Annotated in this window: 51 protein-coding genes and 1 pseudogene (2 of these 52 running past the window's edge); 14 read left to right on the forward strand and 38 right to left on the reverse strand. The window is 46.3% G+C overall.

Translation table 11 applies throughout. The features are described from left to right. The 17 genes from NYE45_RS21370 to NYE45_RS21450 all read right to left on the reverse strand — a co-directional run. Positions 1 to 2,819, reverse strand: the 5' portion of a protein-coding gene (locus tag NYE45_RS21370) for a hypothetical protein (protein WP_340013880.1). It extends 220 nt beyond the left edge of the window; only the first 2,819 of its 3,039 coding nucleotides appear in the window; the start codon lies at positions 2,817 to 2,819; its stop codon lies beyond the left edge, outside the window. A 1-nt stretch (position 2,820) separates the two neighbouring features. Then, positions 2,821 to 3,258: a DUF4280 domain-containing protein gene (locus NYE45_RS21375; RefSeq protein ID WP_340013881.1), complete on the reverse strand. Its 438-nt coding sequence runs from the start codon at positions 3,256 to 3,258 to the stop codon at positions 2,821 to 2,823. A 16-nt stretch (positions 3,259 to 3,274) separates the two neighbouring features. Then, positions 3,275 to 3,808: a hypothetical protein gene (locus NYE45_RS21380; RefSeq protein WP_340013882.1), complete on the reverse strand. Its 534-nt coding sequence runs from the start codon at positions 3,806 to 3,808 to the stop codon at positions 3,275 to 3,277. Beyond that, entirely contained in the window at positions 3,790 to 4,896 is a 1,107-nt protein-coding gene (locus tag NYE45_RS21385) for a pentapeptide repeat-containing protein (RefSeq protein WP_340013883.1), read from the reverse strand. Before NYE45_RS21385 ends, NYE45_RS21380 begins: the two co-directional genes overlap by 19 nt. A gap of 20 nt (positions 4,897 to 4,916) precedes the next feature. Continuing rightward, positions 4,917 to 6,332: a hypothetical protein gene (locus NYE45_RS21390; protein WP_253502183.1), complete on the reverse strand. Its 1,416-nt coding sequence runs from the start codon at positions 6,330 to 6,332 to the stop codon at positions 4,917 to 4,919. Positions 6,333 to 6,347: 15 nt separating this feature from the next. Further along, entirely contained in the window at positions 6,348 to 6,992 is a 645-nt protein-coding gene (locus tag NYE45_RS21395; RefSeq protein WP_340013884.1) for a hypothetical protein, read from the reverse strand. 29 nt (positions 6,993 to 7,021) lie between these two features. Further along, positions 7,022 to 7,795, reverse strand: a complete 774-nt coding sequence (locus NYE45_RS21400) for a DNA and RNA helicase (RefSeq protein ID WP_340013885.1) — start codon at positions 7,793 to 7,795, stop codon at positions 7,022 to 7,024. A 31-nt stretch (positions 7,796 to 7,826) separates the two neighbouring features. Then, positions 7,827 to 10,478, reverse strand: coding sequence for a molecular chaperone (locus NYE45_RS21405; protein WP_340013886.1), 2,652 nt, complete (start codon positions 10,476 to 10,478; stop codon positions 7,827 to 7,829). Between the two features lie 32 nt (positions 10,479 to 10,510). Next, complete coding sequence (locus tag NYE45_RS21410) at positions 10,511 to 11,200, reverse strand: iron-dependent peroxidase (RefSeq protein ID WP_340013887.1); 690 nt, start codon at positions 11,198 to 11,200, stop codon at positions 10,511 to 10,513. A gap of 7 nt (positions 11,201 to 11,207) precedes the next feature. After that, entirely contained in the window at positions 11,208 to 12,500 is a 1,293-nt protein-coding gene (locus tag NYE45_RS21415) for a normocyte-binding protein (RefSeq protein WP_340013888.1), read from the reverse strand. Continuing rightward, entirely contained in the window at positions 12,500 to 14,419 is a 1,920-nt protein-coding gene (locus NYE45_RS21420; RefSeq protein WP_340013889.1) for a serine/threonine protein phosphatase, read from the reverse strand. Before NYE45_RS21420 ends, NYE45_RS21415 begins: the two co-directional genes overlap by 1 nt. After that, positions 14,385 to 15,266, reverse strand: coding sequence for a protein phosphatase 2C domain-containing protein (locus NYE45_RS21425; protein WP_340013890.1), 882 nt, complete (start codon positions 15,264 to 15,266; stop codon positions 14,385 to 14,387). The genes NYE45_RS21420 and NYE45_RS21425 overlap by 35 nt, the downstream gene beginning before the upstream one ends. Beyond that, complete coding sequence (locus tag NYE45_RS21430; protein WP_062835604.1) at positions 15,251 to 15,784, reverse strand: FHA domain-containing protein; 534 nt, start codon at positions 15,782 to 15,784, stop codon at positions 15,251 to 15,253. Before NYE45_RS21430 ends, NYE45_RS21425 begins: the two co-directional genes overlap by 16 nt. Positions 15,785 to 15,827: 43 nt before the next feature. Further along, entirely contained in the window at positions 15,828 to 16,352 is a 525-nt protein-coding gene (locus NYE45_RS21435) for an FHA domain-containing protein (RefSeq protein WP_264928180.1), read from the reverse strand. Between the two features lie 69 nt (positions 16,353 to 16,421). Further along, the gene (locus NYE45_RS21440) at positions 16,422 to 16,844 is read right to left on the reverse strand and encodes a DnaJ domain-containing protein (protein ID WP_340013891.1); all 423 of its coding nucleotides are present in this window, start codon (positions 16,842 to 16,844) and stop codon (positions 16,422 to 16,424) included. 126 nt (positions 16,845 to 16,970) lie between these two features. Further along, positions 16,971 to 17,396 (reverse strand): hypothetical protein, encoded by a 426-nt coding sequence (locus tag NYE45_RS21445; RefSeq protein WP_053781361.1) that lies wholly within the window; start codon positions 17,394 to 17,396, stop codon positions 16,971 to 16,973. 183 nt (positions 17,397 to 17,579) lie between these two features. Further along, complete coding sequence (locus NYE45_RS21450) at positions 17,580 to 19,748, reverse strand: transcriptional regulator (protein WP_340013892.1); 2,169 nt, start codon at positions 19,746 to 19,748, stop codon at positions 17,580 to 17,582. Positions 19,749 to 20,324: 576 nt separating this feature from the next. On the opposite strand from NYE45_RS21450, the gene NYE45_RS21455 reads away from it, so the two are divergent. After that, entirely contained in the window at positions 20,325 to 22,379 is a 2,055-nt protein-coding gene (locus NYE45_RS21455; protein ID WP_340013893.1) for a vWA domain-containing protein, read from the forward strand. Positions 22,380 to 22,560: 181 nt separating this feature from the next. On the opposite strand, the gene NYE45_RS21460 is transcribed toward NYE45_RS21455, so the two are convergent. The 4 genes from NYE45_RS21460 to NYE45_RS21475 all read right to left on the reverse strand — a co-directional run bounded on the left by NYE45_RS21460 (position 22,561) and on the right by NYE45_RS21475 (position 26,196). After that, complete coding sequence (locus NYE45_RS21460; protein ID WP_264928184.1) at positions 22,561 to 23,550, reverse strand: serine/threonine-protein kinase; 990 nt, start codon at positions 23,548 to 23,550, stop codon at positions 22,561 to 22,563. A gap of 300 nt (positions 23,551 to 23,850) precedes the next feature. After that, a complete protein-coding gene (locus NYE45_RS21465; protein ID WP_340013894.1) occupies positions 23,851 to 24,720 on the reverse strand; it encodes an alpha/beta hydrolase in 870 nt (289 codons plus the stop codon). A gap of 209 nt (positions 24,721 to 24,929) precedes the next feature. After that, complete coding sequence (locus NYE45_RS21470) at positions 24,930 to 25,583, reverse strand: ribonuclease H family protein (RefSeq protein WP_340013895.1); 654 nt, start codon at positions 25,581 to 25,583, stop codon at positions 24,930 to 24,932. A gap of 97 nt (positions 25,584 to 25,680) precedes the next feature. Beyond that, positions 25,681 to 26,196, reverse strand: coding sequence for a HEAT repeat domain-containing protein (locus NYE45_RS21475; RefSeq protein WP_340013896.1), 516 nt, complete (start codon positions 26,194 to 26,196; stop codon positions 25,681 to 25,683). 206 nt (positions 26,197 to 26,402) lie between these two features. Between NYE45_RS21475 and NYE45_RS21480 the strand changes: the two genes are divergently transcribed. Next, on the forward strand, positions 26,403 to 27,035 hold the full coding sequence (locus NYE45_RS21480; RefSeq protein ID WP_340013897.1) for a DUF421 domain-containing protein: 633 nt from the start codon (positions 26,403 to 26,405) through the stop codon (positions 27,033 to 27,035). 143 nt (positions 27,036 to 27,178) lie between these two features. Here NYE45_RS21480 and NYE45_RS21485 read toward each other — a convergent pair whose 3' ends face one another. Both NYE45_RS21485 and NYE45_RS21490 read right to left on the reverse strand, forming a co-directional pair. After that, on the reverse strand, positions 27,179 to 27,946 hold the full coding sequence (locus tag NYE45_RS21485) for an ABC transporter ATP-binding protein (protein WP_340013898.1): 768 nt from the start codon (positions 27,944 to 27,946) through the stop codon (positions 27,179 to 27,181). A 2-nt stretch (positions 27,947 to 27,948) separates the two neighbouring features. Further along, positions 27,949 to 29,025, reverse strand: coding sequence for an iron ABC transporter permease (locus NYE45_RS21490; protein WP_340017418.1), 1,077 nt, complete (start codon positions 29,023 to 29,025; stop codon positions 27,949 to 27,951). Positions 29,026 to 29,191: 166 nt separating this feature from the next. Between NYE45_RS21490 and NYE45_RS21495 the strand changes: the two genes are divergently transcribed. The 4 genes from NYE45_RS21495 (at position 29,192) to NYE45_RS21510 (ending at position 33,043) form a co-directional block, all read left to right on the forward strand. Continuing rightward, positions 29,192 to 30,256 carry an ABC transporter substrate-binding protein gene (locus NYE45_RS21495; protein WP_340013899.1) on the forward strand — a complete coding sequence of 355 codons (1,065 nt, stop codon included), beginning with the start codon at positions 29,192 to 29,194 and terminating at the stop codon, positions 30,254 to 30,256. Positions 30,257 to 30,372: 116 nt separating this feature from the next. Next, positions 30,373 to 30,795, forward strand: coding sequence for a MarR family transcriptional regulator (locus NYE45_RS21500; protein WP_340013900.1), 423 nt, complete (start codon positions 30,373 to 30,375; stop codon positions 30,793 to 30,795). A 56-nt stretch (positions 30,796 to 30,851) separates the two neighbouring features. Further along, the gene (locus NYE45_RS21505) at positions 30,852 to 31,712 is read left to right on the forward strand and encodes an alpha/beta fold hydrolase (protein WP_340013901.1); all 861 of its coding nucleotides are present in this window, start codon (positions 30,852 to 30,854) and stop codon (positions 31,710 to 31,712) included. 125 nt (positions 31,713 to 31,837) lie between these two features. Then, complete coding sequence (locus tag NYE45_RS21510; protein WP_340013902.1) at positions 31,838 to 33,043, forward strand: MFS transporter; 1,206 nt, start codon at positions 31,838 to 31,840, stop codon at positions 33,041 to 33,043. Between the two features lie 100 nt (positions 33,044 to 33,143). Here the strand turns inward: NYE45_RS21510 and NYE45_RS21515 are convergent, their stop codons facing one another. Further along, positions 33,144 to 33,596 (reverse strand): Lrp/AsnC family transcriptional regulator, encoded by a 453-nt coding sequence (locus NYE45_RS21515; RefSeq protein WP_340013903.1) that lies wholly within the window; start codon positions 33,594 to 33,596, stop codon positions 33,144 to 33,146. Positions 33,597 to 33,766: 170 nt separating this feature from the next. On the opposite strand from NYE45_RS21515, the gene NYE45_RS21520 reads away from it, so the two are divergent. Continuing rightward, positions 33,767 to 34,951 carry a serine hydrolase domain-containing protein gene (locus tag NYE45_RS21520; RefSeq protein ID WP_340013904.1) on the forward strand — a complete coding sequence of 395 codons (1,185 nt, stop codon included), beginning with the start codon at positions 33,767 to 33,769 and terminating at the stop codon, positions 34,949 to 34,951. Between the two features lie 59 nt (positions 34,952 to 35,010). Here NYE45_RS21520 and NYE45_RS21525 read toward each other — a convergent pair whose 3' ends face one another. The 5 genes from NYE45_RS21525 to NYE45_RS21545 all read right to left on the reverse strand — a co-directional run bounded on the left by NYE45_RS21525 (position 35,011) and on the right by NYE45_RS21545 (position 40,277). After that, positions 35,011 to 36,372: an amino acid permease gene (locus NYE45_RS21525; protein ID WP_340013905.1), complete on the reverse strand. Its 1,362-nt coding sequence runs from the start codon at positions 36,370 to 36,372 to the stop codon at positions 35,011 to 35,013. A 608-nt stretch (positions 36,373 to 36,980) separates the two neighbouring features. Then, the gene (gene sigK, locus NYE45_RS21530; RefSeq protein ID WP_062329827.1) at positions 36,981 to 37,679 is read right to left on the reverse strand and encodes an RNA polymerase sporulation sigma factor SigK; all 699 of its coding nucleotides are present in this window, start codon (positions 37,677 to 37,679) and stop codon (positions 36,981 to 36,983) included. 130 nt (positions 37,680 to 37,809) lie between these two features. After that, on the reverse strand, positions 37,810 to 37,989 hold the full coding sequence (locus tag NYE45_RS21535) for a hypothetical protein (RefSeq protein WP_340013907.1): 180 nt from the start codon (positions 37,987 to 37,989) through the stop codon (positions 37,810 to 37,812). An 87-nt stretch (positions 37,990 to 38,076) separates the two neighbouring features. Beyond that, on the reverse strand, positions 38,077 to 39,324 hold the full coding sequence (locus tag NYE45_RS21540; protein ID WP_340013908.1) for an MFS transporter: 1,248 nt from the start codon (positions 39,322 to 39,324) through the stop codon (positions 38,077 to 38,079). 26 nt (positions 39,325 to 39,350) lie between these two features. After that, on the reverse strand, positions 39,351 to 40,277 hold the full coding sequence (locus NYE45_RS21545) for an ADP-ribosylglycohydrolase family protein (protein ID WP_340013909.1): 927 nt from the start codon (positions 40,275 to 40,277) through the stop codon (positions 39,351 to 39,353). A 501-nt stretch (positions 40,278 to 40,778) separates the two neighbouring features. On the opposite strand from NYE45_RS21545, the gene NYE45_RS21550 reads away from it, so the two are divergent. Beyond that, positions 40,779 to 41,447, forward strand: a complete 669-nt coding sequence (locus NYE45_RS21550; protein WP_062835621.1) for an HAD-IA family hydrolase — start codon at positions 40,779 to 40,781, stop codon at positions 41,445 to 41,447. A 47-nt stretch (positions 41,448 to 41,494) separates the two neighbouring features. Then, a complete protein-coding gene (locus tag NYE45_RS21555) occupies positions 41,495 to 42,667 on the forward strand; it encodes a mannitol-1-phosphate 5-dehydrogenase (protein WP_340013910.1) in 1,173 nt (390 codons plus the stop codon). 248 nt (positions 42,668 to 42,915) lie between these two features. Here the strand turns inward: NYE45_RS21555 and NYE45_RS21560 are convergent, their stop codons facing one another. The 3 genes from NYE45_RS21560 to NYE45_RS21570 all read right to left on the reverse strand — a co-directional run bounded on the left by NYE45_RS21560 (position 42,916) and on the right by NYE45_RS21570 (position 45,548). After that, positions 42,916 to 43,806 carry a hypothetical protein gene (locus NYE45_RS21560; protein ID WP_340013911.1) on the reverse strand — a complete coding sequence of 297 codons (891 nt, stop codon included), beginning with the start codon at positions 43,804 to 43,806 and terminating at the stop codon, positions 42,916 to 42,918. Between the two features lie 142 nt (positions 43,807 to 43,948). Then, positions 43,949 to 44,602, reverse strand: coding sequence for a YkyA family protein (locus NYE45_RS21565; RefSeq protein WP_340013912.1), 654 nt, complete (start codon positions 44,600 to 44,602; stop codon positions 43,949 to 43,951). Between the two features lie 37 nt (positions 44,603 to 44,639). Further along, complete coding sequence (locus NYE45_RS21570) at positions 44,640 to 45,548, reverse strand: polysaccharide deacetylase family protein (protein ID WP_340013913.1); 909 nt, start codon at positions 45,546 to 45,548, stop codon at positions 44,640 to 44,642. 222 nt (positions 45,549 to 45,770) lie between these two features. Between NYE45_RS21570 and NYE45_RS21575 the strand changes: the two genes are divergently transcribed. Next, positions 45,771 to 46,715, forward strand: a complete 945-nt coding sequence (locus tag NYE45_RS21575; protein WP_340013914.1) for a DMT family transporter — start codon at positions 45,771 to 45,773, stop codon at positions 46,713 to 46,715. 99 nt (positions 46,716 to 46,814) lie between these two features. Then, a complete protein-coding gene (locus NYE45_RS21580) occupies positions 46,815 to 47,669 on the forward strand; it encodes a sulfurtransferase (protein ID WP_340013915.1) in 855 nt (284 codons plus the stop codon). Between the two features lie 202 nt (positions 47,670 to 47,871). Here NYE45_RS21580 and NYE45_RS21585 read toward each other — a convergent pair whose 3' ends face one another. Continuing rightward, positions 47,872 to 49,428, reverse strand: a complete 1,557-nt coding sequence (locus NYE45_RS21585) for an acetamidase/formamidase family protein (RefSeq protein WP_340013916.1) — start codon at positions 49,426 to 49,428, stop codon at positions 47,872 to 47,874. 305 nt (positions 49,429 to 49,733) lie between these two features. Between NYE45_RS21585 and NYE45_RS21590 the strand changes: the two are divergent. Next, positions 49,734 to 49,862: pseudogene (locus NYE45_RS21590) on the forward strand (sulfurtransferase); the annotation flags it as partial. Positions 49,863 to 49,926: 64 nt separating this feature from the next. Here the strand turns inward: NYE45_RS21590 and NYE45_RS21595 are convergent. From NYE45_RS21595 to NYE45_RS21605, 3 genes are read right to left on the reverse strand one after another with little or no spacing between them, the layout of a single operon-like run. Continuing rightward, positions 49,927 to 50,514, reverse strand: coding sequence for a DUF1629 domain-containing protein (locus NYE45_RS21595; protein WP_340013917.1), 588 nt, complete (start codon positions 50,512 to 50,514; stop codon positions 49,927 to 49,929). 50 nt (positions 50,515 to 50,564) lie between these two features. Continuing rightward, positions 50,565 to 51,605 (reverse strand): FAD-binding oxidoreductase, encoded by a 1,041-nt coding sequence (locus NYE45_RS21600; protein WP_340013918.1) that lies wholly within the window; start codon positions 51,603 to 51,605, stop codon positions 50,565 to 50,567. A 24-nt stretch (positions 51,606 to 51,629) separates the two neighbouring features. After that, a complete protein-coding gene (locus NYE45_RS21605; protein ID WP_340013919.1) occupies positions 51,630 to 52,013 on the reverse strand; it encodes a helix-turn-helix domain-containing protein in 384 nt (127 codons plus the stop codon). 140 nt (positions 52,014 to 52,153) lie between these two features. Here NYE45_RS21605 and NYE45_RS21610 point away from each other — a divergent pair, with 140 nt between their 5' ends. Continuing rightward, complete coding sequence (locus NYE45_RS21610; RefSeq protein WP_340013920.1) at positions 52,154 to 52,507, forward strand: DoxX family protein; 354 nt, start codon at positions 52,154 to 52,156, stop codon at positions 52,505 to 52,507. A 216-nt stretch (positions 52,508 to 52,723) separates the two neighbouring features. Here NYE45_RS21610 and NYE45_RS21615 read toward each other — a convergent pair whose 3' ends face one another. Together NYE45_RS21615 and NYE45_RS21620 are read right to left on the reverse strand one after the other, a co-directional pair. Then, the gene (locus NYE45_RS21615; RefSeq protein ID WP_340013921.1) at positions 52,724 to 54,331 is read right to left on the reverse strand and encodes a helix-turn-helix domain-containing protein; all 1,608 of its coding nucleotides are present in this window, start codon (positions 54,329 to 54,331) and stop codon (positions 52,724 to 52,726) included. Positions 54,332 to 54,444: 113 nt separating this feature from the next. Next, the gene (locus NYE45_RS21620) at positions 54,445 to 55,479 is read right to left on the reverse strand and encodes an ABC transporter substrate-binding protein (RefSeq protein WP_340013922.1); all 1,035 of its coding nucleotides are present in this window, start codon (positions 55,477 to 55,479) and stop codon (positions 54,445 to 54,447) included. Between the two features lie 305 nt (positions 55,480 to 55,784). Between NYE45_RS21620 and NYE45_RS21625 the strand changes: the two genes are divergently transcribed. Beyond that, on the forward strand, positions 55,785 to 57,671 hold the 5' portion of the coding sequence (locus tag NYE45_RS21625) for an AraC family transcriptional regulator (protein ID WP_340013923.1). The gene runs 63 nt beyond the window's last position; the window shows 1,887 of its 1,950 coding nt (coding positions 1-1,887); it begins with the start codon at positions 55,785 to 55,787; its stop codon lies off the right edge, out of view.

A 57,671-nucleotide genomic window follows, 5' to 3' on the forward strand; every position in this document is an offset into this window, starting at 1 on the left:
CCCGATAATTTGGACTTCTTACTAGTATTCGGTGTCTGATCCGTTTTCTTGCCACTGCTTGGTGAGTTTGTGCCTTCACCGTCGCCAGACTTCTTCCCTGTACCTGGACTCGATGCAGTAGCATCCGTTTCACCTGACGATTGCGACTTCTTACTGCTGCTCGGGGTCTGATTCGGTTTCTTGCCATTGCTAGAGGAACTTGTTCCTGCCCCGTCACTTGACTTATTCCCAGCGTTCGAGCTTGTTTTCCCTCCGGAACCCACTTCCCCGGCATTCCCCGACTCTTTGGGCTTGTTTTTTCCCAAGTTGCCCCAAGGCTGAAACCGGATGACCTGGCTCTCTTTATAATAATCGCTGAAGGCTTTAACAATCACATCTTTTGACTTTTTCACAAATGTCTTTGTTTTGCTTGTAGCCGGTTTATCTGTCGTCGTTGTTCCTTTAGAAGCAGCACTCGGAGAACCCGTTGTACCTGGGTGGTCTGAGGGTTCGGGTACACCTGAAGAACCCTTTTTCGTGCTTACTCTGCCCGTAAATCCATTGAACTCCCCGTCTAACCCTTTCATAGTCATCTCGTGTTGCTCGAATTCACCCATCAGGGTAGAGAATTCTTCTTCGCTTATCGGAGCCATAATTCGCCGGGCAAGATACTTCTTCTGTTCGACAGTCAGATTCTGTTTCTGCCAGTAATTATAGTCACCCATTTGCTCGGTGGTGATGTCAATTCTTCCGATATCTCGAGCAATACCGTTATGATAAGGGTTGAAAAAGAGTTCATATTTAATGTCATTCTGCTTCACATCCCCATAATACACGAGTGCTTCCTTCAACTCTTGGTCAACCTGTTGATGAGCCCAATGCTCCCTCGTATTGCCTGGAATCTGATAATACATCTGGATAACTTCCTTTTCCTGCTGATGCAGTTTCTTCACAAAATCCATAAAGGAAGTAGCCGTGCTTAACTCTCGTGCTGCTGAGACAACTTTACCAAATAATTGGTGCTTATAAGCCTCTTCTTGCTGCATCTTGCCCACGAAATCACCATTCAGATGATTCAGAAGTTGTAGGGCCGAAGGCTTAAAGGATCCTACACTTGGGATGTTCCCGATCAAGCCGATTGCTGCAGCGCCAACGACAACGGCCTGTGCCGCAATGGCTGGTGCACCTCCAAGCATACCCAAAACGGGGATCATGCCCGCCATGGCAACCGCTGCACCAAACAGGGAGACCTCCTTCATGTTAACCACGGAAGGCTGCATAGCAGCTGCTTCGGCTGCAGCTGCTGCTTGAGCTGCCTCATATTGTTCAAGCGGAATAAGGGGCGGCTCCGGCTCCGGCGGCAAATCAGCTACCACGACCGGTGCCTTATGGCTACCTTCCTGTTGGAGCAGTCCAGCACGAACATCAGCTTGTCCATCCAATATAAAGCTGCTTCCTCCGCCAAGAAGCCAAATTGCTTCAGGGGCGGTTGCTTTAATCTGACCTGCTTTAAGTGATAGACTGCCACCCTGAATCGAGATGTTACCTGCACTCTGCATCATTACACCTTGGTCATTCAGTGTGATGACTAATCCAGCTCCAGCCTGTACGGTCACCTCATCCGATGACATACCAATAGATGGTCCGTCAGGATGGCCCCACAGTTTGTGTTGCGTTCCACCGGAAACCGAACGCTTGCTTTCGGGCACTGCATGACGAATATAAGCCTTGGACTCCCAACTTCCGGGAATGTATAGTTCCACCGTGTCACCAATCTCTGGCATCAGGTAGAGTCCGCTGTGACCTTCGGCGACGTAAGATGTCGATAAAGGATATGGACAGGAAGATTCTGTTTTAATCGGACCATCTTCGATATACAGTTCCATCTGTACACGATCACCAATAATGCGGATTACTTCACCGTACAAGGAGAGGCCAATGAGATCCAGAAGATCGGATCGTGGAACCCGAATATGATCTTCTAACATCATACGATATGTAGTCATAAGCAATCCGGATTCCAATCGGGATTCCGCTTGAGTTACCGTTAATTCTTTCCCATCAGGCAGTTCGACTTTATCACCCAAAGCATAGGTTTCATAACACTCCATCGTATATATGAGCGCCCCCTGTGTACCTTTGGGATCCTGCATCATATACCGATGCTGCTCATCCCCATGCCAATTCAGATGGCCCATTTCTTTCTTGACATGATATGGACGATCCAGAGGCCATTTCCACAACTTGCCCATGGGTAACCCGAAGAACAATTTAGGTGAAGCCGCTGTCACCTCAGGCACCAGTACGGTACCAAACCGGGAAGCCAAACGTCTCAGAAACATCCAGTCGGTTTCTCTATATTGTAAAACAAGTTCTCCCAATTGGGTATTCTCTGTGACATTATCAATTACATCCGAGTAGGTATACGCCTTCATCACGTATTTAACTAATTCTCCATAGGACATCGCCCTGTTCTGGAATGCTCGCTCGGAAATTTCAATGTCCATCTGATATGTATTCGATATGGCCTCTAGCTCGAATCGGTATATACCACCAACTAAATGTATAGTTAATGAGGTCATCACGCCATGAAACAGACGCCTTACAGATTTCCCCATTTCATCTAGCTGTCTTAGTACAATCGGTTCTCCTTCAGCCTGGACATGAAGGATGCCTGGTCCATCTTCCTCCGGTATAACGCCGCTAATATATAATTTCGCATGCTCATTAATCTGTCGGGTAATTCGGATTTCTTCCAACCATTGCACTTTATACGGCCAATATAAACGGAGTTGTTCGTATCCGATGCGTTCCTGTACCTTTTTCTTTGATTCGCTCATCTCAAAAATCCAGCTGCTGTCCGTCATCCTCGATGACGATATCTCCACCATACAGACACTTATGCGTACAGTGACCAAGTAGAGCAGCTTTCCCTTCCACCTTGGCATCTCCTTTGCCATGTAGCCAAGGCATAGTCAATACAGGTACACACGGTGCTTTCTTCACTCCATAGATATCCACCATCATACTGTTGGATACAGCTGGATTCTCCATATTGGAGCAATTTCCAAATGATCCAATATGGACTCCAGGTACATAATCTTCAACTGTCAACTGAGCCTTGCCTTTGATGTAAACGCCATGACTAAATGGAATCTTTAATCGGGTACGCTGTGTACCACAACTGCAATGCAGAATCGCTCCGGCAACCACATAACTCTTGGAATCTCCTGTTGCAGATTGAAGACTGATCTCACTCTCTTGATTACCTTGTGCCATTTCGCCTCTCTCCTCTCTATATTGTCTGTTCCTGCTCCAGACGGACTAACTGAATCCCGGAAAAATCCCGACGCAGCAGACTCTCAGCCAAAGCTAGATTAACGATGATGACAGATTCACGAGGTTCCTTTAATTGAAACAAAGGAAGAAGTTCAGCCTTACCTCGATCCAGAACAATCTGTTTCAGACTGCCGTCCATATGACGTTCCGTTTGGGGAGAGAGCACATCCATTGCCGTTGGATAAATAGCCCAATAGGTCTCCTGGGACATACGTGCTTTGTCCGTCAACACTGCTGCCCTGCGAGTTAAGCCGGGATGGTACAACGTAAATACTTCCAGCATTCGATCCGATACCAGAGGTACAGGGCGCTCCAAATAATCGGTGTAATCTACATTAGGTCTGCTTTTGATTGAAAGGTTAATTGCGGTGTGATTACTACTCCCCTCCTGAAAAGAAGCATTCCACTCTCGACGCTGTACTTCACCAACCGCTTCTGTCTCTACACGATTTGTCCATCTGGTATCCTGCATCAGCCTAAAGTATCGCATGGCGATTCCTCCTTCACCGACTCCTCAAATATCGCACCTTCCAGATCTGCCCCATCCCATAACACGTTGGTTAGGTTTGCTCTACGAAATATAGCTCCACGGAGTCGGGCTCCCCTGAAATCTGCTCCGGTTAAGTTCGCATTCTCGAAGTTGATACCTGAGTACCCAGGACCCTGTATTCGACCATCAGGATGCCCTTCTTCCCCAGAAATGCCCCTGAAGATAGCCCTCTCCAGTGAACATCCATTGAAGTCAGCACCGTATAGTAGACTGTCAGCAAAATTGGTATCTCTCATATCACAGTTATGCCAACGTGTGCCTACCAAGACACAACGTTCAAAATCTGTTGATTTTAATCTGATGTCATTAAACCTGCTATACCGGAAGTCTAAATCGCTGCATATCATCTCTTCCATGTCCAGATCGTGATAGTCCGCATACATCCCACCCAAACCATCACCCTCCTCAAGCTCCCTGCCGATGTCTTCCAGGTTCCGTTCTCGTTGGTCAAGGCGATACACACATTCACTGGTATCCAAATACTCCCCTACACGAATCTCAAATTCGGGCTCCACCTGCATATCCGATATCAGTTGGGAATCAAGGAGCTGATGGAAACATTGACGAATAAAATAAATAACATAGCGATGAACCAAAGTTACCTCTTGAAGTCGTATTCGATCCAGTTCAACCATCGAGATCATCCCCTGATAATCAGGAAGTGTCTTCTTCAAACGATCAAGCATCCGTTCCAAACAATCAAAGGCCCACTTGGCATCATATATTGCTTGTATAGGGTCTCTGTCGAGAAGCCATGACATATCACTGGCTTCGGCAAGATAATGCATCGCTCCCGTAGCGACTTCTGTCCGCAACAAAGAATATTGGATGTAAGCAACATTCCCTTTGGCACCAATTTGTTGACTGTGCCTTATTTTACTAGTTAATTCCTCGAAATATCTTAAGAACTCCGTAGTCAACATTGGGAATTGGCTGTTTAATGTATGTTGAATGTCAGCCATCAGCCTGATTCGTTCAGGCTCCACTTGATTTGTATAAAAGTGCAGTAGTGATTCCTTCCGGCTCACTGACTTTCCTCCTTCCAACGTTAATTAGATTTCACTTCTGTCCCGCTCATTTGAGCCTGACCATCAAGCCTTATTTTCCCTCCTCCTCCTTCAAGAAGAAGTTCTGATCCTGCAGATAATGTAATTTTCTTTCCTGCTTTTAACGAAATGCTCCCTCCTGCTGACATACTTACCTGCTGACTACCTGCAATATGAATACCTTCATTTCCACTAAGTCGAATATAGACCTCTCCTTCTTTGCCGCTAATGATTACAGCATCTGGAGTAAGACGTATCTCTTTTCCATGAGGAGTGCGAAAAATTTTATGATCGGGATTGTTCAGCTTGTTGGTGGATGTCGACTTGTTATCCAGTCGTGGAGCACCTGTGGCGTAAGCGTCTTCCTCATACATCGTTGGAAAATATACAGCTATCGGGTCACCAATTTCGGGCATGACATACCAGCCGGTCTCTCCCTCTGCAATATACGGAGATTGATACAACAGCCACAGTGCATCTTCCGTCCCTTGTTTATCATCACAATCAAGATGTACCTGAACCTGCCCACCATGCACACCGATAACACGTCCCATCAATGAGCTTCCAGCAATCAGCGGATTGTAGTACGTCTTCTGTCGCAATCCTTTGTGAAGACTTAGCACATATTTATGCTTTAAAATACCTCCGGCGAGTTCCGTATAGGCTTCCGTAAGATACAGACTTCTGCCTCGGAATGAGATATGGTGTCCCAGTTCCATGACTTGATCTGTCTCCACTTCGTATACAATGAAGTCACTTTCATTCACATTTACAGTCTCGTTCTCCGTGAAGTACATGAATGGAGTCATGTTTTTGTGGACGGTATAACGTGTATTATCCAGTTCAATCGAGTTACCATGCTCATATACGCCGAAATAAAATTTTGGACTGTCGAATTGAGCCGCAGGCATCAGACTCGTATGAAATCTAGAAGCCAGCCTTCTGAGAAATGCCCAGTCTGTTTCCTGATATTGCACGGCAACCTTGCCAATCTTGGCTCCCCCGGTCCCCTCATCGATCACGTCCAGTCCCGGATAATCCTGATCCAGCTCCTTTAACAATTCAGGGAGCGTCATCTGGATGTTTTGAAACGTACGTGTTCGCTTTTTGACATCCATCAGGTACGTATGTGAGATTGCTTCAACTTGGAGCGTATATACGCCCCTCACAACCTGCACTTCTACAGATAAAGGAATGCCTTTGAATAGCGGACTTTTGTTCCCCTCCTCGTCCTTTTGCCACACTTCAATCGGGGTATTCTTATCCGTAACATCCACATAACGATCTTTCCATTCCTCGGATACCATACCTTTGAAAACAAGGCGGGTGTGCTCATTCATCTTTTTGCGGATTGTCAATTCTTGCAGATGTACTAGTTCATAAGGTTCAATAATCAGGTTTTCATACGTCAGGCTCATGGACTCAGCTCCTCTCTAATTCATCTCGACAATGAGTGTATCCAGAAGTGTACCACCGGGTTCCATCCAATTTTTCTTCTCATCGTCCGTACAGTTAAAGCCATAAACAAGAACTTTCTGATTTATAATGGTGAACACCATATGGTTATAAATTTGATCATTCAACCCCTGAACAGCGAATTGGCAATAACCCGTGGAAAGACCAGCATCCGTCACTCGAACACCGTGTTTTTTCCATTCTCGTACAGGTTGAGTTGCACGAATCACATCAGCCATCGATTCCGTAAAGGAATTCAGCTCTTCCGGAGCAAGACGATGATCCAATGTCTTGAACGTAAAGTTGATCGTTCCCGAATCATTGGTATAGATCCACTCAGGACGATGGGACGACGGATATTTTAACTGAGCTTCTCTTTCTGTCACCAAACGAAATGTGCGGGGAAGAGACACCGTAACCTTGCCCTCGTATAGCTCCGTTCTTCTCAGATGTATCGTTTCCTGTTCAAGGTGTATCGTGGTTATTGGCTCGAATGGTTTAACTTCTCTTGATTCAGGAGAGGCTTCAACATCTCTGGTCTCTGTTCCCTGATGAGGTTCACCGTTCAATGTTTTGCCATATAACATCGGGATGATTTTGCGATCCATATGTTCCATAAACAAATTCCATCCTCCCATTTCTCTTGAAAATTTCAATCCACAATCATACGATGTGGTCCGCCCACCGGCATACCCGAGCGTCCCGTTCCCCGACCTGCATTCGCCAGTATGCGATCCAGATATCGATGAATCTGCGCATTATCGTATTCTCTGTACTCCAGTCCCAATCGACTGGCAATGTGATGCAAAATGACGCTACGTGCAACCGTTCCTTCATTGAGACACATCATGGCGAAGACCAGATCCTGGGGATCAGAGGTCCCCGTTCGAAGCAACCTCTCGGCATAATCCTTCATGACAACCGGAGATAAGGTACTTGCTCCCTCGGCTGCATAAGGAACATGAATGACATGCAGCGTATTGAACTCCGTTGCCAAGTCGACAAAGGTCTGATAGTCCCGCCGCAGCCGCGCCCCTTCCTTCAGCTTGAATCGAGCCAGCTCCAACTCTCTCGATGTGCACGTTGTCTCTTCATCCAAGAGCAGTTCCGACTGGCTTATCGTCATGTCACTCACGGTCTCCTCCGCGGTAAACCGAAGCTTCAGCACATTGACCCTGCCCGTCGCTTGGTATGCCAGTTCCATAGGTTCTGTCAGCATATAAAGCCTTCCTTTATGCAGCACCATCCCAGGAGCAACAACCAGCTTGTCCGGGAACACTTCTACCTCTGCACCTGCAAGAATGCCATCTGCATAACCGCGATAGTACAGTTCGATGAAGTCTCTGGGGAAATTGCGTAGTCCCTCCAACATGGATGTTTTCAGAATTCTTCCCTTGTTAAAATGCGGATACGAATATGTGAACATGAGCGGTGTTCCTCCTTTCTGCTCGTGATCCTCACTTCATTCCGTCAAAGAAGTCCAGTTCCGACAAGTCTGTTTCAAATGGAAGCAGCTTCTGCGATCCCAGATACAGCCGTTCATTTCTACGAGCTACAGGCAACACATGGAAGCCCCAATGACGATCATCCGGAAAGACAAAAAACTTCGTCTCTCCATTCACGATGGAATCCGTATCATCCTGCGGAATTTTATCTCCGTATCGATCCCGAATGTCTTCATAAAGCACCTCTTTATAGAAATCCGGACGGTTGGCATATACGAACTTCTGTCTCAACTGGCCATCACTTCCGCTAAGGTATAACTCCACTTCTGCCGTCTCGAATGGACGGGAAATGCTGCCCGGAATGCCATCACTCCGATCCAGACTGCTGATCAGCATTTTTTCACGTCCATTATGCGTGTAGGCACTTACGGTATACGGAATTACAGCGGCATCATGCGTGATGTCGGCTTGAACGCTTCCCGTTTTGCGGGCACTCAGATAACGAATCGCCCCTCGAAGGCAGGCAAGTTTAAGATCAGGCACACGCCCTTCCGCAGGTTTTTGCCGAAACTCAATGCTTCTGCCTGGAACGAACTCTTTCAATGCTTCCCGAAATACATCAATTCGACAGGACTGACCTGTCAACTTGATAATCGAGTACTGGTTCATCCGCCCTTGCCGATAGAAATCATCCAAAAACTTGCGAACCACCTCATAGATATCAGCCTTAATCAGCTGGGTAATCTCCTTGATATTGAACACCACATCGGGGAACTCATATTCATCCTTCAACTCCCCATTCCGTTCTACTGAGAGGAACCAACGCTCCATGGTCGTTATTTGCAGATCACTGTCCCCGTCGCCCTCCATCTCCGAGTGGAATCGGTTACGCAAGATACCGGTTTTGCGGAAAAATTGCTGCTTCATCTCTTCTGCGATTTCCCACAGGAAGTAGAAGTTGCCTCTTACCCGCAAATATTCGTCCCGTGAACGATTCTCTCGACGCGCAAACGCAGTCGGGATGATATGTTCTGCCTCCTCATAGCGCTGCTCCAGCTTCTGATAAACGGACTTCACACCCTCTTCGTCCACCTGACGGAACACATCCGCACCAGGTGCCTCAATCAGGCTATCAATATCCGTCACCTGACGGCGTCCGCTATAGTAGTCGGCGAATACAATTTTCATGAATTGCATAATACGATAGGTAATGTTGTGACCTCCGAAGTTCGTATCCCCATTTTCGTAGGTCGTATGGATATCCAGCTTGTACGCCATATGTCCGTCCTCGATCGTAAAGGCACAGGAGGATAAATCCGTTGTTCCACCGCCACAATCAATTACGAGCGCATGATACGTCTGCCCTTCCATGAAAGCACCACGTTCCATCCCGTCAGCAAGGGTGTTATAGAGCACAGCCATTCCCTCATCCAGCGCATACGTCTGCTCAATCCGATAATCCGGAAGCATCTCTCCGAACATCTGCAAAAACTGTGTTTTCATCTTCACGGGACTCGTAAAGTGCACATGGCGAAACTTGCACTTGAACTGATGCTCTGCCGTTCGGATGATGTAATTCATGTACGCACGCAACAGGTCCATACGAGACACCATGGCCGCATTGCCATGAACATCGACGATTTCTTCCATTTTGTTGTAATTGTTCACCCAGCGCTTCATGCTGCGAAAGACACTCGCCCGGCTGCTGTACCCTCCCCGACGCATGCTTCGCAGCGCTTCATAGCCGAACTCGTAACGAATGTTCGCTGGATCCGAGCACTCCGCCACACCGATTGCCGTAGGCAGGACCTCGATCCAGTCCGTATCTTTGTATGTAGGGTCGGGAAAAGCAACATAGTTGATGGCATCCATACGGACTCGTCCATTCAGCAAATCCTGGCTACTTGGCGCCTGAATATAACCGTTATGCAAATAGGCGCCTGCCGTCGTATTGGAGGTGCCAAAATCAATTGCAAGCACTGCTTCTGTCGGTTCAAGCTCCCGGATGTCCAGATCTGCCAGTGGGATTTGAGTATATTGAATATGAACCGGTGGAAGCGGTCTGCTGGAATAATAGGTCTGATATAGATACTCCGAGTCGCGTTTACGGAAAAAGAGGAGACTGTACTGTCTGTTGCCCGATTTCTTCCAGGTCGCCCCACTTCCTGCCGTCAAATAAAAGGTTCCCGATACGGAGTCGTCCTTAACCAGGTTGAAGATGCCACACAGCTCCATGCTCTCATTGACTAAAAGTACGTTGGATTCGGTTAGTCCCCCCGGTGCCGTGACCACATATCGATCCAGCTTGTCCACGTTCAATCCTTCGTACAGAATCAGTCGCGCAGGCACACTAATGCCTCCATCACTGCTCATGGGAGCCGTCATATGACGAGAGATAGCCTTTTGTATACGCTCGAATCCGCCATCAACAGACTGGTCGATCCACAATACATCGTCCGCTCCCAGAAATTTTAAAATAATCCGAATCAGTTCTTCCCGTTCCGTCCGAGGGCCCAATCCCTCAATTAACCGTTCCTTGTAGCAAATGTTCCGTAATTGGAATGTGGTCATGTCCATCAATTCTTCACGCGTATAACGCATGGTTCCTCTGGAACGTTCCCTGCTCGTGGCGTCAGGATACAATCGGTATGAATAGCCGTTCATCTATACTTCCTCCTTACAACTGCTGGTGCTGCTTAATATAGGGCAATCCCGTCCTGTATCATCGTATAGTCCACATCCAGAATGCCAAAATGATGCCCCCAGTATATTTCCGTGTCGAAACGTACCGGCAGAAAGAGTTCAAGAATCAGTTCCAGCTTCTCCTTCGCTTCTGTACGTTCTACCTGACCAATATACAAAAGCAATTCATCCTTCTCCTCACAATTGGCATAAAGGGTTGAACGCGGGAACATTCGTACAAGGGTATCCCTCAGCAGATGAACCGCCTCTCCCGTATCATACAAACGGAGCATATTGCAGGCGATTACTTCCTGCTCCTCCTGCCCGAACAGCTCCAGTCGCCGTCGAACCCGATCCCCGTATACACCCGAATGCATATCCCTCAGAATGAAGCGAATATAATACTCCCTCTTGTTCATACCCTGCATCAAATCCATATCCGCCAGAAAATGAATAACCAGATCAAAGAGTGCTTCCCGCAACTCCACCTGCTCTTCATTATTGATGTCGAAGAGGTCCCGGAAAATATCAAAGAAGCGATAATACGGATTGACTTCAATCGTGCCTTCCACGCCTGAAGCATTCAGGTTCGTATGACTAAGTTCCATATAAGGCGAATATACACGTGCTGGCACAAAGGTTACGTCGCGCAGATCAGTTCCATTACGTTTGGCTCGTATAATCAGGTCCCAGATGTAATTCATGCTGTACTCACACCCATTCCCCTTCGCAGCAGTATTCGGGGAAAGCCAGCTGGATTTCGGATACCAGAAAGCTCAGCAGATCATCCAGAAAAATAGCCTGTCCCGGCTGCTTCCCGTGTCTGCTGAACCTTAAGATCATTCGATGTTTATCTGTCTCAACACGGACATGGTCACTAACAAATGCATTAAGTGGGTACGTGACTCCCAAAGCGGGTCCTGGCGCCACCACTTGTACATCTTCCAGTTCCAAACCCTCTGCTGCCTGAAAAGCGTGAACCATGCGGGCAATCTCCCCTTTGGACCGCACAGAACGCCCTTCCTGACGCGCATATTTACCAGCAAACCCTTCCCGTTTGTTGTTGGAAAACAGCGGATAGTCCATTCTGCCAATACGGGTTGCGACAGGACCAGCTATTTTCAGCACCGTCCATGAATCGGATTTTTCCAGCGGAGATACGATCGTGATATCTTCTTCCGATCTTTTGATATACCGAATATGCGATTCGTCTCCATCGACCAGATATCCGTGTTCCGTTCCGGTTTTGCGGAGTGGCAACACATGTTCATAATTGATTCGGTCCGAAGCCGGAACAGGGAATCCACCCGTTTTCATATCAATCTTCTGGATGTTCCACAGCGGAATCATATTGGTTCTTTTATAAGACTCAAACTCCTCCAGATGGATGGAAAGTTCCTTGACCGTATGTTGTTTATCCCATGCCTCTCCATCGTCAGAACCTACCAGAACACAATCAACGAATTTGAAAATATAAGGTGCATTAATCGATTTCCATGGTAGGCTGTTTTTACGAAAGACCCGGTACAATTCTTCCACTTTGGAGATATACGCTGTACTTGATTTCAACCGAACCGTTATGGCATGTCTGCCTTCACTCGTTACAATCTCCCCGCGAAATGTCCGATTACTTTTCAGCAGAGATTGGAGTTCCTGTTGCCCGCATTCCATGTAGAATGTGAACAATTTCATCTCTTCCTGACGCGCCAGTGCCTCTGAGGCCTCACTCAAATAGACGGTCTGTGGTTCATCATCCTCAGGAAGGATCGGGTACAGAAATTCATGAATAGGGTCCAGATCTTCCCGCGCGCATAATGTGACATATACATCATGACGTTCCTCCTGCGGCAACACCTCATCAAAAACACGTTGCTCAATTTGCTTGTTCAGCGTCTCCTGATACTCCACAAGATTAAGAAAAACGCCTGTCATGAGATCTTTGAGCATGCGGCGTTGTTCCAGATCCTCCATCTTGTTAAGACGGTCACGAATCATGTCTTTCATTATGAATCTCCTCCTTCCGATGACTCCTGTTCGTTCACGTCAGTCTCCGTGGTGTCGGTGCTTCCATCAGCATTGGAGGCAGCATTACCGCTAGCATTACTTGTCGTTTTTCCAGCAGAAGCACCTGAGCCAGAAGTATCCACACTGCCACTTCCAGCCGAGGTGACATTACCAGTGGAAGAACCGTTCCCCACTGTATTGCCTGCGCTCATACTTCCCGTACTCCCGGTCATATCCGAGGTCATACCCGATGTATTTGCTGTATCTAATCCTGCCGTATCCTGCGTAAGATCAGCCGCCGGTACAGGTGGGTTCAATTTCTCATCCAGCTTGTTTATTTTCCGCTCCATGGCCAGCACGCGTTCCAACATATCGATCTCCTGATAAATTTCCTGTGCCGAAGCATAGGCATCCATGGCTCCACTATAGTCTCCGGCTTCATTGAAGCGGTCACCCTTCTGTTCCAGCGTATCTGCTTGAAGCTGCCGGGATTGCCGTTTGATATCTGCACGTTTGGTCTCGGCCGTCTCCAGTTGCGTAGCAATTTCCTTCAGCGCATCCTTGTAAGCTGTCTCCGTCGCGGCTGTTCTGGCCCTTTTATACAAAATGATCGCTCCACTGTAATCTCCGTTCTGGAGTTTCAGATCGCCCTCGGTGATCCAGTCTTGCACTTGCTGGAAAGTCGTCATCTGCTCCAGGCGCTCCTGAATAACTTCCCGGTTGAACATGCTATAGGATTCAGACAATTCCAATGCTTTGGTGTAACTCGCGGTTGCTTTGGTAATGTCGCCTTCTTTCAGGTGAGCTTCCCCATCAACCAGCGTCTGAGCAGCAGCCATCTTCGCAGTCAACAGCTTTTTATGTATCGGGTCTTTGATTTTGATGGAATTATTGCGCGCCAGGCTGTAGTCCGAGACTGCCTTGGCATACTCTTGTTCCTTGACGTACTGGTCTGCGGTCTGTTCATATTGCAGCATATCTACGGCCAATTCAGCTTTTTTGGCTGCACTTTTCACCGCGTAGAATATGCCGGCTCCACCAAAAATCAGGAGCATAACCAGCATGATGGCAATCCGCTTAATCCATTTCTTACGGTTCTTGGGCTCTTCATGAAAAATCTTGTTCACATATATGGCTGCCGCACTATAATTCTCGATACGGGCACGTTGCTTGCTAAGCATCACTTCTTCAAGCGTATCCGCCAGGGTCTGCGGGTCATTGGCACCTTCAACCGCATCGATCATCTCCGCATCCTGAACCCCCTCCCACAATCCAGGGGTGCAGAGCACAAGTACGTCGCCATCGGCCAGCTTGATCTTATCCGATACATACGGCTTGATCATGCCAGGTTTGCCCGCATATTCATTCAGATTACCGCGTTCATCATGCTGATCCACACGATCCTCTGCAATCTGGCCTTCGGCTGCCAGCTGAGCAGCAACGCTGTGGTCCTTGCTTTTTAATGCAAGTCGATTTCCACGAAAATGATACAACCGGCTGTGTCCGGCAGATGCCCACACCATACGTGTATAGTCTGTCACAACAATGACGAAGCCCGCCTTGAGCCTGACTCGGCGACTTTCATACTGAAGCCATTCATGTGCAATCTTGATATACTCTGTTAGTCTGCGTTTGGACATGGTTGGCTTTTCCAAAAAGGATTCCAGAATGGTCTGCACTGTGATCTGTGCGCTATTCACTTCCGTATCCGTATCCAGGCCATCTGCAATGACATAACAGGCCCAATCTTCCAGCTCAACGCAGCCGTAGAAATCCCGATTTTTCAGGAAAGATCCCGCTTCCGAGACAAAAGCCGTCTTGAATTCACTGTTCTCCTTCCTCATCCGTCTCCCCATTTCCCTTCCCTGTGCGTTGCCTGATCCGTTACCATCCTTGCTCCAAAATGATAATCGTGGCATTATCCTGATGCACGAGCTGTTTTTCTTCAATCAAATCAATGATGGTCTGTGCTGTATCAAATGGCGACATGTCTTTCGCCAGTATAGTCTCCAGTTCCATCTCAGTAAGGGAGTTGTATACCCCGTCACTGCATAACACAATCTTGTCCGCCGGCTGCAGTGCAAACGGCTCGTCCGCGATTTCCATTTGTTTAAAATGGTCGTACCCCAAATAGTTGACCAGCCTTTTGCGCTGCGGATTATCCAACGCCTCCTGCTCCGATATTTCTCCAGACATATACTGTTCTTCGAGTTGAGTTTCCAGCGTATGTTTATGATTAATAGCAAGTAGCTCACCTTTGCGAAATACGGCCAAAATGCTGTCCCCTACTGCGCCCCAATACAGCTCTCTGCCCTTGATCATGGCTGATACCAGCGTCGTTCCTCCAGGAACGCCAAGTAAATTGCGAAGAATCGCCTGATTTGCCGCATGGGAAGATGCATCCCAAAACTCCTCTGGATCAGGAAACCGCTCCAATTCTTCGAACTCACGGATAAATGTCTCTACAGCAGTTGTACTGGCTACTTTCCCACCAGATAAGCCGCTAATTCCATCGGCAAGTACCGCAAGTACACCATAAGGCTCCACGGCACAGGCAAAATAATCATCCTGCTCACTGCGAGCACCAATGGTCTGTCCATTCCCGATCTGAACACCCACTGGCCTATCGTCACGTTGCCTTACCGGAATCCGGCTTCGGACGAATAACAACAACCAGATCGACAAACAGCCTGCTACCAGAACCCAATAAGGCGTTAGCTCCTTGTCGTTCCACAAGATCATGAAGGTATTCACTGTTGCTCCCATTCAAAATGCACACCACATAATGGGATGAAAATGAATTTACTCCGTCCCAATTGAATGACGTCGTACGCAGCCAGTTCCACCGGAGAATAGACCGCTTCATTGTTGTGATAAGCAAGGCCAGAAGCATCGCCGGGCAGCAGATAGAAATTCCGTTTTTTGGGATCATATACAATCACCGCATGATTACGCCTTGAAATCGTGTTATCCCCAAGGATTCGAACATGCATCTCTTCCGAACGTCCAATAAAATTCTTTTCAGCCATAATCCGATAATCCTGGCCCATCTGCGGACCTTCGATACACACCATCCATCCCGTTACCGGTTCAATTCCTGTCGTTTCTCCCAGGTATGGCATCGTTCTGTCATCTTCTGCTGTGCGAGGCGCGCGTGGGACTGCTCCCGCTGCTTCACTATTACCGGAGGCCGGTGACTCGACGGCCAGATTGCAATATGGACACGTGTTTCCGTGCCGTCTCGTACTGAACATATGTCCGTTTCCACATCTTGTCAGACTCATTTCTTTTCATTCCCCCGTAAGCTTGTATAATGGTACGCCAACGTTATTTCACCAAAATTCGGGTATTGGCAATATAAATTAAGTCCCCTGCCTCAATCAGGCTGGGTTCTTCGATTTCCAATTTGGATGATCTGCTTTGATTCCCCTTACGAACACCTACGCCGCTAGCCGAGTCAATATCCTCGATAAACCATTGGCCCGAGGCTTTGTTCAGCACAGCATGTTGCGGACTGATGAGGGAGGCATATGGAGTATCGGACAGATCAATGTCCGCCTCACTGTTCTTCGAACTTTTTCCGATCAATACACTCGTCTCACCCTGAATGTACCATTCCTTCACACTTGTACCGTCGTCGTCCAACAGCACGAGTTTCACAACACGTGAAGACAACTTCTTCTTTTCCCCCTTGGTGGCAGGTATGTATTTAAAAAACAGGTATGCTCCCCCGGAGAGGACTACAATAATTCCAGTTATCCATTGGGCACTCATGTCCCGGTTAATGATGAATATGTAATACAGCACGGCTAACGAAATCATGGCGACGCATGCGTCAAGCCCTATCGTCATTACCGACCTTCCTCGTCTCACTTCCATAACCTCCGCCTGAACCGGCACGATCCATTACAGGCCACCGGCTTACTTTTTTCGAACTCCGAAATATCGGTCAAACATGGCGGACATATCCATTCCTTTATTGGGATCGGCTTTGCCACTGTTTGAGCTTTCCTTGCCTTTGGGGCTATAGCCAAAAAATTGTTCAAACTGTTCCTGCATTCGTGATGGATCAGACCATACCTTTTCGGTATTCGTACTGGATGTTGCTCCTTTTACCCCTTCTGGATTCCCTGTAGATCGAGATTGTTGATTGTATGCTGCCCTTAACTCGGGATTTCCGAGTGTGCTGTAGGCCTCATGTACTTGTTTGAAACGTACTTCTGCCTGCGGATCTCCCCCATTAACATCCGGGTGAAATTTCTTCGCCAATTGACGATAAGCCTTCTTGATCTGCTCCGGAGAAGCTTCACGTTCCACACCAAGCACCGCATAATAATCTTTCATGGTATTCGTTCCTGCCTCCCTGCCGTATTCGGGCGTAAATAAAGATTAAGGGGCACCAGGGCCCCTTAACATGACAGCGTTATTCTGGGCCAGTCATAACTGACCCGGAACATTAGTTGCCCCCTTTTATACCGGGAAGCCGCCTTCGATTTTAGTGAATTCAGTTTTGTCTTTTTTCTGTTTGATGAACAGGCTGAATTCACCCACGCCTTCGGTATCTCCGAAACGCTCTGTGTAATCCACAACGAACGCGTTAGGCAAGTAAATTTTGCGTACCACTTGGTCTGCTGCAACTACTTCCAGGGTTACTTTACGGTAGCAATCTGCTTTTTCAGCTGGAACGAGGGACCACAGAGCAAGTTTCATCGTGTCATCTGCATTGTCACCGTCTGTTGCTGTAATAATTTTGCCACTGATGCGAAGTGTTGCACCTACATCTGTGGATCTAGCGTTGGAATCATCTGGCGTATCTGTGTCATACACTACTGTGCGGATATTATCCATTCCCAATTCGATTGTTTCTGCGCCTTCTACTTTCAATACAAAACCCATTAATAAAAACCTCCTTAAGATTAGAAAACAATGTGCCCGGCATGCTCTCCATCTGGGGAAAGGTACCGGAATATATGTATAAGGTCAGCCAATAAAGGCTGCCTTTAACACCAAAATAAATGTCTATAATTCGTTGTTTGAAGTATTATATTCAAAGTTCAAAACTTGTAATTACTCCAGCCTCTACACTTTCATCGCGCTGGTGCCTTTGGTAATCATGACCTCCAGGTTCTTCACGTTGCCGTTGAATACCAGGTCAATGTGGCACATATTGCTCTTCTCATCGATGATAAAGCTCATGTCGTCACCTTCCTGAATGATCGAATTGATCGACCCTCGGGTTCCTAGCCACCTGCTCTTCTGACTGCTCGGATTGTTGCTGAAGAATTTGACGATATTTTCATGCTTGAAATCACCCGTCTGGAAACGGAGCAAGCGCTCAATGTAAGTACTTACGAGTGTTTTATACAAGGAATCAAAGCCATCTTCGGACATCGCCATGCTTCTCGCTTTGTATACCGTGATCCGCTTGATATCACTATCCTGGATTTGGGCATTTTCCGATGAGAAAATAAATCCAAAGTTTTTCCGGTTAATCGAATCCTTGATAGTGTTTGTAAATCCGGAGATTTCTTTGGTCATCGTAGTCACTACACGCAGACTGTTATCGCCTGCTTCAATATCAAAACGCACACCTGGATAATCCCGGTTCACGGTTTTGAATGCGCCTCGTAGGTACTCAGGGCACTGATATGCAGCCACAATTCCGGCAGATACATAAGACGCACCGACATACACACCTTCAATCCACAGCTTCAGAATGTCTTCTTTCTCCTTGGAAAGCTCCACACCATTTTCCGTTTGGAGCATACGACTGTCGATCACGACACCCGATTTCTCTTTCGGAATGATGGTGAAATTCGGAGCACTTGGAATGGCGAATTCGCTGTAGTCCTTGCGAGTTAATACCGCGCATTTATCAATATATTTATCGATGCCTGCGGTAGCCATGCTGCTGAATGTCGTCTCTTCTCCAGATTCAAAGCTGAAGAACACTTGTACTTTGTAGTCTTTAACGACTTGCAGGAGCATCGACAGGGATTCCATACTGTTTCCATCTTGTTTAACCACTTTCTCATTACCACGGAAACGGGCACGACTGACTTGAACTTGTCCCGTATTCTCCAGTTCAACGGAAGGAACAATACCGAACCAAATGGTGTCGGTAAAATCATTCTTCGCATTGACTGTGTTGAGATAGGTCTCCAGCCGCGGAATGTTACTGCTCTTAACAAGCATATCCAGCTTGGCATTGGCAATCAGCATGGAAGGCAGCATGCCTTTGTTTTTGGTCGCATATTGATCAAAGAACATTTTGACACCCAAAATTTTCTCTACCAGCGGTTTTACGGTTTTCACAAAGTCATCCTTGGCGTTCTTGTAAAATTCCAGGTATGTATTGTAATTCTGTACTTCAACTGCCGTATCCACATCCGTCTGAACCGCAGGCAGTGGGCAGAATGTACGAACGACCAGATCCTGTACATACGCTGAAGGTGCCTCGGAGAGTGAATCATAATCTTCAGCAAACACCTGAGTCAAATCTGTGCTTGTTGACTCATCCAGGAGCATCAACTCGTTGTTATCACTCTTTGGAGCTTCGATAATTTTCAATTCTCCACTCTCACCAATCGTGAGTTGTCCTACCTGAATCGCTTCGGAAGAAGTTTCTTCTTGAGCACGGCTCAGCAACAGGCGGGTTTTGATATCTTCGATGGCCAGTGGCAGCATTGCCATAACATTGTTATAGTTCCGGCTGGCATCTTCAAACATGACATTAAGTTTATCCCCGATATCCAACTTCTTCGGATCCCCATCATCCAGCTTCTCATGCTGGCCGTACATGTAATGAATTTCTTTCCGTACCTGCCGAATGTCATCCATAACCTTTTTCGGTGAAATCATATCCAGCAAATTTTCAAACTTGAAATCTACATTCGTAATCCCCTGACTACGTTTGGTATCGATCAGGGTAAACAGCATTCTCAGGAAGTCATTGCTATGATCAATTTTGATCTCAGAGATTGCTTCATCCGGAATCCCTTCCGGCTTTTTGAGCGTATACATGACTTTCTGGTTTACCGCATTGAAAAAGGAATACACACTGGGAGAAAACTTGTCCAAAAACTCATCGAAGTTTCGTACAAGCAAGTGTTCGTTGATCTCCTTGATCTTGTCATCATTCAAACTGTCGATCCCTTTTACGTCTCCGACAATCGTAATCAAATCCATTTTCTCCGGATTGATCTCTTCGAAAAGCATCGTTCGGTTCGTTTGATTAATAATATCCATTCAGGCAACATCCCCCAAATGATGGTTCATTCGGGCGAATGCTTCCCCCCCTCCATCAATTTTTGACACTCCGCACACTCTATCAGCCTTTAGTCATGATCTAAGAGAATCATTCTCTCAGAAGATCACAAGTCCAATAGAACGAGCTGTCAACATACGACTGGAACTTATGTACCAGATTATGCCGTTTGCTTTGGAGATTTATGGAATTCATCTTAATCATCAGCGATATGTTTTGTCAATATTCCCCTATATAGGTCTAAAAGCTCATTTATGTGACTTCGATATACCTATAGAACTAATTTCCGATTTTCGCTTCACTTCCCTGCGAATCATGCCGATGATAAAGAATATCCTATAATCTGGATGATGTTCAATGATTTAAAACTAGTGGAGTTTTCCCCCTAATCAAGAGGAAAGCACCTTAACGTATGCGGTGTTGCAATATTCTTCTCTTATCAAAACTACGCATAACGGGGTTTTATCGTGTAGAAACAAAATTTTTTAACAAAAATTAGTTTGATATCAAAAAAACATTTGCAGTACCCAAAACAGAAAGGAGATTCAAAGCATCATATGATATTAATAAAATTCAAAAAAACAATTTTCACTCTCTTGTTGGTCAGCTTTTTAATTCCAGCATGGGACATGGGGAGCATATACGCTGAATCATCTGTCAAGACCCAGACGTATGAAGGCCTAGATGCCATGTTTGTCCTGGATGTTAGCTACTCTATGAATGAGACCGACAAAGATCGCATTGCCGAAGAAGTTATACATATGTTTATGGATATGAGTAGTGGACCTAAGACCCGATTAGGGTTTGTAGCTTATAATGATAAGATCACTTCATCCGTACCACTGATGGATATTTCATCCTCTGGTGCTCGCAATAATCTTCGTAGCCGTGTGGATGGCTTAAAACGTTCCGGATATACAGATCTCGGACTTGGCTTACGCCGAGGGGCTAGCCTGCTCGAACAATCGCAGACGGACAAACGTAAACCATTTATGATTTTGCTCTCTGACGGAGAAACGGATTTGCGAGGATCGACGAGCAGAACACCTGCTGACTCCTCCAAAGATGTGGACAAAGTTATTGAGATGGCACAACAAGCTGGTTATCCCATCTATACTGTGGGACTAAACCGCGACGGTACCGTTAACCCGGCAGAACTGGAGCGTATCGCCAAAGAAACGGGTGGTTCTTCCTTTATCACCGGCAGTGCGGACGATCTGCCTGAAATCTTCAATCGGATTTTTGCAGATCAGATTCAATCTGTTCTTGTATCTGTAGCGGCTGTAACTGCAACCGGAGCAATGCAGGAAGTAACCGTGGATATTCCTAACTCCAGCATGGCGGATGCCAACATTATCATGCTCTCTGATCATGCTGTCTCCGAAGCTCAGCTCTATTATCAGTCGAGCAATGTCAGCTTCATTCGGTCTGATAAATATGCTCTGATGAAGATCATTCGTCCGGTCAAAGGACAGTTCAAACTGAAATTCAAAGGCCGTAGCGGTGATCTGGTGAAGATTAACCTATTAGGGAACTACAACGTCTCTGCGGTCGCAAATATGGCAACGGAGCAGCCAGTCAAAGGGAAGAGCATCACATTTGAGGCATCACTCTACGATCAGACTGTGGACCCTAAACCCATTAAGGACTTGGATGTGTACAAGGGACTGGAAGCGGAACTCATTGTAACTCCATCTGATGGAAAAACAGAACGGATCCCTTTAACCAATACAGGTAGCGGATTTACGGGAAAATACACTTTTCCCAAGTCGGATCTGTACACATGGGGACTACGGATCGACGGTCCGGACTTTTATCGGGAAATTACTCCGGTTGAAGTAGACATTACGAATCAAGCACCCGTAGCCACCGGTGAATCCATGGTGTTATCCAAAGACGACAGCAATACAGATGTTGACCTGAACAACTACTTTAGGGATGCCAATAATGATCCATTAACGTATATCCTTGCAGACGGTGGAAGTGAGCGCAAACTCGGGGATGCCGTCATTGAAGGTAACCTGTTGCGATGGTCTTCTCTTCACACTGGAAGTTCAACGATCAAGGTGACAGCAACGGATTCTGAGGGAGCAAGTATAACTACAGACATTTCGTTGCAAATTCATTCTTTACGTGAAAAGGTACTGCTCTATACAGGATTGGGCCTGCTGCTTGCTGGTGCTATTTTCGCACTGTATTGGTTCGTATTGAAGCCAAAACCCGTATTTCGCGGAAGACTGGAAGGATACTTTCTAGCTACAGCGAACGGCGAGGATATTCCGGTAACCAATTGGCCTCTAACCTCATTGGAACGCCGAAAAGTAAGTCTAAGTGAACTGTTTGATCGCATGGACATCGGGGTCAAAGTACCGGAAGCGGGACGAATCTGGCTGGAAGCGGGTAAGAAAGAAACGTTATTGGTCCGCCACGATACGAATTGTACGGTTGTCCGAGGCCGAACGCCAGTGAAGCGCCGACACACGGAAGCTATGGAGTATAATGAAAAGTTGTATATTACCTTTGAGGATGGTGTTACGGAGATCGAAATTCGTTACAAAGCCATCAAACCAAGTACCAATATCTATGTAGGACAAAAGAGAGATCCACAGTAAACTACGTCTTAACGAAGTGGGAATGAAGCACGCTGATGCGAGTTCTCTCTGAAAATATAAAAGAAAACAAGCCAGCTCGTCCCCTTCAAGGGTAAGAACTGGCTTGTTTATGTTGTTCGTGCATATAAATGCTATGCTCTCATTTAAGTGCATCCACTTTATGAACTCAGGTCACGCCTGCTTACGCCGTCTCATGTTGCTTTTTCGGCTCCACTTCATAGACCTGCGTATGTTCATTTTCAGCCAAAGACCATTCCACCGTTCCAGGTTTACGCACTTTCCACACCCAGGCTTGAACTCGGAGCGAGCTTCTGACCCAGGCCAGAGAAGCACAGCGTTTCTCAGAACGCACCGACAGCCCCCAATGAATAACACGTGCAAGCCAAGGATTCACATATTCATTATGTGAACGAACAGATGGCAGTTCATCTTGGAACAACCGTTGCTTCACGTCCATTGGTGGCTGCCCGCATGTCCAATAATGGAGCAGAGCCGCAAGGCTATAGATGTCCGACATAGGTCCCTGACTGGATTTCTCCGAATAGAACTCCAGCGGAGAATAGCCTGCCGATGTAAATATCGCCTGTTTCTCTCCAGATTGCATAGGCCAACGGGTAGCTGAGCCGAAGTCCAGAAGCTTGGGTGTACCGTCCTCCATCACCATAATGTTGGAAGGTTTCACATCCCGGTGAAGAATGCCTTGCTTATGTATATAATCCAATGTATCCACCAGTGGAAGCAGCGTCTCTGTTATGAATGCAGCATCAAGCGCATGATTGTGTTCATTCAGATACTCGGTCAACGTAATCCCTGTGCAGTATTCCATAACCAGATACCCCGTATCATTCGCTTCAAAATGATCCAAATACGAAACAATATGAGGATGATCCAGTGTCGATAACAGTTCACCTTCGAGCAGAAATGCTGCTAGCAACTCCTGATATTGCCCACTATATCCCCGCGATGAACAGTAGACTCCCCGCTTGTCTGCCTGACGTTCAGCCAGTCGCAGTGGGAAGAATTCCTTAATGGCTACCTTGGCACCTGTGTTACGATCTCGCCCTGCATATACAATAGCCAACTCACTGCTGGCCAATACCTGTCTTACCTGATATGTATCATTTATAATCACATTGCGTTGCAATGCCATTTTGCAATTATCTTTTCTCATAACAGACCTCTTTTCAACCTTGTCGATCGGAAGACTTTCCGCGTAAATGCATCATTTGGTCCAGCCAGTAAGCAATTCATCGCCAACCATCTATATAAACCAAATGATGCAATTTGAAACACCCCTACGCGAAATATTTAAATATTAATGATATCAAGCTTTCTACGATCTACTTCTAATCCCTATTTACACTATTATATAGAAGAAACGGGTTCTCTTATATAGAGTATCGACACATGGGATGAATTACTTTATTAAACTGGAAAAATACATTTCTCCATTCAGCTATTACAGCTTTTTTTAATAATTCTTTTGTAAAAACTGCCCTATTTCCTCGTTCATTTGAACCAATACGTCCTGTGAAGGAAAATGTCCTGTATCATACTTGATGGCTTGAACATTGGGAATAATTTTTTGAGCCCGTTCAATACACTTATCCGCTGGGAAAAATACATCCTTCTCCCCCACCAATAACAGGGTTGGAGACGTATAGTTCACCAGTTCTTCCCGCTCCGTGAGCTTGGGCAGATCCTGATCTATACTAACGTATTTAAAAAGTTTGCCGATAATGTTTTTGTCCATTTCTTTCATGCAGTTGCACGACATGGTGTCCGTAATTTTTTGCAAAGAAGATGGTGAAGACGTCATACGGTACTTGACGAGCGGCAGGGTGATATCCTGAGCTGTTTTGATTCTGGAATTGACCGCGAGACCCGCAGGAGCAACCAATACGGAGCATGAAATACGTTCCGGAATATAAGTGGCCAATCTGAGGATAATGCCTCCTCCAAACGATGGACCGATAAACGCACTCTTTTCGATATCATAGTGATCCAGCAGATCCGACACCCATAATGCCAAACTATCAAACCGTGTCGAGATGCTGGCTTCCTCACTATAGCCGGGATGACCAATCGTATCAGGAGCAATAATCCGGTATTCTTTAAATAAGGAAGAGAACCATGACAACGTCATCGGGTTCACACAATTACCGCCCTGAAGAATAAATAGCGGCTTGCCATCTTGAGGACCTGTCAATAAAACATGCGTCTTCCCAAAACGTGTCTCCACATACTCCCGTGTAAATCCCTCACCCAACTCATTCAAATAAATCTCATACTCTTCGAGAATGCTACTCTTGCCTTCTTCACTTCTGTAAATGGAACTCATGTCTGCCTCCTGCAAAATATACTCAAATAACCCATTCTAGTGAATGGACTTGTTCATCAATGGACCAAAAAGATAAAGAGGGCCTGCAGATGACAGGCTCCTCCATATGTTTAACTAATCATATTCAGTGATTATAGAGCGGAAACTGGAAATTGTAAATATGGATTCTAATAGACAAGAAATAAAGGAGGCATCTAAAAGAAAAATGCTTACTTCCGGCCGTAATCCGCCTTGATTTCGCCCCACTGCTTGGTCTGCCATTTTAGCACTTTATTGCTGTACGTATTCGTCTGGAGCCACTGCTCCGCACGGTCAATCATCAGCCAGATCTCTTCTGTGGAGTTGTCCCGCGCTAACGTCGTGGCTACTTTTTTCTGCTTCAGCCATTTCATGGCATTGACCGAGTCAGTATACACCGTTTTGGTACTGCCTTCTTTCTTCAGATGTGCTAGAGCATGTACAATGGCCAAAAATTCGCCCAGATTGTTCGTGCCTTTGGAGATCGGTCCGACGGAGAAAATAATCTCACCTGTGCGGGTGTCTACCCCTTTGTATTCTACAGGTCCGGGGTTCCCACGTGTACCCACATCAACAGAGATGCTGTCGTAATCCACTTCCTCCGACGTTTCCATACCTGCACTTCTTCCGCTACTGGCTGACTTCGTCTTCGACGCTCCGCCCGCGCTTGAACCCCAGTTGCCTTTCCATCCGGCGCGATACGCTTCTTCTGCAGCCGCTTTGGATTCATACGATTTATATTTTGCTCCGGTAAAATGATCCGTTTGCGCTTTGCATTCCGCCCATGTGCTATATACGCCTGGCTTCTTACCTTCCCAGACAACATAGTATTTCTGTTTCGCCACTGTGACCCGCTCCTTCATTTGCTACATTCAATACCTTATTGTAAACGATTGGGAGGTCGGAATGAAAGCAGTGGTTTGTTCTTTTAAAGAAAGAAGGTTATGAAAATTCTCCTATGTTTGGAGGATCACCCCATGTCCTCAACATTTCTAAAGCTACTTCCAAAAGCTTGCTTTGATTGTTTTGCATTTGTAACTCAATGATGTGTTGATACCTAAGTATTTGTAGATCCGATAGCCTATCCATCGTTTGCTCCAATAACATGAATGACTGCGCACTCACTTCCAGACTGGAATCCCCGATAAATGGGATGATGTTCTCTATATGTAGTATGTAATCCAGGTGTTCAAGTGCGTATAACAATGTGCCTCTGCTGCCCAAAGTCTTGGGGTCCGTTATGACTTCCAATAACGGCTCGACTGCTCGATTATCTCCAATGTCAGATAAAGCGATGGCAATTTCATTTCGTAATACATTGTTTTCTGTAGATTTTAAAATTTCAATCAGAAAGGTTAATTGAGATGTATCCCTTTTCTCACCAATACATGCTACTTGTTGGATAGCACCTTCCATATCTCCTTTAGAAAGCATTTCTTGTATTATGTTCGTATACATCGTACGTAATATCACTCCTCTTTTGTTATAAGAAAAGACTACTTAAATAACATCCGTAATTTCCTTATTTTAGGATGTAGGATAATAGTCCCTTTATTATGGGACTATTTCACTTACTCCCCTTTCTTCCTTTCAATTGCATAATTCCCCCAACTCCAGAACAGCCTAATCACAGAGCATAGTGGATATAGAAAGGAATAACAACCATGGACTGGATATGGAAATCCGTTTTACTTGTACTTATCGGCATGATTCTGCTGCGAATTGCAGGACGCAAGTCGATCTCGCAGATGAGTGTCGCCACAACGGTCATCATGATTTCCATCGGAACAACGATTGTGCAGCCCATCGCGAATCATGAGCTTGGCAAAGCGATTGGATCCGCATCGGTCTTTATCGCAACATTGCTTGTGGTGGAACAACTGCAATTGAAATTTAATGTTTTTGAACGGCTAATGAGTGGCAGTTCCAAAATGGTGGTAGAGGACGGGAAGGTCATTATCCCGAATCTGAAAAGTATGCGTTATACGATGGATCAGCTTGAGATGCATATGCGGCAGAACGGAATTACAAGTGTAGACGATCTGGAGACGGCAACAGTGGAGCCCAATGGTCAACTCGGTTACGTGCTGAAACGACATGCTCGTCCCGTGACGATTGGAGATCTGGAAGAGATACTACGAAACTATACAATTACAGGTAACAGTCCAGCAACGGGAGATCAGCCGCAACAACACAACAGCAGCAAATCTTCAACGCCTAGCGATAACTCCACAGATATTTTCCAAGAAGTCAGCAAAGGTGCTCATGCTCAGCCCGTCGACCCGAAGCTTCAATAGACGCTCTCTAACCTCTCCAAAAAAACAATAGACCGGCCCTGCGAGCACGCAACAACATCGCTGCAACAGGTACGGTCTATTTTCACTTCAATTGATTATTTACAAGATTACTCCACGTCATCCAACCGAAGATATAGTCGTAATCAACGTGTACTCAGGTAAGCGATACCCAGGCCACCCGTAACCGGATTCGTATAGATTTCACAATCTACATCGAATACCTCGCCAATCATCTCGCGAGTCAGAATATCAGCCGGTTTCCCATGGACCACAATCTGGCCCTTTTTCACCACATAGAGATAATCGCAATATTCTGCGGCGAGTTCGAGATCATGCAACGCTGCCAATATGCCAATGCCGAGTCCACGGACAATATTCAGAATTTGTAGTTGGTATTTGATGTCCAGATGGTTCGTCGGCTCGTCCAGGATCAGGAATTCAGGTTGCTGTGCCAGCACACGTGCCAATACCACACGCTGTTTCTCTCCACCGGACAGAGACACGTAATTGCGATCTGCATGTCCAGTCAAATGTACTTTTTCCAGAGCCTGTTCCACGATTTCGTGGTCCCGTTCATTATCCGTCTCCAGCATTTTTTTGTGTGGGGTACGGCCCATCATGACCATCTCGCGCACCGTAAAATCAAAACTCAATTCATTAAACTGGCCGACAACGCCCATATGCCTGGAAACGAGCTTCGGGCTGGATTTGAGGATATCTGTATGATCCAGAAAAACCTTACCCTGCTGCGGTTTGATCACTTTATAGATGCTCTTGAGCAGCGTTGACTTGCCACAACCATTCGGTCCGATGAGTCCGACGAACTGCTTGCCGTTCACCTGTAATGAAATGTCCTTGATGATGTCCGTGTTCAGCACAGAGATGGATACATTTTCTACGTTCAGTTTCATGGTTAATTTCCTCCAAAACCGTAGCCTTTTTTGACCAGCATATACATAAACATCGGCGCACCAATCATGGCTGTAATAATCCCGATCGGTAACTCCACACTGGATATGAGGGATCGTGCGATCACGTCCGTCCAGATGAGGAAAATGGCTCCAAACAGTACGGATACAGGCATCACTTTACGATGGTCGGAACCCACCAGACCTCTGACGATATGCGGAATAATGAGTCCGACAAAACCAATCATGCCACAGCTCGCCACCATGACGCCTGTCACCAAAGCGGTTAACAACATGTATACTCTACGGTACACACTCAGATTAATGCCCAGTGTAACGGCTGCTTCATCCCCCAATAACATCGTATTGAGAACTCTCGACTGCAACAGGAAGAATAGAATCGCTACCAGCACAACGATACCAACCAGCGGAAGCTTGTTCCATCCAGAAGCCGCAAGGCTGCCCATGGTCCAGAATGTCACCGTTTTGATGCCTTCAGCATTGTTGGCAAAATAAATAATGAAGTTCGAAAAAGCGCTGCATAGCGCGTTAATCACCATTCCGGCAAGCACCAGCTTGACCGACGTCATTTTACCCCGAATCCCTGCCAAAGCCAGGACCAGTAATGACGCACCCATCGCACCGGCAAAAGCCCAGAAAGCCACCCCCGTCTGACCCAACCAGCCAATGGCACCGAAGCCAATGAGAATTGCAAAAGTCGCTCCAAGTGAAGCGCCTGAGGAAATCCCCAGTATGTAAGGATCAGCTAGTGGATTCTGCACAGCAGCTTGCATCACAGCACCGCACAAGGCCAAGCCTGCACCGATAAACATCGCCATCAGCACCCGCGGGAAACGAATCTGCCAAATGATATCGGTAAAGGAGCCCGCTTCAATTGGTGTTGCCCCCCACTGAAATCCCGTTATTTTGTATAAAAGAATACGATATGACTCCGCCAGCGGAATACGGACCTGTCCAATGGAAACCGCAATACCTACAGAAATAATCGTGATCATGATTAAAGCTGCAATCAGTAAAGCAAACCCGGATTTACTATGAATCAAAGACTCTCTTTTCCCCATGCGCTGTGTCTGAACCTGAACCGTCTGTGCCATCTCTTCCCCCATCAATTCGCGTAAAATGTAGAACAAATTAAATTTAGCTATTTACAATGTGTTTTCTCGGATTATAATTGAGAATGATTATCTTTGTCAATTTAAAACACATAGAAAAGAGGTTCATCGTTTAATGAAATTCTCATCCAGAACCATTGGCTTCGCTGCTCTAAGTCTCCTGTTACTGCTGCTTGCAGCCTGCTCGAATGCTTCAACTTCTTCCCCTGCCGAAGAAACAACTTCAACAACGAGCACGACAGAAATTTCAGCTCCTGCTGAGAATACCAATAAAACGACGTACCCGCTCACCATTGACAATTTCACGATCTCGGGTGAGGGCGGCGAGTGGAAACCCAAAGTGCAAGTATTCGATAAAGCACCTGAACGTGTTGTTGCGAATACCCAATCTGCGGCTGAGATGCTCATCAAATTAGGTCTGACTGATAAAATGGTCGGTGTTGCTGCTCTATACGGTTCCGTTACACCGGATGTGGCTGATGATTTCGCCAAAATTCCGGTATTGTCCAAGGATTATGTCGGTAAAGAGCTGGTTGTAGGTGCAAGCCCGGATCTGGTACTCGGACGGGGTGACCTATTCGCTGATGCAGACTGGGGTGTGGGTACCGTCGATGGATTAAATGACATGAATATCCGCACGTTCCTGCAAACGACGAATCACAAAGGCACACTCGACAGCCTGTATAGCGATATTGCACAACTTGGGCAGATCTTCGATGTTCAAGAAAATGCCGCAACATTCACGGAAAGTCTGAAGACTCGTGTTGCAGCCATTAAGGCAAGTGTAGCCGATAAGCCTGAGCATACTTTTGCCTACATCGTACCCGCTACGGAAGACACCATTACCGTAAGCAGCATGCAGAACGATACGTATCAGCTTGATGCACTCGGCCTGTTGAAGCTGAAAAATACATTTGATGGTGTGCAAGGTGAAGTTAGTGTAGAGCAGCTGATCACAGCGAATCCTGACTACCTACTCTTGTCCGCGTATGCTGGTTCACCGGATATCGACAAGCTGATTCAGAATCTGTATGCCAACCCTGCCCTGCAAAGTATGAACGCAATCAAAAACAAACAGATCTATGTCACAGATTTCAGCCAGTTCTGGGGGTATGGATATCAAATTCTGGATGGTATTGAGAAAATGGGACAGGAAATGAGTGCCAATCCAATCAAGTAGTAACTGGAACAAAGGAGCAGGAGAAGAAATTCTCACTGCTCTTTTGCTATACTGCGCATGCAATAAATTATGGATCAAAGCTTGACATTAGTTTGATAACAAACTATATTACACATATGAAAACAAGAGACGCTATTTCACTCATATCCAAAATTAAAGAGAGGGTCAACCGCTTCATCCTGGCCGAGATGGCTGAGCAGGGAATCCAGGATCTCGCTACGTCCCATGGGGATATTATCTATGCCCTGTACAACAATCACAGGATGACCATGGCTGAAATCGCCAAAAAAATTGGCAAGGATAAATCCACGGTGACTGCACTTGTGGACAAATTGGTGCGCACAGGATACGTCGTCAAAGAGCGTGATGCAACAGATTCACGCGTTGTTCATGTCGCTTTGACTGCAAAAGGCGAACAATTAAAGCCGGTCTTTGAAGAGATATCGCAGCGCATGCTGGACGTGTTCTATGCGGACGTTACGGAAGCGGAGAAAAAAGAACTGCTGCGAATTTTAATGAAAATTCATGGCAACTTCTAATTTTTTTTGGAGAAATAGTTTGATATCAAACTAATAGCTTAGAGGAGGTTTTTGGTATGACGGACTACACTCGATTGTTACCGGAACATGAGGTAAAGAAGATCGGAGAACATGATTTACACTTGGAAATATTCCAAGGAACCCCGCCTCATGACGAAGAAACAACGACCAAGAAGCCCCCACTGCTGTTCGTTCACGGTGCATACACAGGCAGCTGGATGTGGAGCAAATATATCCCCCACTTTGTCCAGCACGGTTGGACCTGTTATGTCATGAACTTGAGAAGTCATTACATGAGTCGGGTCATGGACATGACAAAGATTACGTTTGACGATTATTTGGAGGATATTCGTGAAGTATTAGCCGGGATCAACGAACCTCCCGTTCTTATTGGCTTCAGCATGGGCGGGATTCTCAGTCAAAAGATTGCAGAAGCCGCTACTCTGGCAGGCCTAGTTGTAATTGACTCCAGTATAAGCAAGGAAGTTCATGGGTTAATCCCCTACCCGGAAAGCAATCGTATCACACCTGGGATCATCATGCCTGCACCTGTCCGTGATGAACTGACCAGTATAGATGAGACGGCAGAAGACATTGCTTTTCAGCGGAAATATCTGCAAACGGAGTCTGCCAAGGCATTTGCTACCTTTTCAGTTTTGTGTGGAGCCGATGGAGTATCCATTAATGGCGACCTGATCCATTGCCCCAGTTTGGTAATCAAGGCTGTTTCCTGTGAAGACGAAGATCAGAGAGGCCAATTAACTGCCAAGCAGCTCGGCGCTGCATATGCCGGACTGTGGGATACGACCCATACGGGTTTGCTGGTAGGCCAACGTTACATGGAATCTGTCAAGCTCATCCTTGAATGGATGAACAGACAGCATCCTTTTGATTTAACGGAAAAACGTACAAAATAAAATAAATATCATGTTAATGCCTCTTTCTCACCTTTAATTCTGTATGCAAAAGTTTATTTTTTTCAGATAAGCTTATATGCATAGTTCCGGATAGAATTAAATGATAAGAAAAGAGGTTTTTATTCATGGCCATTCACACATCCCTCCCCAAGCAAAGGGAGCTGTCTTCCATATCTTCAGAACGCCTTCCGTGGGCGGGGCTACTTGCTTTAGCCATGGCTGGATTTATTTGCATCCTTACCGAAAGCTTGCCTGCGGGACTGCTGCCTCAAATTGCAAAAGACTTGGGGGTCACAGAAGCCCTCACCGGACAGTTAGTGACTCTTTATGCCATTGGATCACTTATTGCTGCCATTCCCTTGACTACTGCTACACGTGGATGGAGACGCCGACCTCTACTGCTGGTATGCATTGGCGGCTTTCTTGTCTTTAACACCGTTACCGCCTTATCCTCAGATTATATCCTGACACTTGCTGCTCGTTTTATGGCTGGGGTCTCTGCGGGTGTGTTATGGGGAATGACAGCAGGTTATGCTCGTCGGATGGTCCCTGATTCGTTAAAAGGCAAGGCCATGGCCGTGGCTATGGTCGGCACACCGGTGGCGTTAGCCCTTGGTGTCCCGATAGGCAGTTTTCTCAGTTCTTATATCGGCTGGCGCCTCATCTTCGGGATTGTATCTCTTCTGACCGCAGCTTTAATCGGGTGGATTCTCTGGAAAATGCCGGATTTTGCAGGAGAAACGGCTGGGGAACGTCTTCCGCTGCATAAGGTGTTTTTAATTCCCGGAGTTAGGCCCATTCTGTTTGTTGTTCTGGCTTGGATGCTTGCGCATAATATCCTTTACACCTATATTTCTCCCTACCTTGCCCAGACCGTATTTGCTAACAGAGTAGATTTGATTTTGCTCATTTTCGGCATCACTTCCATTGTGGGAATCTGGTTAACCGGAATGCTCATTGACCAATTTTTGCGAAGATTAGTGATTATCAGTCTGACAGCATTCGCGCTGGGGTCTGTCGTGATGGGAATCGGTACTGATCAACCTGTGATGATTATTCTTGGCATCATGATCTGGGGAATTACGTTTGGTGGGGCTGCCACCCTACTACAAACTGCCATTGCTCAAGCGGGAGGCAAAAGTGCGGATGTCGCCCAATCGATGCTGGTTACAGCATGGAATCTGGCCATTGGCGGAGGAGGCATCATCGGGGGCATCCTTCTTGAAGTATTTGGAGCAGGATACCTTGCCGGATCGCTGTTTATCTTGCTCATACCTGCATTGCTCGTAGCTATACGGTCTTATAAATATGGATTTCCCAAAGTAACGTAACAGGAAGGCATTTGCATGAGACACACCATGAGTTACACACAAAAGAGGAGTTCACTTGATGTGGACTCCTCTTCTGCTTTTCATTGTAAAGACCAGAATCTTATTCAGCCTGTGCCAGGAGATTCGGTCCTTCCATGAGATTTTTATGTGCAATCGGAGAAGACATCGTAATCAAGGTCATATACGTACCGTACGGGTCACACTTGTTCTCGAACTCTTCAAGTCCCTGGATCGTGTCTGTAAGGATTTTCAGCAAGTAATTGTACTCCCCGCTTATCCGATAACATTCCACAACTTCAGGTGACGCACGACAGAAATCCAGGAAAGGATAACAATCCCGTGTACGAAAAAGAACATAGGCTGTGCTCTGCTTGCCCAATTTGGAGGGGGAGATCACGGTTCGATATTCCTCGATGATTCCCTTTTCTTCCATTCGCTTGACTCGTTCAGTAACGGCGGGCTGAGATAACCCCACCAATTTTCCTAACTCGGTCATGGATAATCTCGCCTGGTTCTCCAAGTGAAACAGAATATGCTGATCAATTTCGTCCATGTAATGCACTCCTTTAAAACTATAAAATATGATTAAATATTACCTTAAATATATTCGCTAATTAATCATAATACCTTTAACACCTTATGTGATACAAGGTAAATCATTTATATAATATACACAGTTATCACGAGAAATCAAATACATCAGTTGGTGAGAGGAAGATAAGCATGAGAAAAAAAGACATGACGACATTGCATAATTATGTGGATGAAGCCATTGACCGCGCTCTAAGCGAAAAAAGAATCGTAGGAACAGTTGTACAAGTTGCTTTAAGAGGGGAACTGATATACAGCCGGGCTGCTGGTTTCGCGGACAGGGAGCAAAAGCGCAGCATGTCGGAAAACGCTCTGTTTCGACTTGCTTCCGTAACCAAACCTATTGTCTCGACAGCAGCTCTGGCATTAATCTCACAAGGAAAGCTGAGTCTGCATGATCCGGTGACACGCTGGCTTCCTGCATTCCGGCCCAAACTTGCTAATGGTCAGGACGCTTTAATATCAGTACATCAGTTGATGACACACACCGCAGGCTTGACATACCGTTTCTTCCAAGAAGATCAGGGAACCTATGAGCTCGCAGGAGTATCGGATGGAATGGATTGGTCTGAAATTAGTCTAGAGGAGAATCTGCAGAGGCTGGCTTCTGCTCCTCTTCTGTATGAGCCAGGCAACATGTGGAGATATTCCATTGCGACAGATGTACTTGGTGCCGTTATCGAAAAGGTAACTGGGATGTCACTACGAGAAGCTGTCCAAACGCTGGTTACTCATCCACTCCACATGACCGACACTGACTTTGTTGCGGTAGATTCGGAACGATTGACAGCTGCATATGCTAATGGTTCTGAAGAACCGCGTCTTCTTCATAATCAATTGGAGCAGGTTCCTTTTATTGAAGGTACTGCCGGTTTTCGGCTTGCCCCCAACCGTGCAAATCAACCTTCAGCTTATTCATCAGGCGGAGCGGGTATGATTGGAAGTACCGGAGATTTTCTCACTTTACTTGAGACATTGCGACAAGGGGGACAGCCTATTCTTACGGAAGCTGTTGCCACCGAGATGGCCACGAATCAAATCCGTGAACTCGTCATGCCGTATTGGCCAGGAAGAGGGTTTGGCCTTGGTTTTACCCTACTTAAAGATCCTGTTGCAGCTGGTACACCGGAATCCCCGGGTACGTGGCGGATGGGTGGAACCTACGGCCATTCCTGGTTTGTTGATCCAAAAGAAGAACTTAGTGTTGTCGCATTCACCAATACGGCACTTGAAGGAATGTCGGGCCAGTATACCACTGATATCTGTGATGCCATCTATGCGAGCATTCGTGAAGGCAAAGAGGCTGCAAGAATTTAACCAACATCAAGACCCGCCCAATCCGATTGGGCGGGTCTACTTGTTAACAAAGCCAAGTTCTACTCTCTGCTACTGCGCAAGTTTCTCTTTTTGAGGAGGTAAATCCCTGCAACCAGGATAAACCACACCGGCGTGACAAATAACGCCACTCGCGTGTCTTCAGCCAATGCCAATACCACCAGTACAAACGCGAGAAAAGCCAAAATCAAATAGTTCGAGAACGGATAAAGCGGCAGTTTGAAACGGCTGCGACTCGCAAGTTCCGGCTGAGTACGACGATATCGGAGATGACAGATCACCATGATGCCCCAAACAAAGATGAAGCATACAGTCGACACACTCGTGATCAGCGTAAACACGCCCTCTGGCATGATATAGTTCAACACAATCGCGATCAAAATAACAATCGTGGAGAAAAATAACGCGTTAGAAGGTACTTTCCTTTTATTCAGTCGTGCAAATGACTCAGGCGCGTTGTGATCTTTTGCCATGGAGAACACCATACGGCTTGTACTGAAAATGGCACTGTTACAAGCCGATGCTGCGGACGTCAGTACCACGAAATTCACAATTCCGGCGGCGGCCGCAATACCTACAGCTGCAAACACTTGTACAAACGGACTTTCAGTAGGCACTATAGCGTTCCACGGGTAGATACTCATAATAATCAGCAATGCGCCAACATAGAAGAGCAAGACCCGAATCGGAATCTGGTTAATCGCTCTCGGAATAACCTTCTCCGGGTTCTCCGTTTCCCCTGCTGTCAGTCCCACCAGTTCCATGCCTACAAAGGCGAATACCACCATCTGGAACGATATGATGAACCCATGCAGTCCATTCGGGAACCATCCCCCATGACTCCACAGATTGGTGAAACTTGCTGGACCTTGATCCGTGGTAAAGCCTTTAAAAATCATATATAAACCAACAACAATGAGTGCCAGAATGGCCACGACTTTAATTAAAGCAAACCAGAATTCCATTTCACCAAACAGCTTGACCGTCGCCAAGTTCATAATTAGCAAAATGACCAACGCAATTAACCCCGGCATCCACTGAGGTACATTTGGAAACCAAAACTGCGTATACAATCCAACAGCCGTAATATCGGCCATGGCAATGGAAATCCAACAGAACCAGTAGGTCCACCCTGTAATAAATGCCGCCATATTTCCCAGGTAATCACGCACAAAATCGACAAAGGAATGATACTTCAAGTTGCTAAGCAGCAGCTCCCCCAATGCACGCATGATCAGGAACAATACAACACCCGTTATAATGTAGGCCAGCAAAATGGATGGCCCTGTTAGTTGGATCGTTTTGCCTGCTCCGAGAAACAGACCTGTACCAATCGCCCCTCCAATTGCCATCAGCTGCACGTGCCTGTTTTTTAATCCCCTTGTTAACGTTTCTTCCTGCATGGTAAACCACCACTCTCTTTCTGCAAATGCTCTCTACGATGAAAAATAATATTAATCATCATATAATAGTTTGCCCAGAATACATATCCCTCTTTTATATATTTTTTTCACAGCAAAGAAGGCATCTTTGTGCAAGGTGCCCTCTGGTTTTGTACATATGTACGATCCCTCGTTATCTCATATCATGCTGATCATACATACCTAATGAAATATATTAAAATATAAACCAAACATAGAACGGAAACGACTAAAAAGGCAATCGCCAATGAACGTTCGGTTTTCCAAACTCGAATAGCATTACCAACACTAATCATCAATAGCGCAAGCAAGTTAATATTACCCGAGTTTGATTGAAACATGTTAAAAACAATCATCATAAATCCTACGATCCAGATTAACAAAAACCACAGTGGAGTTTTCTGAAAAAGCTGCTTCATTATGATTTACTCCTTATATATTAAATTGGTCTATTTACAAGATATTCTTGGAATGGAAATTACTTTATTTAGGTCATAATCCCAAATAATTAATATTATTTAGACCCAATTTTAAGTATCTTCACAGTAAAAAGGGCTCCCAATAAAGGCGCCCTCTGGTGTGTCCAGCTATTATTTTTGCTTGTAAAATTCATGATACAGCTTCATTAACGCCCGTTTCTCAATCCGCGATACATAAGAGCGTGATATGCCCAGTTCCTTGGCAATCTCGCGTTGGGTGCGCTCTTCCCCGCCTGCTTCCAAGCCGAATCGACCAATCACAACTTCCTTCTCCCGATCATCCAGGATGTCGAGATTGCGATAAATTTTGCTTTTTTCAATCTTGAGCTGCACTTTATCTACAACGTCGTCGGCTTCTGTTCCGAGGATATCGATCAGCGTAATTTCGTTACCTTCTTTGTCCGTACCAATGGGGTCATGCAGGGATACGTCTTTACGTGTTTTCTTTAGGGAACGCAAGTGCATAAGTATCTCGTTTTCAATACATCTTGCTGCAAACGTAGCCAGTTTGGTTCCTTTGCCTTGTTGAAAACTTTCGATCGCCTTGATCAAACCGATGGTTCCGATGGAAATCAGGTCTTCCTGATCTTCGCCAGTATTATCGAACTTCTTGACGATATGCGCGACGAGGCGCAGATTGTGTTCAATGAGCAAATTGCGGGAGTGGGCATTGCCTTCAGCCATAAGGCGTAAATGTTTGGCTTCATCATCCTCAGCCAGTGGCTGGGGGAACGCATTATTTTTGACATACGAGACGAGTAACGTTAACTCTTTAATGAATAGAGCAATTGCGGTAAACAATCCGGGCACAGATGACACCTCCTGCAGTTTTACAACGATCTGGCCTGAGCACGTGGGGGAACAGGGTCGATCTATTGTATGTAGGCAGGGGCCCAGAAGTGCACGTACACTTGAAAAAGAGGATGATCTTGCGAAGATTTCATACACTCACGGTAACAATCGAACCCACCTTCTGAAGAAGGAGAAATTCTTTCTCGACACTTTGAATAAAATATGTTTTCTCGCCAAATAGGACGACATCATTCTCGGCTAATGGAACATCGCTTTTGAAATAAATGAAATTATCGGTTTCCCGAAACGCACCTTTGTAGTAAAACATAATACCCCTCTCCCACTAATCGATATTTAGAAAAAAACCTCCACTCCCACATGTTGATGCAGGAGCAAAGGCCTCACATTCCAATTTCTAATTCACCGGAGCTGGCTCCACAGCGTCCGGGAATTCCGGCAAGCGCTGTCTGCGCTCCATCGCCAAACTGATGAACAACCCTAGCAAGCCTAACCCGGCAATTACTGCTGCATACAAAGGTACGGATATAAGTCCCGTATGAGTAATTGCATACCCGCCCAGATAGGCACCGCCTGCATTCCCCAGGTTAAATGCGGAGTGACTTGAGGTTGTCGCCAGCAGCGGCGCTTCACGGGTCATATTCATGATTCGAATCTGCAATCCTGGCATAATACCAAAGGCCGCAACACCCCAGAAGAATATAGTGATGACCGCGAGATAAGGATTGTCCAGCGTAAGCGTAAGGACTGCCAGAAGAACCGCCAAGATCCCAAAGTTGACGATCAGTGAAGGCATCAGCTTCCAGTCCGCCAGACGACCGCCAACCATGTTACCCAAGGTAACGCCGAAGCCGAACAGTACCAGAATCCAAGTCACATTCTGCTCGGCAAAACCACTGATGTCCACAAGCATCGGCGTAATGTACGTAAATACGGCGAAGAGACTGCCACAGCCCATCGCGCCAACGAGCAGGATCAATAATACTTGTGGGCGCACCAGATTCCGGAACTGCTGTCCGAGGTTAGCAGGTGCACCTTGAGGCAGAACAGGAATGAAACGAATGATACCAATTAACGAAATGATGCCCAAAATCGTAATCGCCCCGAAAGATGACCGCCATCCGAGCTGCTGTCCGATAAATGTACCAAACGGAACACCAATGATGTTGGCAATCGTAAGCCCTGCGAGAACAACGGATACTGCTCCTGCCCTTCTCTCGGGTGCAACGAGCCGCGTTGCCATGATTGAACCTACACCTAGGAACGTACCATGGGCAAATGCCGTTAATATCCGTGCCGAGATTAATAACCCGTAGGTGGGAGCAATGACAGACAAGGCGTTACCGATAATGAAAATGCACATCAGCAGCACCAGCAGTTTCTTCTGCGGAATCTTGTGTGTAAACACGGTCAATATCGGCGCACCCACCGCTACACCAAGCGCATATCCCGTAATGAGTTGTCCTGCCTGCGGAATACTTACATTCAGGTCTGTCGCTACATTAGGCAGTAAGCCCATAATAATAAATTCAGTCATACCAATTGCAAAAGCGCCTATCGTCAGGCATAACAGGGATAATGGAAATGCCCCTCTTTTACCCGACTGTGAAGCCTGTGGTTCTGTTGTGTGTCCTGTGGTGCTCATAGATGTTCTCTTCTCCTGTCTCTTTATCAACGATTTTCTGTCGCCTTCAACCACAAGGCATCTGTTAATTGATCAAACGTTTCACGCATAGCCAGCTTGTCCCGCCAGTGTGCCGGAATGCCGCTTAGCCCGTAATAAGCACCTGCAATTTGTCCGTACACCGCACCCGTGGTATCCGCATCATCACCCAGATTAACAGCTAGCAACGCGCCTTCCTCAAGGCTTGAGGACTTATGGAACGCCCATAATGCTGCTTCAAGTGAACGAACCACATAGCCACTGCCCTTGATTTCAGGCGGTTCTTTGCTCTGATACGAACCCATGACAACCTCTTCAATTGCGGGTGAAAAAGCAGGCTCTTCCCTCCACTGTCGGCATGTCTCCGGCATCAGCATGACGTTCTTGTCCGCTCCGCGCAGTCCAGCAACAAGTATCGCAGCCAGAACCTCACATGCTTCCACACTTTCCGTTGCTGCATGTGTTGTACGGGAGCTCAGCGCTGCATAATGAACCGCCTCCTTCGGATGATTGGCGTACGCCAACGCGACAGGCGCAAGTCTCATAATAGAGCCATTGCCCGCTGTCATCGGGTCGTCTGATCCGCTGTAGGCTTCTCCAGTTAATTCAAATCTCTCCAACGCATTTCGTGTGGCCCCGCCGATGTCAAAGCAGTCGCCTGTGCTGCTCATATACCCCACCTTGTACCAATTGGTATATCTGCGCATCTGATCCGCGGGATCGAAGTTTTCATTGCGTACCAGACTTTCTGCCAGACACAAAGCCATGGATGTATCATCTGTCCACTGCCCGGCCTCAAGCCCGAATACGCCGCCTCCCACAATATCGGTAACAGGTTCGAACGTACCCGGACTACTGAATTCAACCGTAGTTCCCAACGCATCACCCGCTGCAAGCCCGATGAAGCAGCCATAGAAACGGTCCTTTTGCAGCATCTTTGTGTTCCTCCCTTACTCCATATACTTTCAGAATCTTTCTTTCATTTTCCCATATGACTTCATCCGGCGTAAAGCTAATAAATTCAATAATTCGAGTTCCATTTCTTCTATTATAAAAGTGTCGAAAGCTGTTGAACGGTCAGTTCATTCAATTTTCATAAAAAAAGTTTTATTTTTTTGAACTGAAAAAACGGTTTATTCAGTACACCGCTTACATGTAAAGGGCTTAACGGTTTGCAACGTTTATCATTTTCAGAAAACAAGTCATTCATGTGAAAATTTTCAATGTAAACAATCATGACGCGCTTGACCCTTCAGTTTGTCCTATGTTACGGTTTTATTAGCTTCAACGCATATTTTTTCCCAAATTAATATTCATTTTCGCCCTACTGCGTCAACTAACATCCCGCAGGTTAATGAATATACGGGAATGAATTTGCAGAAAACTTTCACTTTGTTTTATCCCCAAACTAATTCTGAAACAGGAGGAACAAATTTATGATTAAGGCACTGGTGTTTGATTTCGACGGAACGATTATTGATACAGAGACAGCATGGTATATTGCTTTTCGTGATGCTTACAAGGAACACGGCGTGGATTTAACCCTGGAGATGTATTCACAATGCATCGGTACCAGTCTGAAAACATTTAATCCATATGAGTACCTCATCACAGATTTGAATCTTCCGATTGATCGGGAAGCGTTCAGGGAATCCGTTCAGTTGCAGCATGCTGCATTGATGAACAAAGAGGTGGTTCGTCCAGGCATTCAAGAATATCTTGATCAAGCACGTGAAGCCGGACTAAAACTGGCTGTGGCCTCTAGCTCCAAAAGAGAGTGGGTCGAACAGCATCTGGAACAACTGAAACTGAAAGATTATTTTGAAGTCATCCGTACGGCAGATGATGTTGCGAATGTTAAGCCTGACCCGGAACTTTACAATCAAGCGCTTGAAGCCCTTGGAGTAACTGCAGACGAAGCCGTAGCGATTGAGGATTCACCTAACGGCGCGCGTGCAGCTGCTGCGGCTGGTATGCACTGCGTAGTCATCTCGAATACCATCACGGGAACATTGGAATTCGATATGCCTCACCAACGGCTGTCTTGCTTGACCGACCTCGCATTTAACGATTTGATTTCGAAGCCACTCGTCACTACCGTCTAAGGTCTGCACGAATTTCGCGATTTAATCCTTAAAGGGGGAGTTCACACATGAAAGCTGTACATTTTGGTGCGGGCAATATAGGCCGCGGTTTTATCGGTCATATGTTGTCCGCTTCCGACTACGAAGTCTGCTTTGTCGCACGTAACCCGAAGAAGATCTCCATGCTGCAAGAGAGACAGGAATATCCGATTACCCTGGCAAATAGGGATCAGGATACAACGATTGTCAACAACGTGACTGCCATCAATGTGAGTGAAGAGGATCGTGTTGCGGAAGAGATCGCTTCAGCCGATCTGATCACAACCGCCGTGGGTGTATCTGCACTCGGCGATATCGCTGAGCCGATCGCCAAAGGCATTCAACTTCGCATGAAAAACAATAATCAGGCGCCGCTGCATATTATCGCTTGCGAGAACGCCATCGGTGGCAGCACCCGACTGAAGAAACGCATCTATCCATTCCTGGATGAACCAACCCGTAATAAAGCCGAACGTTATGTTTCTTTCCCCAATGCAGCTGTGGACCGGATTGTTCCGGCTCAAAATCACAAGGACCCGCTGCAGGTCACTGTTGAACCTTTTTACGAATGGGTCGTTCATCGTCCAGCACTTCTGGATGGTTTTAAGAAAATAGATGGCGTCCACTATGTGGATTCGCTTGAACCTTATATTGAGCGTAAAATGTTCACGGTAAATACAGGCCACTGTGTCGCCGCATACTTCGGCTATCTCGAAGGATTCAAGACGATCCGCCAGGTGATGAGTAATTCCACCCTGCGGGCCAAGGTGCGCCATGTTATGGAAGAGACCGGTCAGATGCTCATCCAGAAGCACGGATTCAACGCTCAGAAGCATAACAAATATATCGACACCATACTGGAGCGTTTCGCCAATCCCAACCTGACGGATCAGGTTACCCGGGTCGGACGTTCCCCCCTTCGCAAGCTTTCGCCTCATGATCGGCTTGTTCGCCCAGCGATGCAGGCCAGTGAATTCGGATTTGAAATTCCTCATTTAACTTCTGCTATGGCGGCCGCAATGCTGTTCAATGACGAACGCGACGAGGAAGCCATGAAGCTCCAATACATGATTCGCGAAGAGGGTGTCTCCACCTTCATCCGTGAACGCATGGGAATTCCCGACGAACATCCCGTTCATCAGAATGTCATCGCCCGCTATCAAGAACTGAGAGGGCGCAAGGAATCGACTATACTAACCTGATATGATCTATTAGGGTTACTGGTGCGATCCTGCAAACTGAATAGAAGCATGGCCAAGAAGCCGGGAAGAACCTATGCATCAGCATTGTTCCTTCCGGCTCTTTGTCTTTGCACGGCACGGTACACTCTGTAATGTAGTAACCCCGTCAATAAAAACAGCGCATCTCCTTTCTCAAGGAAACACGCTGTTTAATGGGGGCGTTTTAACTTACTTTATCGTTTGGCTTAGGCGTGTAGCTCATCCATTTTCTACTCATTCATGATGGAGTTAAGGGACGCATATGCCATAGGCAGGAAACCTTCGGACGGTTCACCAATCGGTGCATGGATGTGGAAAACAAAACCATTGCCATCCAGTTCCTTAACAATAAAGTACTCTGTTTTCTTATCATTCTGGGACATCATGTACAGTTGTGCACCCTTCATCGGCCCATTGCTGAGTTGTTCAGCCGTTAATTGCTTCACTTCCCCGGTTTCGGACAAATCTTCCTTGGCATCCATCTTCAGCGCATCCAGATTGTAATCTGCCGGCAGCTTCTCAATCTCTACCTCATAATCCGGATCAATCTTCATCGATAATTCCTGGTCTTCCGCGTCAAAAGCCATCGGTTCAAATACATAAAGTGAATAACCTTTCGCTTGTGCCAGTTTCACTGGGCGCTTCTCGGTCATTCCTTCTACCGTTACTTCCAGCTCTGCCGTCTTCGGACGATCGGACGTTACAGTACCGCCTGCATTGGAACCGTTATTGTCATCACTTGATTCGATTTTTGCAATCTCAGTGAGGAGCAGCTGTTTCGTTGTTGCATCAATGGTTTTCTCTACATATTTGAAACGAACGGAATCTTCGTCATCGATATCATCCAGTGACTTCTGCAGATTTTCGCCCACCTGGAATGACATCGGTTCTTCATTCACTCGAATCTCGACGGTGTGCGGATCAGCCCATCCGGTCAGAATACCTTCGGCTTCTATTGCAGCACTTTCATTCGGCTGTTGCTCCGGTGCGGGTGACTGTTCTTCCGTATTATTCACTAGTGGCTGTGTAGCAGGACTGCTGTTCCCACAGGCCACAAGCGAGAATCCCATAAGTAAAACCAGTAGTGATGTACTGACTTTCATTGTATTTCCTTTTCGCATATGAACACCTCCGTTAGCTTATACGCAATGATGCTTGTCCATGTTGCTTCTCATCCATTGGCTTGGCTGTATACTAGTACTTACACGGGAGACAGGCGGCTCAATCATGCAAAATGTCTGAATGGTTGCTCAGATCCTCTGCTCAGCTGGCCTGATCCATCTGTACCAGTTTCGCATTGGCTCCGTTAAATGCTTTGGTCTGCAGGTTGAATTGCTTTCGGAATTCAGTAAGCTGCGCATATTCGCTATTCCGTACCCGGATGGCTCGCTTGATCTTAACCAGATTAGGTTCCGCACTTTCTCTCATCAGGCCATATAACTGCTCATCTGCATTCAGACTCTGCTGATACGAAGCCACGAAATTTTCAAATGCACGTGCTCTTGCTTCATATTGATCCAACACCTTCTCAGCCTGGGCCAACGTTTCTTCATTTTCAAATGATAGTTCTTTCAATGAACTCCGCAGGGCCACCGTCTTCTCGTTGGTTTGTTTCATGGCCTCTTCCGCCTGAATTAACAACGTTCTTCGTTCATGAATATGCTCTGCTGCCTGATCCAGAAGTGCTTCGAGATCACTGTTTTTATTTTTGCCTTTGTCTAAAATAGTCTTGTATAACTTCATGTCTTCCTGCTCATGACCGGTCAGTGCCTTCAAACTCTGGTCGATCCCCTGTCCTCTGAGCACCAGTTGGTTTACCTGATTTGCCGCAGGCTCCTGCGGCTCTCCACAACCACTTGCCAGCAGCATTAGCAATACGCTAACTGCCGCAAGCGCCACTTTTTTACTCGTTAGCACCCAAGCCCTTCCTCTCTTGCATCATCTTGTTGTTATATTACAAGCGGCTATCTCCGCTAAAATTGGCTACCCAATGCGCATCCGGATCGTATACTTCGAACTCGTAGCCCCGGTCTTCCAGCAGTTTCAGAATACGTGGCAAAGCCTGAACCGTCTGCTCGCGCTCATGCATAAGAATCACTTCCTTATCCCGATGCACACTTTTGCTCACGCGAGCCACAATCTTATCCGGCTGACCAGGAAGATTCCAATCGAGTGAATCTGTCGTCCAGTCCCACATTTTGAACCCGGCTGCCGCAATGTCACCTCTAAACGTTTCACCGATCTGTGGGCTGCTGCCATAAGGTGCACGAATAAGATGAGGTGTAAAACCGATCAGGTCCTGCACCATCTTCTGCTCCTTTTTAAACTCTTTCACAAAGTTTGCAGAGCTGCCGCTCTTATACAGCTTTTTATAGTTATGCGTCATACTGTGGAGTCCAGGATAACTACCTTCCTTCAACAGCCGTTTCACTGCATCAGGATGCTGATTCAACTGACGTCCGATCATGAAAAAGGTAGCTTTCGCCTCATGCTGCTTCAATATATCCAGCAGTTGTTCTGTATATTCAGTTGGCCCATCATCGAACGTTATGTATGCCAATTTGCGAACCTGGCCCTGGAACCGTGCCGGCTCCTCCTTCGCATCCGGAGTAACTTGTATCATGCCGAGCTTGGCGGGCTGTTCGATTACAGTAATCGGAGGCGGCGCCACAACGCTTTTGATCCAATACGTCATGCCAAGGAATACATATGTAATACCGGTAACGAACAGTACCAGGAGCATTAGAGCTATGCTAATCCTTCCATACCGGATTTTTCTTCGTTTATGTGTTTTCGTGCGACTTGTGCTAGGCGGAATACTGCCACGTTCTCCCGCTCTCTCTTGTTGGACTCTCACTGTCATGCCACTTCCTTACTTTCATTTTTTCCCGATTATTGGTATATTATCTCGTTTCATGTCTCTATATAGAAGATTAATAGAAAAATGGATCGGGAGAATGACAGAATAGTTACAAGCCCGGTTACAATCTACTTATCTCTTCGTTCTCTTTATCTTTCCTGCGGTTACCTTCTCCTGTATAATGAAGTGATTTACGCCATCAGACTTCAAGAAGGAGCTACACCCATGACAAGCTTGAACCGTGCCGGCAGATCCATCTATCTGCTGTTCTTTGTCGGCATTATCGCCATTTCTTTTTCTTCGATCTTTGTACGCTGGTCTACCGCAGATGTTGCGGTCATTGCCATGTACCGTCTATTTCTGACCAATCTGCTGATGTTGCCTTTTGTCTGGAAATACAGACATGAGATGATGCGGCTGAGCTTACGGCAGTGGGGCTTGCTGCTTGCATCCGGTGTGATGCTGGCCCTTCATTTTCTGCTCTGGATGGGTTCGCTGCGGCTCACCAGTGTTGCCAGTTCCACCGTTATTCTCGCGCTGGAGCCTATACTGATTCTTGCCGGTTCGGTATGGCTGTTCAAAGCCAAAATTAATCGCATGATGATCATCGGCATGGGCATCGCCCTGCTCGGGTCAATCGTCATTGGTGCAGGAGATTTCCAGTTAGCAGGCACTGCACTGCAAGGTGATGTGCTGTCTTTGCTTGGCACAATCGCAGTCGCCGTTCATATGCTGCTGGGTCAATTTTTGCGAGCGGGACTTAGTGCATTTTCGTATAACTTCTGGGTGTTCTTCGTGGCTGCTTGCACGCTGGCGGTATATAATCTGATCATGGGCCATCCGTTCGGGGGCTATGCTGCGTCAGAGTGGGGAATCTTCCTGCTGCTCGCCATTGTGCCAACGATCTTTGGACATTATCTCTTCAACTGGCTGCTTCAATATATGAATGCCACGACGGTATCCATGGGCGTACTCGGGGAGCCCGTATTCTCTTCTTTGCTGGCCTGGATGCTGCTCGGCGAATCCCTCAGTGCTTTACAGATGTTTGCCGGGGTCGTCATTATATTCGGGGTATGGATCTTCATTCGATATGGCAAAACCAAACCTCAACCCATTCCTGCCGATGCTCCTATCACTGGCAAAGGGCCTGTTGAACCTACAGTGGTGTAACTTGCGTTTGTATTAGGATTTTTGTAAAAAACAACTGGGACCTGCACCACGCAGATTCCGGTTGAATCCATCCCACTACATATAAGGCGGTGTATTTTCATGAAAAATATTGTATCCATGCGCTGGCTGCTCGCCAGAATGTATGAACCAGATGTGGTCATTACAGATTGCCGATTCTTGCTCGGTCAGCCGGAGGCTGGAAGACAAGCCTATGAAGCTGGACATATTCCAGGAGCTGTCTATCTCGATTTGGAAAAGGACCTGTCTTCTCCTGTGTCTGCGCACGGAGGACGTCACCCGCTTCCTGATCCGGCTGTGCTCGCAAGTCGTCTCTCCAAAGCTGGCATTGGCTCCAATAGTCGTATTGTTGCTTATGACGATCAAGGCGGGATGAATGCATCTCGCCTCTGGTGGCTGCTTCGCTACATGGGTCATGAACAGGTGTACATCATGGACGAAGGCTTCTCCGCTTGGCAAAATGCCAAGTTCCCGGTGACCACGGATGTGCCCGTGCAGATCCCGTCTTCCTTTGAGGTGAATGTGCAGCCAGCCATGCTGGCAAGTGTTGAGGATGTGCAACAAGCCTCGGTAACTGGCAGCGCTGTGCTGATCGATTCTCGCGATGCCCGCCGCTATGCGGGTCTGGAGGAACCGATTGATGCCAAGGCCGGACATATTCCGGGTGCGATGAATTATTTTTGGAAAGATGTGTTGGATTGGGATGGACGTTGGACAGGTACTGAGGTGTTAGAAGAGCGTTTCAGTAAGCTGGACAAGGATGGCGCGATTATCGTGTATTGCGGTTCTGGCGTCTCGGCCTGCCCGAATGTGATTGCGCTGGAAGAAGCGGGATTCTCCAATGTGAAGTTGTATTCCGGAAGTTGGAGCGACTGGATTAGTTATGAGGAGAATCCCGTGGCTACAGGTAATTCGGAAGTGGACAAAGACGTATAGCAGTATATCGATTTGAATACATCGCCAGGCGGCTTATCTACCCCGGCGGTGTATTTTTCTATGTTCGGAGTCAATAACACAACCCAGTAAGTATTTACAAGCACACAGAAGTAGAGATCAAGTGGCAGTTTTTTTGATTCATGATGACAGAAAAAACCGTGATGGACATCTGTCCACCACGGTTGAATAATGAAATCTATTATTACTTTTTACTTAACGATACATTTGCTGTTAACGTCTTGTCGATCGTCGTCCAGTTTACATAAGCACCTAGTATTTCATTAATAACAGAAACCGGAACTACGGTTTCGCCATTTAAAAGCTTAGGTACGTTACTATTGAACACTAGTTTATCGTTAATTGAATACACATCTGAACCAATCTGAGCACTTATATTTTTCGTGCCTAATTTGATTAGCGTTGAACGCGTCTTATTATCCCATTCTACTGTGCCGCCCAATAGCTCCGACATTTTTCGAATCGGTACGTAAAACTCATCGTTATGAACAACCGGTTTGATTGTCGTACCACCTACATTCATGGCAACGTCAACATATTCAAGGAAATCGGTCTTTCGAATAAGTCCATGAACGCCTTTCGTTCGGTCCACGACCTGAGATACTTCGTAATCCGTTGCGGCCGATAGGTACGCATAAGCTACACTTCTATCCATATCAAGCTTGTCGGATAAGAATTGAATTGATTCACGTACTGATTCTTTCATTGCTTCATCCAAATCAGGGTCCAATCCAATTGGAATCCAATAATCCTCTGTTTCAGCAAAAGGTTGCGTGAATTCTCCACGGTGCGGTAGTGATGGATCACCTTTCTTTAACACCGTTAACCGAACTGTCCCCCTTAAGGAAGCTTCCAATGCAGTTAACGCTACTTCTCCATCTCCTTGAGCAAAGTGTGGATCTCCAGTATAGAATAGCCCGCCTTTAACTTGTATCGGATAATAAATAGTTGCACCAACACCCAACTCATTAATATCCATATTCCCTCCTGTTTCAATAGGCGGGATCGAACTCACAACTTCGCTGGTATTTGGCGCAACCCCCATAACACCTAGAAACGGGTTAATTGGGAAACGTACATTCTTGCCAGCTTTTGTTGGTAATAAACCATACCAATTACCGTTGATCTCTTCAATAGGCGTAAAAATAGATACATTATTATATAATTCCGGTTTTGTTGCGCTAGCCCCCTCTTGCGGGCCTGCATTTTCTGGAAATTCGTCAGGAAGAGCCCCTTTACCATGGCGGTTAGAAATGACGCCATATGGAACTCGAGTTTGCAACGAAAGCACTTCTACTTTAAGAACATCTCCTGGCTCCGCTCCCTCAACCGCTACTGGCCCAGTGATAATATGAGGTCCGTCTTTTACATAATCATGCTTAATCTCAGAAGCCGCTATGACCTTCGCATCATCCAACACTCCATCGGGTGAGATGCCGTATTTGCCGAAGTACTCCACTGGATTTCTCCCTTGATCCTCGATCAGTCCCTCATGCGATACCGTATCAAATGTTACAGCACTTCCTGAGGGTACAGTAAGAATCGGAGAGCTGTCTCGATTAGGCAGTGATCCCCAGCGAATGTTCTCAATCGCAGACGTTACATAATAATCACCTTCCACCTTATCGATGGTTGTTGGTTGCAGCGGCATACTAAAACCCACTGAAGGTAGAGCACATGTAATCATACCTATAATCCCTAGTGAAACCCCAAATTTCCTAATAGTTCGGTTAATAAACATTACATCCCCTCCACCACATATGTAATATTACCTAACACTTAAATACACACTAACATATAAATATATTTACAACAATGTTTTTTTGTTAATAAAAACAACATTTTAAAGCTATATATCAAGAAAAATTTATAAATATAAATTATATGTCAATATACTTACCATATATAAGGTATGTAAAATTTAAATATATTTAGTAAACTTGAGGATTCTCCTTCAGAGATTTGAACAAACGAAATTAAGTTTCAGGGAAATTATGTATGTATTTCATGTATCTGATCCGCCGTAGGAACACTACTGCACTCCGTTCAGGCATAATCACCTCACCGCACGTGATTGCGCTTGAAGAAGCGGGATATACGAATGTGAAGTTGAATTCCGGAAGCTGGAGCGACTGGATTAGTTATGAGGAGAACTCGGTGGCGACGGAGGAAAAAAAAAGATTAAGAGCCCACGTCAAACGTGGGCTTCTTTGTGCTTTCATTATATTCATGCAGCATTTTAGATGCTTACATTTCCGACTTCTGTCACGTGCAGATTTAGCTTATGTTTTTGGCATACTTCGTAAAAATCTTTTGAAATAATGGGTTTGAATATATTGATATAATCCAGCATAAAAAATTCATGCTCGCCAATTCGCTCTTCATGAAGGCAGATTCGAGATACAACTTTGACGATCTTACGTGGAGGCTGTTGTACAGATGCAGCAATGACCGCTTTGCGTCCATATTCCGAACGTTCATAATCGAAAACATCCAAACGATCAAGCTGATGTGCAGTCCAATAGGTTTTTTCAACCGAACGACCGTCGTGGTAACACACCGTTGTTGGAATAAACTGGGTGTTTGTTTTAGTTTCCGCCAACAGCGTTTTAAAACGATCTGATACATGCCTCGTTCCTGTAATCGTCTCAAAATAATCCACGTTCAGGTTGCGCACCGTAGACAGTAACTCAACCTCTGCCGTTGTCCCCTCTGGCAACGGATTCTCTATCGCCAAATAATTCATATCTAATTGGGGAGTGAAGGTCGTTCCGCCACTAATAAACCCTCTACGTGGATATTGAGATTCCAGAAAATAATAGTTCATAGAAAGAAGTCTCCTTTCCGAATTATGGGCTTTTCAAGTGTGGAGTGATCTTAAAACCGGGAGAGGCGGCAAGGTTCTAATTCACTTCTTGATTTGCCATCAATAATTTCACTTGCAGCCAGATGCGCAATCAGCGGCGCCAGCGTAATTGCAGAATGCATCACCGTCAGATAAAGTCCATTAATATGATCTTGGAAGCCCACGATCGGATAGCCGTCTTCAGTCATGGGTCTCCATCCAACCTTTATGCTTTCCAGTTCCAGTTGATCTCCATGTTTCAGACTACGACGCAATGTGTCGTACGCTCGCTTACCGACCACCTGCGGTCCGTTTTCCTCCGACTCGTCGATATAATCTTCGGCAGCAAGCAGCGTATAATCCGTCAGTTGACGCGCTTCAAATTGCGCATTGGAGATTAATGTATGTATCAGTTTATTTGCAGTCTTCATCCGAATTAGAATGGAAGGTGACGACGTTACCGGCACGTGGAAACCTAACAGGTTACAAAGTTCGGGTGTACCTGTACCTGCGGCCAATACCACAACATCCGACTCCACAAAACCCTTGGACGTATGAACGCCAACCAGGCGGGAACCCTCTTGCTGCAGCTGTGTAACGTGGGTGCCGAACTGAATCTTTGCTCCGTACGCTTGTGCTTTGCTCAACAATAGCTCCGTTACCGCTACAGGATCCACCGAACCTTCTTCGCTAACAAACATCGCTTCATCCGGATATTCCTTCAGATTGGGCTCCAATGCCTCAAGCTGCTTCCGGTTTAATTTTTGAGAGCGGTGTTGTTCCCTTAGAGGCGGAATGTCCCAAGTTAGCGCGCCATGCCAATGAATTTTCAGTTCGAACAGCTCTTGCTGAAGTGTGTGATATTCTTCCACAGCTGCATCATACAAATGCCAGTATTCCGGAGCTACCCTATGAGTCGTATGTATCCAGGCAAACGATTTTTCCGTGACTTCACGCGCCGCGGCGGGGTGTCGTTCAATAACGGTGACATCTTGATTTCGTTTGGATAGATGATAGGCCATACACGCCCCAACAATCCCTGCACCAACAATCACAATTTTTTGTTTATCCAAAACTGACTCTCCCTTGTCACCCTATCACACCAAGGAATCGATTTTCCGAAGTTCGGATGGGTTTTCTCCTATTTCAACTTCTTCGCCGTACAGCTTCTCCATATGCTGCACATGGCCGGCTCCCCAGTCGCTCATAGTCTGAAGCACAGGCTTCATGAGCTGTCCATACTCGGTAATCGAGTATTCAACCTTTGGCGGCATTTGCGCATACACTTCCCGATGCACAATATCGTGATACTCCAGTTCTTTTAACTGCTGGGTCAGCATCTTTTTTGAGATATCCGGAATGGCTTTTTGTAATTCGCTGAACCGCATTGTATCGTTGCTCAACAAGCGTAGAAGAATCAAAGATTTCCATTTGCCTGTGAGGATCTCCAGCGCCGTTCCGAATTTGCAATACACCGTCATTTGTATTCCTCACTTTCTGAGCATGCCCAGGTTTACTTTTGGTTACCTGGTTAAGTTTAAGTGCCTACTTCCTGAGTGGGCTTTCTCACTTTAGTATAGAGGCAGACAACAAAATTGAACAAGTGAGGGGAAAAGAAATGATGAATGTGACGTTATGGATCGTACACATCATATTGGCGGCAGGCTTTGTATATTCGGGATGGATGAAAACCATTCGTATCGAGTCGTCAAAAAAGACATGGGCTTGGGTCAATGATGTGCCGAAAAGTCTAGTTGTTTGGATCGGAATTGCGGAGCTAATTGGAGCGCTCGGCCTCGTTTTGCCTTGGGCGCTGAACATCACTCCGGTGCTTACGCCAATCGCCGCGATGGCATTGGCAGTGGTAACATTCCTCGGTATGCTGTTTCATATTCGGCGTCAAGAGTACCGGGAGCTCGGCGTGAATATCTTTTTTATAGTTCTGGCATTAATCGTAGCCTTTGGAAGGCTGTAAAGGAACCGGGGGACCGGTCTGATGTGCTTTATCTGTTGTGTTCCTATATTAGGACGTGTCTCAAAACTCCCTGAAGTGCATCTTTTACCGCCTTTTCGCCCCACCAGCGTCACTTCCCCTTGACGTGCCCCGGCACGCCTGCGGAAAACTTCCTTGCTTGGAATGAAAATTCAGAAAACTCTGCTTCCTTCGGAGTTTTCAGACACGCCCTATCGATTAGCCATTCTCCACTAATTTGATCATCTCGTCCAATTGCCCATCGGCCGCTAGCGGTGTGTACATCCACCATTTGTCGTAGGATACCTTATGCACGTTTTTATTACGAACAGCATTCAAGTTCCTCCATACTTCCGAACGACAAAGCTTGCGAAAGGCGGCTTCGGCATGCGGGTTTTGCCCATTGACCATGATAAACAATCGATCCGCGTCATACTGGTGAAGTTCTTCGAATGGAAGCTTTTCCGAGAACGCGTTATGACCATTATAGTCATTAATGAATTGCTGCACGAGCGGATGAGGCTTCAGCTGAAGAGAGCGGTACAGCACATGCCCCAAGTTCCGGTCACCTGCCACGCGAAAGCCTGTATCATCGATCACCAGTGCCGCATACGTATCTTGCAATCCGATAGTGGCACAGAGTCGCTCCTTGGTCTGGGCAACCTTAAGCTGATGTTGTTCTATCCAATCTCTGCTTTTCTTGCGTTTGTTAACAACGGCAGATACGCTGTCTAACTGTTGGTATACGTCCTGAGATTGCCAGGGGATGCGTACCACTTCGGCGATCGTGGAAAATTGTTCGTATTCCCCAGTCGTCATATGCTCATATCCCAAAATGAGATCAGGCTCCATTTCTCGAATCGCCTCAAGATCGTATGGTGCCCACACAAACGGTTTCATCTCAGGCAAATACGGGCGAACGTACTCGTTGCGAAATAAATGATAATCCGGTGCTCCGATCGGCGTCATGCCAAGTGCAAGCAAATGGGAGGTGAACAGCAGACCGATAACACGCGGCTCATGTCTCTTGACATAGATGCTGGGAGACACGCCCTCTTGCTGTTTGAACCTGCGACTGAAATAAAACTCGTCCTTGAATCCAACCTGCGTGGCAATAGAGTGCATATCCCGGCTTGATGATCGCAGCAAACGTTTCGCATGGTCGACTCGCACACGATGCAAATAATCCATTGGGCTTGTTCCTGTTACCTGCCTGAAAATATGGCTATACTGCCTCGTGCCTACGCAGGCGATAGCAGCCAATTCTCCCACCTTCCAGTTGTGCTGGTAATTCTCTTCCATATGAGTGATGGTCCGCAGCACAGCCTCCTTGGTACTCGCCGGCTGATTCGCACAAGCCTTGACCGCAAAGTGAAAGATCGCTTCCTGCAGTAAAATTTCCCGCCTAAAGCGGCTCATCCCCATATCGGTCGTCCGTAGCTCAGCAATTTGATCGAGTAGTTCCATCAGATTGGCCAACGGCTGAATTGCAACCACTCGGTTTCCGATCATTGCCAATGGATGTTCCTCTGGTTCTCCTTCCCAGTCTGCACCAAACTCCAGTTTATTCGCATGCACAATATGTCCAGGCTGATGTTCCCACTCCAAGATCGTTCCGGGGAGAACCAAAATACTGCTACTTGGAACAATTGTAAGACGTTGTCCGTCCACAACGGCAACGCCTTCTCCCTCATCAATGACCCATAGTGCATAATTATCGGGTGCGAACATCTTGCGTTCTATACCCGAATGAAACGTATATACATCAAGCCCAATCCAACGTAATCGTACATTATCCATGGGCAAATCGAAGTTCTGCCACTCCACCGTAAGTCACCTTTTTCTAAATGAAAACAATTCTCATCTACAACTTATTGTACGACAATTCAAATATGCAGAAAAGCCCCCTTTATCCAGGGAGCTTTTACACCAATTCTTCATTATTGATTATGTTGTTTGAACAATTCCACGGCTTCATCCAGCAAAGCATCCGTGGAGAATAATGTGTAAGACCACCATTTGTCATGTGGCACAATGAAGACGTTACCGTTTTTGACCGCAGGGAGGTTTTTCCACAGGCTCGATTCCTGCATTTTTTCATAAAATTCCGTCGAACCCGGTTGGGTATCATTGACCTTAATGATCAAATAATCCGCGGTAAGCTCCGGCAATTTCTCCAGTGATTGCGGCTCCGTGTACACGACGAATCCATCGCTTTTCTCAACCTCTTCCTGAACCCATGGCATGCGCTTTAATCCAAGCAGATCGTGCAATACGAACCCCATGTTTCGAGTACCTGCGACTTGGAATGAATCCTTGAAAATTTCAACAGCTGCCACCGTCTGGTCTGCTCCAACAAGGTTACTCATTTCGGCTTTGCGTTCTGCTGCTTTGGCCTCGTGTTTCGTTATCCATTCTTCTGCTTCCGCTTTTTTGCCCACGATATCGCCAATATATTTTAGTTGATCGTACAGATTATCTTCCCATGGATAGATCACCGTTGGAGCGATTTTCTCCAATTGTTCGATCACATCCGATTCAACAAAGGAGGATGCGATGATCAGATCCGGCTGAAGTGCGGTCACTGCTTCCATATTCGGTGGGTAGTCTCCGGCGATTTCAACTTCGCTGGCAGCATTTTTCAGATAATAATCCTGTTCGATTTCATATTGAAGTCCGCCTACAGGCGTAATGCCCAAAGCCAATAGTTGTGTTGTTGCACTGATGGAAAAAATGCGCTTCGGTGTCACGGGAATCTCTTTTGTTCCAGTAGGATCCCTGAAAGATTTCGTTTGTGAAGCGTTGGCGGATGCCGTCTCTTCCTGACTCGCAGTTCCTGCGCCCGTTGATGATGAAGCTGTCTGACTTCCGGTGGACGAACCGCTATCGGCCTGAATGCCACACCCAACCATAATAAAGACCAACAGCAATATCATTGCTGCAGACATGATACTATACGTACCTCTTCGTTTCATTAAATAAGTCTCCTCGCTTTGCAGTATTCAGTAATGAGAATCAATATCACTTAGAATAGAATACCGGATACCCCTCTTCTTTGCACATGGAGAATTCGGCGATTTTCTTTAGATCATTGAGAGGTCATAATATCAAACATTTTCCGCCTTTATACTCGACAGTTATAAGAAAAATCCGGTGCTACCGAGGAAACGTTTTGGAAAGTGACAAAAAGCCACTAATATTATTATATAATAACCTCACCACATAAAAGGCTGGCCTCAACAGCTCATGGAAGGAAGACAACTCTCTATTGAAAGCAACCTTGAATGTACAAGATCACATACTCATCTGGAATTGTGCATCGCTCAAAATCATGGATGTACGACATATTGTCATACAAGCCGACGAGTGCGTACGTCCTTACCTGTTCCCTGCCAGCGCCTTTCTGTACGTAACGCATGGCAATGCAACTATGATTTTGGACGGAAATGAGCATGCTACCAAACCATTCTATATGCTTCATGGGGGCAAAAACACTCGTCTGGACATCATGCCAACGGACGAATCCTTTCATTATTACCTAATTTTCTATAAAGCCTCCATACCGATACCTGGCAGACAGCATACACTTCAACAACCAGATCAACCATTGCCATTCCACCTCCAGTACGGTTTTATTCCATACCATCCTGCCATCCTCTACGAAATCGCTGAGCGTATGCTGGGCGAATGGAATAGACCGGGACGCTTGGAGCGGCTCCATACCAAAACACTATTCTATCAATTTGTATATGAATTGCTCAGGCAAATGGATCAACAGCAGGTCAGCATTGTTAGACCTAACCTTGCTTCTCAGCTTATTCGCTATATGCAGGAGCACTACGCCCAGCCGCTGACGCGGGAAACACTCGCGCATACATTCCATTACAGCGTCCCTTATCTGTCCAAATACTTCCGACGTGAAACTGGCGCAAGTATAATCGATTACTTAATCGGTATTAGGATGAACAAAGCAGGAACGCTGCTGCAAAAGACCGAGTTATCTCTGCAAGAGGTGGCTGCAAGCGTCGGATATGGTGATGTATCCTATTTTATAAGAATGTTCAAAAAGCATACGGGAGTCACACCAAAGCAATTCAAGGATGAGTCCGGACAAGTGGCGAGAGGTTCTTATCGTCCTATTCTTAGGCTTCGATCATCCATTGCTCCGCGTAAACTCCGTCGTTATATTGATATCAGAGATGATAATCATTATCAACATAGCGAAAAAGGAGATTTACGGATGTATAGAAGCAAACTACCTGTAGGAATTACCCTACTGTTGTGCCTAACTCTATTAGTTAGCGCATGTTCTAGGCCAGCAAACACGAATGGAAGCACTGGCAGTACGCAAAGTCCAACTGTAGGTGCAGAGAGTAATATCAATAACACAACAACCGGTAGCTCGGAGATGGTAACCTATTCTGCGGTTAACGGTGAAGTACAAATCCCCAAAAAACCTCAAAGGGTCGTAATGGTGGCAGGAGCCTTTACCGGTCATTTGCTAGCGCTGGGCCTTAAGCCTGTTGGAACTGGTGATGAGTCCTTTAACAGTTATACAGAAGGAAAGCTGGATAACGTTGTCAACATCGGTAACGATGTACCCTACGAGAAAATCATGGAGTTGCAGCCGGATTTAATTATCGTTTGGAATGACCCTGAAACGATCGAAAAGCTGTCCAAAATTGCGCCGACTGTCGCTGTTGAATATGGAGTACCTCTGCAGGAGCAATTGATGGATTTCGGCAAGATGACTGGCAGAGAAGCGGAAGCGAAGGCCTGGATCGCAGAGTGGGACGCTAAAATCACTGAGTACAAACCACTCGTGGAGCAAGCGGTAGGTGATCGCACTGTTTCGATTTTTGATACGGGAAGTGCCAAAGAATTTTATGCCTACGGGAGCTTTGGTAGAGGTGGAGACATTATTTATGGCGAGTTCGGTCTGAAGGCACCGCCGATCATTCAGAAGGAAGCCATTGATAGCGGCAAGGGATGGGCCAAGTTATCACTTGAATTGTTGCCACAATACGCAGGAGATTATATCTTTATTAGTGGATGGACAGGTGATGAGAGTGGGGATTCCGTTTTTGAAGGTCCGATCTGGGATAACCTCCCTGCTGTCCAGAATAATCACGTTTATCGCGAGGACAGCCGTGGCTTCGTGTTTAGT

Origin of the sequence: Paenibacillus sp. FSL K6-1318, assembly GCF_037976905.1 — a bacterium.
GTDB classification, from domain to species: domain Bacteria; phylum Bacillota; class Bacilli; order Paenibacillales; family Paenibacillaceae; genus Paenibacillus; species Paenibacillus amylolyticus_A.

Coding starts and splice junctions, on each gene's coding strand:
- NYE45_RS21620 (WP_340013922.1), bottom strand. CDS start 55,479: ATGAAACGAAGAGGTACGTATAGTATCATGTCTGCAGCAATGATATTG.
- NYE45_RS21445 (WP_053781361.1), bottom strand. CDS start 17,396: ATGGGTTTTGTATTGAAAGTAGAAGGCGCAGAAACAATCGAATTGGGA.
- NYE45_RS21455 (WP_340013893.1), top strand. CDS start 20,325: ATGATATTAATAAAATTCAAAAAAACAATTTTCACTCTCTTGTTGGTC.
- NYE45_RS21540 (WP_340013908.1), bottom strand. CDS start 39,324: ATGAGCACCACAGGACACACAACAGAACCACAGGCTTCACAGTCGGGT.
- NYE45_RS21410 (WP_340013887.1), bottom strand. CDS start 11,200: ATGAATTACATCTGGGACCTGATTATACGAGCCAAACGTAATGGAACT.
- NYE45_RS21525 (WP_340013905.1), bottom strand. CDS start 36,372: ATGCAGGAAGAAACGTTAACAAGGGGATTAAAAAACAGGCACGTGCAG.
- NYE45_RS21390 (WP_253502183.1), bottom strand. CDS start 6,332: ATGAGCCTGACGTATGAAAACCTGATTATTGAACCTTATGAACTAGTA.
- NYE45_RS21550 (WP_062835621.1), top strand. CDS start 40,779: ATGATTAAGGCACTGGTGTTTGATTTCGACGGAACGATTATTGATACA.
- NYE45_RS21480 (WP_340013897.1), top strand. CDS start 26,403: ATGGACTGGATATGGAAATCCGTTTTACTTGTACTTATCGGCATGATT.
- NYE45_RS21450 (WP_340013892.1), bottom strand. CDS start 19,748: ATGGATATTATTAATCAAACGAACCGAACGATGCTTTTCGAAGAGATC.
- NYE45_RS21375 (WP_340013881.1), bottom strand. CDS start 3,258: ATGGCACAAGGTAATCAAGAGAGTGAGATCAGTCTTCAATCTGCAACA.
- NYE45_RS21485 (WP_340013898.1), bottom strand. CDS start 27,946: ATGAAACTGAACGTAGAAAATGTATCCATCTCTGTGCTGAACACGGAC.
- NYE45_RS21520 (WP_340013904.1), top strand. CDS start 33,767: ATGAGAAAAAAAGACATGACGACATTGCATAATTATGTGGATGAAGCC.
- NYE45_RS21610 (WP_340013920.1), top strand. CDS start 52,154: ATGAATGTGACGTTATGGATCGTACACATCATATTGGCGGCAGGCTTT.
- NYE45_RS21495 (WP_340013899.1), top strand. CDS start 29,192: ATGAAATTCTCATCCAGAACCATTGGCTTCGCTGCTCTAAGTCTCCTG.
- NYE45_RS21555 (WP_340013910.1), top strand. CDS start 41,495: ATGAAAGCTGTACATTTTGGTGCGGGCAATATAGGCCGCGGTTTTATC.
- NYE45_RS21425 (WP_340013890.1), bottom strand. CDS start 15,266: ATGGGAGCAACAGTGAATACCTTCATGATCTTGTGGAACGACAAGGAG.
- NYE45_RS21535 (WP_340013907.1), bottom strand. CDS start 37,989: ATGTTTTACTACAAAGGTGCGTTTCGGGAAACCGATAATTTCATTTAT.
- NYE45_RS21575 (WP_340013914.1), top strand. CDS start 45,771: ATGACAAGCTTGAACCGTGCCGGCAGATCCATCTATCTGCTGTTCTTT.
- NYE45_RS21465 (WP_340013894.1), bottom strand. CDS start 24,720: ATGAGTTCCATTTACAGAAGTGAAGAAGGCAAGAGTAGCATTCTCGAA.
- NYE45_RS21570 (WP_340013913.1), bottom strand. CDS start 45,548: ATGACAGTGAGAGTCCAACAAGAGAGAGCGGGAGAACGTGGCAGTATT.
- NYE45_RS21595 (WP_340013917.1), bottom strand. CDS start 50,514: ATGAACTATTATTTTCTGGAATCTCAATATCCACGTAGAGGGTTTATT.
- NYE45_RS21415 (WP_340013888.1), bottom strand. CDS start 12,500: ATGAAAGACATGATTCGTGACCGTCTTAACAAGATGGAGGATCTGGAA.
- NYE45_RS21400 (WP_340013885.1), bottom strand. CDS start 7,795: ATGTTCACATATTCGTATCCGCATTTTAACAAGGGAAGAATTCTGAAA.
- NYE45_RS21545 (WP_340013909.1), bottom strand. CDS start 40,277: ATGCTGCAAAAGGACCGTTTCTATGGCTGCTTCATCGGGCTTGCAGCG.
- NYE45_RS21380 (WP_340013882.1), bottom strand. CDS start 3,808: ATGCGATACTTTAGGCTGATGCAGGATACCAGATGGACAAATCGTGTA.
- NYE45_RS21490 (WP_340017418.1), bottom strand. CDS start 29,025: ATGGGGAAAAGAGAGTCTTTGATTCATAGTAAATCCGGGTTTGCTTTA.
- NYE45_RS21435 (WP_264928180.1), bottom strand. CDS start 16,352: ATGACGATAGGGCTTGACGCATGCGTCGCCATGATTTCGTTAGCCGTG.
- NYE45_RS21440 (WP_340013891.1), bottom strand. CDS start 16,844: ATGAAAGATTATTATGCGGTGCTTGGTGTGGAACGTGAAGCTTCTCCG.
- NYE45_RS21430 (WP_062835604.1), bottom strand. CDS start 15,784: ATGAGTCTGACAAGATGTGGAAACGGACATATGTTCAGTACGAGACGG.
- NYE45_RS21405 (WP_340013886.1), bottom strand. CDS start 10,478: ATGAACGGCTATTCATACCGATTGTATCCTGACGCCACGAGCAGGGAA.
- NYE45_RS21580 (WP_340013915.1), top strand. CDS start 46,815: ATGAAAAATATTGTATCCATGCGCTGGCTGCTCGCCAGAATGTATGAA.
- NYE45_RS21510 (WP_340013902.1), top strand. CDS start 31,838: ATGGCCATTCACACATCCCTCCCCAAGCAAAGGGAGCTGTCTTCCATA.
- NYE45_RS21460 (WP_264928184.1), bottom strand. CDS start 23,550: ATGAGAAAAGATAATTGCAAAATGGCATTGCAACGCAATGTGATTATA.
- NYE45_RS21505 (WP_340013901.1), top strand. CDS start 30,852: ATGACGGACTACACTCGATTGTTACCGGAACATGAGGTAAAGAAGATC.
- NYE45_RS21515 (WP_340013903.1), bottom strand. CDS start 33,596: ATGGACGAAATTGATCAGCATATTCTGTTTCACTTGGAGAACCAGGCG.
- NYE45_RS21475 (WP_340013896.1), bottom strand. CDS start 26,196: ATGTATACGAACATAATACAAGAAATGCTTTCTAAAGGAGATATGGAA.
- NYE45_RS21605 (WP_340013919.1), bottom strand. CDS start 52,013: ATGACGGTGTATTGCAAATTCGGAACGGCGCTGGAGATCCTCACAGGC.
- NYE45_RS21500 (WP_340013900.1), top strand. CDS start 30,373: ATGAAAACAAGAGACGCTATTTCACTCATATCCAAAATTAAAGAGAGG.
- NYE45_RS21585 (WP_340013916.1), bottom strand. CDS start 49,428: ATGTTTATTAACCGAACTATTAGGAAATTTGGGGTTTCACTAGGGATT.
- NYE45_RS21560 (WP_340013911.1), bottom strand. CDS start 43,806: ATGCGAAAAGGAAATACAATGAAAGTCAGTACATCACTACTGGTTTTA.
- NYE45_RS21420 (WP_340013889.1), bottom strand. CDS start 14,419: ATGCCACGATTATCATTTTGGAGCAAGGATGGTAACGGATCAGGCAAC.